Source organism: Streptomyces sp. NPDC001781 (assembly GCF_053596035.1).
The window spans coordinates 1-54,423 of sequence record NZ_JBSFFI010000037.1 but is presented as its reverse complement, the minus strand read 5'-3'; the positions used below and the strand labels follow the sequence as shown (position 1 = coordinate 54,423).

The 54,423-nt window shown below is 72.3% G+C and carries 57 protein-coding genes; 25 read left to right on the top strand and 32 right to left on the bottom strand.

The window, feature by feature from the left end:
- Window positions 1-158: 158 nt before the first annotated feature.
- On the top strand, window positions 159-893 hold the full coding sequence (locus ACWCV3_RS26105) for an isocitrate lyase/PEP mutase family protein (protein ID WP_451228841.1): 735 nt from the start codon (window positions 159-161) through the stop codon (window positions 891-893).
- Between the two features lie 158 nt (window positions 894-1,051).
- Here the strand turns inward: ACWCV3_RS26105 and ACWCV3_RS26100 are convergent, their stop codons facing one another.
- On the bottom strand, window positions 1,052-1,291 hold the full coding sequence (locus ACWCV3_RS26100) for an aldo/keto reductase (protein WP_451228838.1): 240 nt from the start codon (window positions 1,289-1,291) through the stop codon (window positions 1,052-1,054).
- 361 nt (window positions 1,292-1,652) lie between these two features.
- The gene (locus ACWCV3_RS26095; RefSeq protein ID WP_451228835.1) at window positions 1,653-2,018 is read right to left on the bottom strand and encodes a YybH family protein; all 366 of its coding nucleotides are present in this window, start codon (window positions 2,016-2,018) and stop codon (window positions 1,653-1,655) included.
- A 102-nt stretch (window positions 2,019-2,120) separates the two neighbouring features.
- Between ACWCV3_RS26095 and ACWCV3_RS26090 the strand changes: the two genes are divergently transcribed.
- Complete coding sequence (locus ACWCV3_RS26090) at window positions 2,121-3,032, top strand: LysR family transcriptional regulator (RefSeq protein WP_451228832.1); 912 nt, start codon at window positions 2,121-2,123, stop codon at window positions 3,030-3,032.
- A 62-nt stretch (window positions 3,033-3,094) separates the two neighbouring features.
- Here ACWCV3_RS26090 and ACWCV3_RS26085 read toward each other — a convergent pair whose 3' ends face one another.
- Genes ACWCV3_RS26085 through ACWCV3_RS26075 form a run of 3 tightly spaced genes read right to left on the bottom strand, consistent with a single transcriptional unit; the run spans window position 3,095 to window position 5,267 of the window.
- A complete protein-coding gene (locus tag ACWCV3_RS26085) occupies window positions 3,095-4,663 on the bottom strand; it encodes an MFS transporter (RefSeq protein WP_451228829.1) in 1,569 nt (522 codons plus the stop codon).
- Window positions 4,660-4,866 carry a BBE domain-containing protein gene (locus ACWCV3_RS26080; protein ID WP_451228849.1) on the bottom strand — a complete coding sequence of 69 codons (207 nt, stop codon included), beginning with the start codon at window positions 4,864-4,866 and terminating at the stop codon, window positions 4,660-4,662. Before ACWCV3_RS26080 ends, ACWCV3_RS26085 begins: the two co-directional genes overlap by 4 nt.
- A complete protein-coding gene (locus ACWCV3_RS26075) occupies window positions 4,863-5,267 on the bottom strand; it encodes a hypothetical protein (protein ID WP_451228826.1) in 405 nt (134 codons plus the stop codon). The genes ACWCV3_RS26080 and ACWCV3_RS26075 overlap by 4 nt, the downstream gene beginning before the upstream one ends.
- An 855-nt stretch (window positions 5,268-6,122) precedes the next feature.
- Between ACWCV3_RS26075 and ACWCV3_RS26070 the strand changes: the two genes are divergently transcribed.
- Window positions 6,123-6,251 (top strand): hypothetical protein, encoded by a 129-nt coding sequence (locus ACWCV3_RS26070; RefSeq protein ID WP_451228823.1) that lies wholly within the window; start codon window positions 6,123-6,125, stop codon window positions 6,249-6,251.
- 79 nt (window positions 6,252-6,330) lie between these two features.
- Here ACWCV3_RS26070 and ACWCV3_RS26065 read toward each other — a convergent pair whose 3' ends face one another.
- From ACWCV3_RS26065 to ACWCV3_RS26050, 4 genes are all read right to left on the bottom strand, one after another.
- Entirely contained in the window at window positions 6,331-6,957 is a 627-nt protein-coding gene (locus ACWCV3_RS26065) for a pyridoxamine 5'-phosphate oxidase family protein (RefSeq protein ID WP_451228820.1), read from the bottom strand.
- Window positions 6,958-7,104: 147 nt separating this feature from the next.
- Entirely contained in the window at window positions 7,105-8,217 is a 1,113-nt protein-coding gene (locus tag ACWCV3_RS26060; RefSeq protein WP_451228847.1) for an amidase domain-containing protein, read from the bottom strand.
- Between the two features lie 196 nt (window positions 8,218-8,413).
- The gene (locus ACWCV3_RS26055) at window positions 8,414-9,688 is read right to left on the bottom strand and encodes a hypothetical protein (protein ID WP_451228817.1); all 1,275 of its coding nucleotides are present in this window, start codon (window positions 9,686-9,688) and stop codon (window positions 8,414-8,416) included.
- Between the two features lie 70 nt (window positions 9,689-9,758).
- Window positions 9,759-12,092 carry a transglycosylase domain-containing protein gene (locus ACWCV3_RS26050; RefSeq protein WP_451228814.1) on the bottom strand — a complete coding sequence of 778 codons (2,334 nt, stop codon included), beginning with the start codon at window positions 12,090-12,092 and terminating at the stop codon, window positions 9,759-9,761.
- A 309-nt stretch (window positions 12,093-12,401) separates the two neighbouring features.
- Between ACWCV3_RS26050 and ACWCV3_RS26045 the strand changes: the two genes are divergently transcribed.
- The 3 genes from ACWCV3_RS26045 (at window position 12,402) to ACWCV3_RS26035 (ending at window position 14,316) form a co-directional block, all read left to right on the top strand.
- Window positions 12,402-13,190, top strand: a complete 789-nt coding sequence (locus tag ACWCV3_RS26045; protein WP_451228811.1) for an SAM-dependent methyltransferase — start codon at window positions 12,402-12,404, stop codon at window positions 13,188-13,190.
- 4 nt (window positions 13,191-13,194) lie between these two features.
- On the top strand, window positions 13,195-13,338 hold the full coding sequence (locus tag ACWCV3_RS26040; RefSeq protein WP_451228808.1) for a hypothetical protein: 144 nt from the start codon (window positions 13,195-13,197) through the stop codon (window positions 13,336-13,338).
- A 270-nt stretch (window positions 13,339-13,608) separates the two neighbouring features.
- Window positions 13,609-14,316 carry an FAD binding domain-containing protein gene (locus ACWCV3_RS26035; protein ID WP_451228805.1) on the top strand — a complete coding sequence of 236 codons (708 nt, stop codon included), beginning with the start codon at window positions 13,609-13,611 and terminating at the stop codon, window positions 14,314-14,316.
- Here the strand turns inward: ACWCV3_RS26035 and ACWCV3_RS26030 are convergent.
- Window positions 14,294-14,704, bottom strand: coding sequence for a hypothetical protein (locus tag ACWCV3_RS26030; RefSeq protein ID WP_451228802.1), 411 nt, complete (start codon window positions 14,702-14,704; stop codon window positions 14,294-14,296). The two genes, ACWCV3_RS26035 and ACWCV3_RS26030, sit on opposite strands and share 23 nt — an antisense overlap.
- 224 nt (window positions 14,705-14,928) lie before the next feature.
- Complete coding sequence (locus tag ACWCV3_RS26025; protein WP_451228799.1) at window positions 14,929-15,582, bottom strand: biliverdin-producing heme oxygenase; 654 nt, start codon at window positions 15,580-15,582, stop codon at window positions 14,929-14,931.
- Between the two features lie 235 nt (window positions 15,583-15,817).
- Between ACWCV3_RS26025 and ACWCV3_RS26020 the strand changes: the two genes are divergently transcribed.
- From ACWCV3_RS26020 to ACWCV3_RS26010, 3 genes are all read left to right on the top strand, one after another.
- Window positions 15,818-17,323, top strand: a complete 1,506-nt coding sequence (locus tag ACWCV3_RS26020; RefSeq protein WP_451228796.1) for a purine-cytosine permease family protein — start codon at window positions 15,818-15,820, stop codon at window positions 17,321-17,323.
- Entirely contained in the window at window positions 17,320-17,877 is a 558-nt protein-coding gene (locus ACWCV3_RS26015) for a cysteine hydrolase family protein (protein ID WP_451228794.1), read from the top strand. The genes ACWCV3_RS26020 and ACWCV3_RS26015 overlap by 4 nt, the downstream gene beginning before the upstream one ends.
- Before the next feature lie 166 nt (window positions 17,878-18,043).
- The gene (locus ACWCV3_RS26010; RefSeq protein ID WP_451228791.1) at window positions 18,044-18,448 is read left to right on the top strand and encodes an SseB family protein; all 405 of its coding nucleotides are present in this window, start codon (window positions 18,044-18,046) and stop codon (window positions 18,446-18,448) included.
- A 165-nt stretch (window positions 18,449-18,613) separates the two neighbouring features.
- Here ACWCV3_RS26010 and ACWCV3_RS26005 read toward each other — a convergent pair whose 3' ends face one another.
- On the bottom strand, window positions 18,614-19,015 hold the full coding sequence (locus ACWCV3_RS26005) for a MarR family winged helix-turn-helix transcriptional regulator (protein WP_451228788.1): 402 nt from the start codon (window positions 19,013-19,015) through the stop codon (window positions 18,614-18,616).
- Window positions 19,016-19,409: 394 nt separating this feature from the next.
- On the opposite strand from ACWCV3_RS26005, the gene ACWCV3_RS26000 reads away from it, so the two are divergent.
- The 4 genes from ACWCV3_RS26000 (at window position 19,410) to ACWCV3_RS25985 (ending at window position 22,659) form a co-directional block, all read left to right on the top strand.
- Window positions 19,410-19,694 carry an ArsR family transcriptional regulator gene (locus ACWCV3_RS26000; protein WP_451228785.1) on the top strand — a complete coding sequence of 95 codons (285 nt, stop codon included), beginning with the start codon at window positions 19,410-19,412 and terminating at the stop codon, window positions 19,692-19,694.
- 223 nt (window positions 19,695-19,917) lie between these two features.
- On the top strand, window positions 19,918-20,754 hold the full coding sequence (locus ACWCV3_RS25995) for an undecaprenyl-diphosphate phosphatase (protein WP_451228783.1): 837 nt from the start codon (window positions 19,918-19,920) through the stop codon (window positions 20,752-20,754).
- 118 nt (window positions 20,755-20,872) lie between these two features.
- Entirely contained in the window at window positions 20,873-21,631 is a 759-nt protein-coding gene (locus ACWCV3_RS25990; protein ID WP_451228780.1) for a FadR/GntR family transcriptional regulator, read from the top strand.
- Window positions 21,628-22,659: an asparaginase gene (locus tag ACWCV3_RS25985; protein ID WP_451228777.1), complete on the top strand. Its 1,032-nt coding sequence runs from the start codon at window positions 21,628-21,630 to the stop codon at window positions 22,657-22,659. The genes ACWCV3_RS25990 and ACWCV3_RS25985 overlap by 4 nt, the downstream gene beginning before the upstream one ends.
- A 4-nt stretch (window positions 22,660-22,663) precedes the next feature.
- Here the strand turns inward: ACWCV3_RS25985 and ACWCV3_RS25980 are convergent, their stop codons facing one another.
- The gene (locus ACWCV3_RS25980) at window positions 22,664-23,848 is read right to left on the bottom strand and encodes a D-alanyl-D-alanine carboxypeptidase family protein (protein ID WP_451228774.1); all 1,185 of its coding nucleotides are present in this window, start codon (window positions 23,846-23,848) and stop codon (window positions 22,664-22,666) included.
- A gap of 411 nt (window positions 23,849-24,259) precedes the next feature.
- On the opposite strand from ACWCV3_RS25980, the gene ACWCV3_RS25975 reads away from it, so the two are divergent.
- Complete coding sequence (locus tag ACWCV3_RS25975; protein ID WP_451228771.1) at window positions 24,260-25,099, top strand: alpha/beta fold hydrolase; 840 nt, start codon at window positions 24,260-24,262, stop codon at window positions 25,097-25,099.
- A 30-nt stretch (window positions 25,100-25,129) separates the two neighbouring features.
- Entirely contained in the window at window positions 25,130-25,843 is a 714-nt protein-coding gene (locus ACWCV3_RS25970; protein ID WP_451228768.1) for a class I SAM-dependent methyltransferase, read from the top strand.
- 315 nt (window positions 25,844-26,158) lie between these two features.
- Here the strand turns inward: ACWCV3_RS25970 and ACWCV3_RS25965 are convergent, their stop codons facing one another.
- A complete protein-coding gene (locus ACWCV3_RS25965; protein WP_451228844.1) occupies window positions 26,159-26,926 on the bottom strand; it encodes a ferredoxin reductase in 768 nt (255 codons plus the stop codon).
- A gap of 4 nt (window positions 26,927-26,930) precedes the next feature.
- Window positions 26,931-27,536 (bottom strand): sulfite oxidase-like oxidoreductase, encoded by a 606-nt coding sequence (locus ACWCV3_RS25960; protein ID WP_451228765.1) that lies wholly within the window; start codon window positions 27,534-27,536, stop codon window positions 26,931-26,933.
- A gap of 187 nt (window positions 27,537-27,723) precedes the next feature.
- On the opposite strand from ACWCV3_RS25960, the gene ACWCV3_RS25955 reads away from it, so the two are divergent.
- Complete coding sequence (locus tag ACWCV3_RS25955; protein WP_451228762.1) at window positions 27,724-28,494, top strand: GNAT family N-acetyltransferase; 771 nt, start codon at window positions 27,724-27,726, stop codon at window positions 28,492-28,494.
- Window positions 28,495-28,505: 11 nt separating this feature from the next.
- Here ACWCV3_RS25955 and ACWCV3_RS25950 read toward each other — a convergent pair whose 3' ends face one another.
- Complete coding sequence (locus ACWCV3_RS25950; protein WP_451228759.1) at window positions 28,506-28,934, bottom strand: MarR family winged helix-turn-helix transcriptional regulator; 429 nt, start codon at window positions 28,932-28,934, stop codon at window positions 28,506-28,508.
- 141 nt (window positions 28,935-29,075) lie between these two features.
- Here ACWCV3_RS25950 and ACWCV3_RS25945 point away from each other — a divergent pair, with 141 nt between their 5' ends.
- Window positions 29,076-30,128, top strand: a complete 1,053-nt coding sequence (locus ACWCV3_RS25945) for a hypothetical protein (RefSeq protein WP_451228756.1) — start codon at window positions 29,076-29,078, stop codon at window positions 30,126-30,128.
- Window positions 30,129-30,374: 246 nt separating this feature from the next.
- Complete coding sequence (locus tag ACWCV3_RS25940; protein ID WP_451228753.1) at window positions 30,375-31,172, top strand: putative protein N(5)-glutamine methyltransferase; 798 nt, start codon at window positions 30,375-30,377, stop codon at window positions 31,170-31,172.
- A gap of 15 nt (window positions 31,173-31,187) precedes the next feature.
- Here the strand turns inward: ACWCV3_RS25940 and ACWCV3_RS25935 are convergent, their stop codons facing one another.
- On the bottom strand, window positions 31,188-33,269 hold the full coding sequence (locus ACWCV3_RS25935; RefSeq protein WP_451228750.1) for a SpoIIE family protein phosphatase: 2,082 nt from the start codon (window positions 33,267-33,269) through the stop codon (window positions 31,188-31,190).
- 306 nt (window positions 33,270-33,575) lie between these two features.
- Between ACWCV3_RS25935 and ACWCV3_RS25930 the strand changes: the two genes are divergently transcribed.
- From ACWCV3_RS25930 to ACWCV3_RS25915, 4 genes are all read left to right on the top strand, one after another.
- Entirely contained in the window at window positions 33,576-34,457 is an 882-nt protein-coding gene (locus ACWCV3_RS25930; RefSeq protein ID WP_451228747.1) for a hypothetical protein, read from the top strand.
- An 84-nt stretch (window positions 34,458-34,541) separates the two neighbouring features.
- Window positions 34,542-34,916: a hypothetical protein gene (locus ACWCV3_RS25925; protein ID WP_451228744.1), complete on the top strand. Its 375-nt coding sequence runs from the start codon at window positions 34,542-34,544 to the stop codon at window positions 34,914-34,916.
- A gap of 210 nt (window positions 34,917-35,126) precedes the next feature.
- Complete coding sequence (locus ACWCV3_RS25920) at window positions 35,127-37,142, top strand: FAD-dependent oxidoreductase (protein ID WP_451228742.1); 2,016 nt, start codon at window positions 35,127-35,129, stop codon at window positions 37,140-37,142.
- A 22-nt stretch (window positions 37,143-37,164) separates the two neighbouring features.
- Window positions 37,165-37,719, top strand: a complete 555-nt coding sequence (locus ACWCV3_RS25915) for a PadR family transcriptional regulator (protein ID WP_451228739.1) — start codon at window positions 37,165-37,167, stop codon at window positions 37,717-37,719.
- Between the two features lie 301 nt (window positions 37,720-38,020).
- Here the strand turns inward: ACWCV3_RS25915 and ACWCV3_RS25910 are convergent, their stop codons facing one another.
- The 6 genes from ACWCV3_RS25910 to ACWCV3_RS25885 form a co-directional block, all read right to left on the bottom strand.
- Complete coding sequence (locus ACWCV3_RS25910; RefSeq protein WP_451228736.1) at window positions 38,021-38,995, bottom strand: fibronectin type III domain-containing protein; 975 nt, start codon at window positions 38,993-38,995, stop codon at window positions 38,021-38,023.
- A gap of 371 nt (window positions 38,996-39,366) precedes the next feature.
- On the bottom strand, window positions 39,367-39,777 hold the full coding sequence (locus ACWCV3_RS25905) for a PTS-dependent dihydroxyacetone kinase phosphotransferase subunit DhaM (protein ID WP_451228733.1): 411 nt from the start codon (window positions 39,775-39,777) through the stop codon (window positions 39,367-39,369).
- Window positions 39,770-40,381, bottom strand: coding sequence for a dihydroxyacetone kinase subunit DhaL (gene dhaL / locus ACWCV3_RS25900; RefSeq protein ID WP_451228730.1), 612 nt, complete (start codon window positions 40,379-40,381; stop codon window positions 39,770-39,772). The genes ACWCV3_RS25905 and dhaL overlap by 8 nt, the downstream gene beginning before the upstream one ends.
- A 46-nt stretch (window positions 40,382-40,427) precedes the next feature.
- Window positions 40,428-41,420 carry a dihydroxyacetone kinase subunit DhaK gene (gene dhaK, locus ACWCV3_RS25895; protein WP_451228727.1) on the bottom strand — a complete coding sequence of 331 codons (993 nt, stop codon included), beginning with the start codon at window positions 41,418-41,420 and terminating at the stop codon, window positions 40,428-40,430.
- A 474-nt stretch (window positions 41,421-41,894) separates the two neighbouring features.
- Window positions 41,895-42,662 carry an SDR family NAD(P)-dependent oxidoreductase gene (locus tag ACWCV3_RS25890; protein WP_451228724.1) on the bottom strand — a complete coding sequence of 256 codons (768 nt, stop codon included), beginning with the start codon at window positions 42,660-42,662 and terminating at the stop codon, window positions 41,895-41,897.
- 163 nt (window positions 42,663-42,825) lie between these two features.
- The gene (locus ACWCV3_RS25885) at window positions 42,826-43,236 is read right to left on the bottom strand and encodes a (R)-mandelonitrile lyase (RefSeq protein WP_451228721.1); all 411 of its coding nucleotides are present in this window, start codon (window positions 43,234-43,236) and stop codon (window positions 42,826-42,828) included.
- Between the two features lie 184 nt (window positions 43,237-43,420).
- Between ACWCV3_RS25885 and ACWCV3_RS25880 the strand changes: the two genes are divergently transcribed.
- Window positions 43,421-44,302, top strand: a complete 882-nt coding sequence (locus ACWCV3_RS25880) for a helix-turn-helix transcriptional regulator (RefSeq protein ID WP_451228718.1) — start codon at window positions 43,421-43,423, stop codon at window positions 44,300-44,302.
- Between the two features lie 158 nt (window positions 44,303-44,460).
- Here the strand turns inward: ACWCV3_RS25880 and ACWCV3_RS25875 are convergent, their stop codons facing one another.
- From ACWCV3_RS25875 to ACWCV3_RS25835, 9 genes are all read right to left on the bottom strand, one after another.
- Window positions 44,461-45,075 (bottom strand): hypothetical protein, encoded by a 615-nt coding sequence (locus ACWCV3_RS25875; protein WP_451228715.1) that lies wholly within the window; start codon window positions 45,073-45,075, stop codon window positions 44,461-44,463.
- Window positions 45,076-45,462: 387 nt separating this feature from the next.
- Window positions 45,463-46,299 (bottom strand): COG4705 family protein, encoded by an 837-nt coding sequence (locus ACWCV3_RS25870; RefSeq protein WP_451228712.1) that lies wholly within the window; start codon window positions 46,297-46,299, stop codon window positions 45,463-45,465.
- 199 nt (window positions 46,300-46,498) lie between these two features.
- On the bottom strand, window positions 46,499-47,338 hold the full coding sequence (locus ACWCV3_RS25865) for an ABC transporter permease (protein WP_451228709.1): 840 nt from the start codon (window positions 47,336-47,338) through the stop codon (window positions 46,499-46,501).
- Window positions 47,335-48,276: an ATP-binding cassette domain-containing protein gene (locus ACWCV3_RS25860; RefSeq protein ID WP_451228706.1), complete on the bottom strand. Its 942-nt coding sequence runs from the start codon at window positions 48,274-48,276 to the stop codon at window positions 47,335-47,337. The genes ACWCV3_RS25865 and ACWCV3_RS25860 overlap by 4 nt, the downstream gene beginning before the upstream one ends.
- A gap of 249 nt (window positions 48,277-48,525) precedes the next feature.
- Complete coding sequence (locus ACWCV3_RS25855; protein ID WP_451228703.1) at window positions 48,526-49,890, bottom strand: sensor histidine kinase; 1,365 nt, start codon at window positions 49,888-49,890, stop codon at window positions 48,526-48,528.
- Entirely contained in the window at window positions 49,887-50,549 is a 663-nt protein-coding gene (locus ACWCV3_RS25850) for a response regulator transcription factor (RefSeq protein WP_451228700.1), read from the bottom strand. The genes ACWCV3_RS25855 and ACWCV3_RS25850 overlap by 4 nt, the downstream gene beginning before the upstream one ends.
- Window positions 50,531-51,193 (bottom strand): phosphatase PAP2 family protein, encoded by a 663-nt coding sequence (locus ACWCV3_RS25845; RefSeq protein ID WP_451228697.1) that lies wholly within the window; start codon window positions 51,191-51,193, stop codon window positions 50,531-50,533. Before ACWCV3_RS25845 ends, ACWCV3_RS25850 begins: the two co-directional genes overlap by 19 nt.
- 371 nt (window positions 51,194-51,564) lie before the next feature.
- Window positions 51,565-52,506, bottom strand: a complete 942-nt coding sequence (locus ACWCV3_RS25840; RefSeq protein ID WP_451228694.1) for a M48 family metalloprotease — start codon at window positions 52,504-52,506, stop codon at window positions 51,565-51,567.
- Window positions 52,503-52,874 (bottom strand): BlaI/MecI/CopY family transcriptional regulator, encoded by a 372-nt coding sequence (locus ACWCV3_RS25835; protein ID WP_451228691.1) that lies wholly within the window; start codon window positions 52,872-52,874, stop codon window positions 52,503-52,505. Before ACWCV3_RS25835 ends, ACWCV3_RS25840 begins: the two co-directional genes overlap by 4 nt.
- Before the next feature lie 150 nt (window positions 52,875-53,024).
- Between ACWCV3_RS25835 and ACWCV3_RS25830 the strand changes: the two genes are divergently transcribed.
- Together ACWCV3_RS25830 and ACWCV3_RS25825 are read left to right on the top strand one after the other, a co-directional pair.
- Complete coding sequence (locus ACWCV3_RS25830) at window positions 53,025-53,699, top strand: DedA family protein (RefSeq protein ID WP_451228688.1); 675 nt, start codon at window positions 53,025-53,027, stop codon at window positions 53,697-53,699.
- Window positions 53,699-54,316 (top strand): phosphatase PAP2 family protein, encoded by a 618-nt coding sequence (locus ACWCV3_RS25825; RefSeq protein WP_451228685.1) that lies wholly within the window; start codon window positions 53,699-53,701, stop codon window positions 54,314-54,316. The genes ACWCV3_RS25830 and ACWCV3_RS25825 overlap by 1 nt, the downstream gene beginning before the upstream one ends.
- Window positions 54,317-54,423 lie beyond the last annotated feature (107 nt).

The following is a 54,423-nucleotide window of genomic DNA, read 5'->3' as shown; positions in this document are numbered from 1 at the left end:
CGGGGCGCTGTACCGTTGCGGCCGGCACCCGCGTCCGGGCCACCGGGGGGGGGCCGGCCGTCGACACGGCCGGCCCGCCGTACGCGGGACGTACGAACCCCTCGTTGCCTACGCTGGCGGCGGCTTCGTTCGTGATGACCGTCCTCAGGAGGCGATCCGTGTCCAGTCGTACCCGGACCGAGGAGTTCCGTGCGCTGCACCAGCGGCCGGACCCCGGTGATCCGCTGGTGATTCCCAACGTGTGGGACGCGGTGAGCGCCCGGGTGTTCGCGGATGCCGGGCACCGGGTGCTGGCCACGTCCAGCGCCGCCGTCGCCGCGGTGCTCGGGTACGACGACGGGGGAGCCGCCCCGGCGGACGAGGTGTTCGAGGCGCTGGCCCGGATCGTCCGCGCCGTCGACGTCCCGGTCACCGTCGACATCGAGGACGGCTACGGGCTCGGCCCGGCCCGGATCGTGGAGCGGCTGCTCGGTGTGGGTGCGGTCGGCTGCAATCTGGAGGACACCGACCACGCGTCCGGCAAGCTCAAGGACGCCCGCGAACACGCCGCCTGGCTGGCCGAGTTCGTGGCGTCCGCAGACGGCCGGGTGGTGCTCAACGCCCGCGTGGACGCCTTCCTGCACGGCGCGGGCGACGCGGAGGAGGCGATCAGCCGCGGTCGTCTGTACGCCGCGGCCGGGGCGGACGTGGTCTATCCGATCCTGGCCCCGGCCGAGTTGCTGCCCGAGCTTGCCAAGGGCGTGCCGGCCCCGCTGAACGCCCTCCACCTGCCGGACGGGCCCGCCCCGGCTGAGCTCGGCCGGCTGGGCGCCGCCCGTGTCACCTTCGGAGGCGGCCTGCACCAGCGTGCCCAGGACGCCCTCACGGAGATCGCCCGCACCCTGCCGGCCTGACCGCCGGCACGGCGACGCGCCCCGCCCAGTCCCTGCGCGGAGCACGCTCGTTGGAGCTGAGAGCCTCTCGTTCGGCGCGCGGCGAGGCCGGCGGCCCCGGGAAGGTGCCGGGCGTGTGCAAGCTCCTGGGCCTCGGCCGGGTGCCGGCCGGCGAAGCTCTAGCCTACGTAGATGATCTTGCTCCGGGTCACCAGGACGTCCATGACCTGCCGGATCTCGTCCCAGGGGGTGGACCGGTCGACGTGGTGCATCTGGTACACGTCGATACGGTCGCTGCGCAGCCGCCGCGGGCTGGCCTCGACAGCCCGGCGGATGTGCAGCGCGGAAAGCCCGCTCTCCCTGGCGGTCTCCCGCAGTGTGGCCTGCGGATGGCCGTCCCGGCCGATCCGGGCGTTCAACTGAGGAATTGCGTCACCCGAACGACGCCGCACGTGTCACCGGCAGGCTGTCCGCCTGCGCATTCCATATTTCCGCCGAGTCGCAGCTCACCGGGACGGTGAGGTGAATTGCTCCGCGGAACCGGAAAAGGAACCGTCGGGACGGAATGCGGCGCCGAGTATCACGAACCACTGTGAAGAGCCCCCGTTTGGCTCTGGACCTGCTGCCGTGCACCATATGCGGTGCCGGCGAACGCGCGATCCGGGAAATCACCTGGCCGTGGACCGGTGCCTCGCGTGGAGAGCAGGTGTCGCGCACCGGGCGCCAGCCGTGCGGTGGCCGGAGGCGCCCAGGCGAGGACGGCAGGAAGAGGACAGGGCGTCAGCTCGTCGGCGGGTGGAACTCCGGCTGGTCGATGATGCGCAGCCAGCTGCCGTCCGCCTGGCGCCTGACCACCTGCGCGCGGGCGCCCGAACCGTCCTTGGGCGGCGTCGAGGTGAGGGCGATGTCACCGAACACCAGCGTGGGCAGCGGCTCCTCGGGCTCGAAGTGAGGCCCGCCCGACAGCGCCTTCTCCCAGAGCCGGCGGATCGCCTCCCGGCCCACGGTGGTGCTGCCGGGCGGGTAGGCCATCACGGCCTCCTCGTCGTACAGCGCGGCGAGGCCGGCGGCGTCACCGGCATTGGCGCGCTCCACGAAGAGACGGGTGAGGTCTTCCGGCTTCAGGGCCTTCTCGTTCTCGGGCACAATCATCCTTTCCTGCGGTCCGGGTACCGGCGTCGCAATTTTCCGTCATCGGCCGATAACAAGTCCAATCAATCATCCGGATCGGCGTTATAATTTGCAGTTATGGAGATCAGGCAGCTCAGGTACTTCATCGCCGTGGCACAGGAAGCCAATTTCACCAGGGCCGCGGAGCTGGTGCATATCAGCCAGCCCGGTATCAGTGCCCAGATCCGCCAGCTGGAGAACGACCTCGGGGCCACCCTGATCGACCGCTCCGGCCGCAGGGTGCAGCTCACGGCCGTCGGCGAGGTGGTGCTCGCGCACGCCAAGTCCGTGCTGTCCTCCATGAACTCGCTGCGGCAGGCCGTGGACGAGATGAACGGCCTGGTCCGGGGCAAGCTGGTGGTCGGCATGGTCACCGCCTGCACGGTCCAGCCGCTCTTCGACGCGCTGTCCGCCTTCCATCTCGCCCACCCCGGTGTCGAGATCAGCCTGCTGGAGGACGATTCCGCCAAGCTGGTCGAGTGCGTCCGCGAGGGCACCGTCGACCTCGCGCTGATCGGCGCCGCCCAGCGAGCGCCGGAGGACCTGGACGGCTGGCAGGTGATCAGTGAGCCGATCGTCGCCGCGGTGCCGCACGAGCACCCGCTGGCCGAAAAGGACGGAGTCACCCTCGCCGAACTGAGCGCCTACCCGCTCGTCTGCCTGCCCGAGGGGACCGGTATCCGGGCGGCGCTGGACGAGGCGTCCGCCGCCATCGGCCTCACTCCCACGATCGCCCTTCAGGCCAGCGCGCCCGGAGCGGTGATGCACCTGGCCGAGCGGGGCCTCGGGGTCGCGGTGCTCTCCGAGTCGATGACCGCCCACCAGAAGGGCCTCAGGACCGTCTCCATCACCGACGCCGACGTCCCCGCGGTGCTCGCCCTGATCTCCGCGCCCACCGAGAGCCCTGCACTGCGCGAACTGCTGCTGCACTGCCGGCAGTCCTTCGGCGAGACCGCCCCGGCACAGGCCGCCTCGATGAGCGGCGCCTGATCCCACCACACCCGAGCGGGCCCGTCGGCGACCGACGGGCCCGCTTCGGCGGGTACCGGGGCTCAGCTCTCCGCGGCCACCGGCGACTGACCGGGGGCGTCCTTCGCCTCGGGCTTCGGCTGCTGCGCCGCCTGGAAGTCGGCGGGCCGGATCAGCACCAGGGCCAGGACACCGCCGAGCAGGGCCAGGCCGGCCGACACCGCGAGCAGGGTGTTGAGGCCGTCCACGAACCCGGTCGTGGCGATCTGCTGCACCTTGTCCCCGTACTGCCCGGGCACCACACGCACCGCCTCACCCGTCTCGCCGCCCCGCGTCAGCGCGGCCAACTGGTCGCTGCGGCCGGCCAGTTCCGGCACCCCGCGCAGCCCGTCGCGGAACCGGTCGCTGATGACACCGGCGAAGGCCGAGCCCAGCACCGCGACACCGGCGCTCACGCCGAGCTGACGGAAAGTGCCGTTCACGCCCGACGCCATGCCGGAGCGGGAGAAGTCGACGACGCCCACGGCCGTGGAGGCCAGCGGCGGGTTGACCAGACCGGCACCCACACCGCCCAGCACCAGACCGGGGACGAAGTGCTCCCAGCCGCTGGACTCGTCGATCCCGCCCATCAGCAGCAGCGCGGCACCGACCAGCAGCAGCCCCACCCCGATCATGTAGCGGGGCTGCACCTTGGCGCTGAGCCGCCCGGCGATCAGGGAGGCGACCAGCATCGACAGCGAGGCGGTGAGCAGACGCAGACCGGTCTCCAGCGAGGAGTAGCCCAGAGCCTCCTGGAAGTAGATCGCCAGGAACAGGAACATCGCGAACAGCGAGCCGTTCATGGCGAACGCGGCGATGGAACCGCCGACGAAGGTCGGGATGCGGAACAGCCCCAGGTCGAACATGGGCTGCTCGGACTTCGCCTCCACCAGCAGGAACGCCAGCAGCAGCACGGCGCCCACCACCAGACCGGTCACCGAGCGGCCGTCGCTCCACTCGGTCTCACCGGCGCGGATCAGGCCGTAGACCAGGGTGGCGAGTCCGCCGGTGAGCAGGACGAACCCGGGCCGGTCCAGCTTGCGGGCGAACGGTGACTTCGACTCGTCCACACGCAGCGCGATGATCAGGGCCACGACGAAGCCGATCGGCACGTTGACCAGGAAGATGCCCCGCCAGCTGATGCCGCTGGAGATCAGGCCGCCGGCCACCGGGCCGATGGCGGAGGCGAGGCCCGTGACCATGCCCCACACGCCGAACGCCATCCCGCGTTCCTTGCCCTGGAAGCCGCCCGCGAGCAGGGCCAGACCGGTGGCGAACATGACCGAGCCGCCCACACCCTGGAGGATCCGGGACATGATCAGCATCAGCGGCGACTGGGCCGACCCGCACAGCAGCGAGGCGACCGTGAACAGGGCCACGCCGATCGCGTAGAGGCGCTTGCGCCCGAACCGGTCGGCCAGGGTGCCGCTCGTCAGCAGGAAGGAGGCCAGCGCCAGCGCGTAGCCGTCGATCACCCACTGGAGGTCGGCGAAGCCGGCGTTCAGATCGCGCTGTACGTCGGGCATGACGACGTACACGATGGTGGTGTCCAGCAGGAGCATGAACGTCCCGCCGCACACCCCCAACAGGGTCCACCACTTCTTTTCCATCATCGTTCCTTCTGCTGTCCTGAGCGGTCGGCCGCGGCCCGTCGGCGGGGGCCGGGGGAGGGATCCGGCGGGATGTCGTGGTTCAGCCGGAAGAGGTTTCCGGGGTCGTGGGCGGCCTTGATCCGGCCGAGGCGCGCGTAGTCGCCGGGCTCGTACGCCCAGCGGTCCTGGTCCGCGGTGGCGGCGGCGCCGTGGAGGAAGTTCAGGTTGCGGCCCGTGGCGTGCGGGGGCAGGGCGTCGGTGAGCCGGGTGTGCGCCGCGCGGAAGCGTCGGCGGTGTCGTCGGTGACCCGGTCGAGCGCCGTGAGCAGACAGCGGGCCGAGCGGTGGCCGACCGAGTTCGGCACGCGGGGCGGCCGGGCCAGGGACCCGCCCAGGTGGCGCACCTCGACGATGCTGGTGATCGGTGCCCGGGGCCCCGACAGCTCCAGCACGGTACGCACCGCGCCCGCGTCCAGCCCGCCGAGCACCGTGTTCGTCCCGGCGTACGCGGCCGGCGCCACCGGATCGGCCCTCGGTGAACAGCGGCCGCCGAGGCGCCCGGCGAGTTGCCGGGCGGCCGCACTCAGGTCCTCGCGCGCGGTGGGCGGTCGGGGGCCAGGGGGCACGGTCCGTTCCTTTCGTCGAGGGACGGCAGTGCCGCCGAGGGGGGTCGCTTCGGCACTGCCTTCCCCGTCATGGTCCCGACGGTGCGATCAGAAGTCCAAGACCTGGTTTTTCTGGGATACCGAACTTTTGGTTATGGATCGGCGGTGACCGCCACGGCCAGCGCGGACGCCGGCAGCGTCAGCTCTCCGACCAGTGCGTACCGGTCGCCGGCCCACGTCCACAGCCCGCCCCTCCCGGAGGCCGAGCCGCACCCGCCAGAACAGCCCGCCGTGGGCGGGCCACAGCTCGGCCCGCTCCCGCTCGTCCAGCGGGAACCGGTGCACTCCACGCTCCGGGCAGCGCGGGTCCAGGTCCACGCCCACCCCCGCGCGCCGGGCGCGACCGCGGCCACCGCCAGCTCACCGCTGCGGGTCACCGAGGCCGGGAACCCCGCCGGACACACCGGAGCCCCGCTGTCCGCGCGGCCCAGCCAAGCGCTCGGGAGCCCCGGAAACGGGCGTCTCGGTCACCCGTCCCGGCGACCCGCTCGACGAACGACTCCATCTCCGGCTGGAACCACTCGGGGGTCTACTGGTCCCGCCCGCGTCGGAAGAGGCTGCCCCAGCCCGACGCCTCGGGCCGAGGGGCCCGTACCGCGCCCGCGACCGGCTCACCGTCACCGATGTGTCCGGCGCGCCGGGAGCCCTTCACCCCGTACCGTCTGATCACCGCACTGCGCGAGGCCGGGTTCGGGCCGGACCCTGCTGCGCAGCCCGTTCTCCAAGCCGTTCCTCGACCGGCTCCCGGAGGGCGGCACGCCGTGGATCTTCGGCACCGACGAGCCGGAACCGTTCCTGTAGGCCAACGGCTGGGACGTGGAGTCCCTCAAGGAGCCGGGCCGGCCCGGCGCGGGTAAGGGACGCCGTCCGTACGACGTCCAGCCGCGCGGGCGCCGCTTCGCCGACCGGCTGTGGCTGATCCGCGCCCGGCTCGCCGCGCGGTGACGCCGGGTCTCCGGGCACGCGGTGGCGGGGCCCCCGCCGGGATTCCGCCCGCCGCGGCCCGCGGACCGCCGGCAATTGCTCAGTCCCGTGCCTTGAGCCGCTCCCGCAGTTCCAGGTTCTCCTCCGCCAGCGTCCGCAGCCGTTCCCGCAACGGCTCCAGCGCCTCGGCCAGTTCCGGCTCCGAGTAGCGCGGCGTGATGTGCTTGGGGCAGTTCCAGAACAGGCCCTCCACCCGGACCAGCATGAGCTGCTCCAGCGGGCCGTCGGTGCGCAGGTCGGACAACTGCTCGTGCAGCTCGGGGAACTCGGCCGGATCACGTGTCTCCGCCCGACCGAAGATCTTCAGCCGGGTGGGGTTCGCGTAGTCCATGAAGAACAGCGAGACTCGCTCGTCGGAGCGGAGGTTGCCCGTGGTGATGTACTGCCGGTTGCCGCGCACCTCCACCCAGGCCAGCGTGCCGCTGTCCAGCACGTGCACGAAACCCGGCGGGCCGCCCCGGAACTGGACGTAGGGCCAGCCGTCCTCACCGGTACTGGCCAGGTAGAACCCGTCGCGGGCCCGGACGAAGTCGGCCTCGTCCGGCCCCATCCGGTCCGGCTCGTCGGTGTCCCCCGCCAGCAGCCGCGCCATGGCCTGCGCACTGCCCCGCTCCTCCTGCACGCCCCGCACGTTCTCGGTGAACGCCAACCGTGCGTACCGGCTCATCCACGCCCCCCTTAAACCCACACCGCCCAGACCTGGTCGACGGCCGACTGTATCCACGCCCCGCCACGCCGCAAAGGAGCACCGTCGTCCGGACGCGCGAGGACCCCCGCCCGGCGGGCTGCCGGGCGGGGGTCCTCACTCACCTCATCAGGTGCGGTAGGCGTAGAACGCCGCCGTCGGGTAGGACGCGACGAGGCTCGCCACCGAACGGTTGTAGGTGTTGGTGGAGTGGTACGTCACGTAGGGCACGCCCCGGGCATCGCGCTTGGTGACGATCATCGTGTGGTCCTTGGACCCGTCCTTGTTGAAGTCCATCTGGACGACATCGCCGATGTCGGCCTGGTAGACGTTCGCAAGGCTCGTGACCCGCTTCGAGGACAGCGCGAACCAGGAGAACTCGTTCACACCCACGAAGGAGTCCGACTGGATGTCGGCGGTACCGAACCACTTGTGGAAGTCGTTCGTGTAACCGGGAACGTGCTTCCAGCCACCCGCCTTCAGCGCCTGGCTGACGAAGTTGGTGCAGTCACCACCCGCGCCGGCCCCGTTGAAGTTCGGGTACGCGGTGTTGTACTTGCTCCAGTATTTCGTCGCGTACGCGACCATGGCCTTGTAGTCGTAGCCGGTACCCGTCAGGGTCTTCGGCTTCGCCGGAGCGGGCCGTGTGGTGGCCGCGCGGGGCGCGTCCGGCGGGCCGGCGTCCGCCTTGACCGCCGGCTTGGCGACCTCGGGCTTCGCCACCTGGTTCACCGCGAGGTAGCCCTCGTCGGTGTCCTTGATGCGCGTGAGCTGCCAGTTGCCGCCGCGGTCCGCCCGGAAGGTCAGCTCGTGGTGCGCCTGGAACCCCGTGGTGGGGGGCTCGTTGCCCGTGACCTTCCTGTACGTGAGCGAGGTGGTCTCGGTGACGGCCACCGTGGCACGCCGTCCCTTGACCTGCGTGGCGTCCAGCTTCACGCTGGTGCTGCCCGCGCTGTACTGCTCGCCCAGCGCGGCCAGACGGCTCTTGCGGCCGCGGAGCTGGCTGAGCGCCGAGTCCTCCTGGCGCGACTGCGTGCCGGACAGGCGCACATCGCCGGAGAACCCGGAGGTCCGCTGCTTGTGGCCTGCCGAGGAACCGCCCACCAGGGCCTGGGTGCGGTCGGTGAAGACCGCGTCCGCCAGCTTCTGGAAGGTCGCCTTGGTCGCCGTGTCGACGGTCGGGTCGTCGGTGACCGCCGCGCCCGCGCTCCAGTTCGGCAGCAGGGCGACGCCCGCCACCACGGAGGCGGCCGCCGCCGAGACTATGGTGGCGCGGCTCCGCTTACGGCTCAATTTTCTCGACTTCAATGAAGATCCCCTCTACGCCGGTACACAGACCGGGACTCCGGTGACACAGACCGGGTGACCGCATCTTCGCATGCCGTGTGCGGCGGGTGTGAAGACAGGATGCACAAGTGGAACCAGACTGTTTCACACGTCACTTGACGACCGACGACCAGTCAGGCGACTGAGCCGGGTCCAGGCTGCGCAGCCGCGCCAGCGTCTGCGGTGTCTGGACGTCCATCCAGTCGGCCAGTTCCTTGAAGGACACGCACTTCACGCCCTTCTTGGTGCACATGTTCTTGACCACCTGGTCGATGGCCCGCATGTAGATGCCGCCGTTCCAGTCCTCGAAGTGGTTGCCCACGAACAGCGGCGCCCGGCTCCCGTAGTACACCCGGTTGAAACCGGCCATGTACGAATCGACCGTCTGCTGCTCCCACTTGGGGTACTCGGCCGGGTCGCCATGTGTCTCGCCGTCCGACTGGTTGTACAGGAAGTTGAAGTCCATGGACAGGCCCTGGTACTTGCCGGACTCGTACGGCAGCATCTGGAGCGGGAAGTCCCAGACGCCGTCCTTCTTCGCCGGCCAGATCTGGAAGTCGCCCGCGGAGGAGGCGTCGTAGCGCCAGCCGTAGCCCTTGATGGCCTTCAGCAGGTTCCTCTGGCCCTCCAGACAGGGCGCACGGCCGCCGGTCACCTCCTTCTTGAAGTCGAACGGCAGCGGGTCGACGTCCTTGTAGCCGGTGTTGGTCTTCCAGTGCTCCACGAACGAGTAGAACTGGTCGATCTCGCTCTTCCACTCCGCCACACTCCAGTCACCGCCGCCCTTGGCGCCGCAGAAGTGGCCGTTGAAGTGGGTACCTATCTCATTGCCGTCCTCGTACGCCTCGCGCAGCTGCTCCACCGTCTCGCGGATGTGCTCGTCGGTGGCGTAGTCGATGGCCGCGGCGCCGGGGGAGTGCTGCGGCGGGTGGTAGAGGTCCTTCTTGGTCTTCGGCAGCAGGTAGATGCCGGTGAGGAAGAATGTCATGTGGGCGTCGTACCGCTTGGCCAGTTCGCGGTAGTGCGAGAACAGATGGTCGCTGCCCTCCAGTCCGCCGTCCCACGAGAAGACGACGAACTGGGGCGGTTTCTCACCATGCTTGAGCCGTACGGGCTTCAATACGCCCTTCTGCGGTCCGGTGTAGGACGTCGAACCGTCCCCGAGGACCCTGGTTTTTCCGTCCCACTCCGGCTCCGCTGACGCGCCGGGCTCCTTGGCGGGGGAGACCGCGGAGGCGATGTCGTCCTCGTGGTCCAGCAGCAGATACCCCGTGACCGTGGACACGAGCACGAGCAGCACGGCCAGCGCGAGGACGCCGGGTCGCTTGACCCGGCCGCCCTCGGTGGTGCGTGCCTTGCGACGGCGGCCTGTGCTCGACGACTTCATACGGATCGATCTCCGGAACGGGTTGCGGGTTGAGGGACCGGAAGGAGGTGGGCCGGAGCGGCGGCGGGGATCAGCCGACGCCCACGGCCCGCGACCAGATTCCGAACGGCACGCTGTTCTCGCGGGTGCCTGCCAGACCGTCCAGCGGCAGCGGCTCCAGGCTCCTGCTCAGGTCGATGCGGTAGACGACGACCGCGGTCGACACCGACTTCAGGGTGCCCGTGTACCAGAGCGCGGTGTCCTTGTCGGTGGTGCCGTCCTTCCCGGCGGCCGGGGTGGTCGCCGCGGGAGTGGGGTGGAAGGCGCGGAAGTTGTCCGCGAGGGCCTCGCTGACCTGCTGCGCGACCTCGGGGCGTACCGCACGGCGCCGGTCGGGCGCGTCCAGGCGGACGCCCGCGCCGTTGCGGGTGACCCGGCGCACCGAGTACGGCTCGGTGTGCCGGCCGTCCGCCGCGAAGGTGGCGTAACCGCTGGCCATGCGGATCGTGCTGGGCGTGGAGGTGCCGAGCGAAAGGGTGGGCGTCGCCGGGCCGAAGCTGGACGGCAGGAGCCCGGCCGCCTGCGCGGTGGCCTTCACCTTCTCCAGCCCGGTGTCCATGCCGAGCTGCATGAACGGCGTGTTCACCGAGCGGGCGAGGGCCCGGCGCAGGGAGATCGGCCCGTAGGAGCGATTTCCGTCGTTGTGCGCGGCGACCTTCTTGCCGCTGCGGTCCCAGTAGGGGCCCTCGGGGGTGGTGACGGGCACCGCGTCGTCGCCGTCGTAGACCGACTCCGGGGTGACCGGGGTGGCCGGGCCCTCGCGGGTCTTGCGCACCCCGTTCTCCAGCCCCGCCGCGTAGACGAAGGGTGTGAAAGCCGAACCGGCGGGCACAGTAGTGGCGTTGGACTCGTTGTAGCCCTGCTTGCGGTGGTCGGGGCCGCCGTAGACGGCGACGATCCGGCCGTCGGTGGCGACCGAGGCGGCGCCGTAGTGGGCGGTGCGCGCGGCCTGGGGGTCCTTCTTGCGAGCTGCCTCGCGGGCCTTGGTGACCGCGTCGGTCAGCTCGCTCTCCCGCTTGCGGTCGAAGGTGGTGTAGATCTGGTAGCCGCCGAGGTCGAACTCCTTGTCCGACAGGTGGGCGTTCTTCCTGGCGTACTGGGACGCCAGCTCCACCAGGTAGTCGCTCTGCTTACCGGTGTCGTAGATCTGGGGCGTCCTGGCCGGCTCGGGGAACTCGGTGTACTTGGCGCGTTCGGCCGGGGAGAGCTTGCCGATCTTGACCATGCGGTCGAGGATCCACGACCACCGGTCCACCGCCCGGCGGTGGTTGGCCGCGCTGAGCGTGGGGTCGTACAGCCCGGCGCCCTTGAGCAGTGAGGCCAGCATGGCGGCCTCGCTGGGGTTCAGCTTGCTGACGTCCTTGCCGTAGTAGGCCTGCGAGGCGCGCTGGATGCCGTAGGTGCCGCGGCCGAACCAGCTGGTGTTGAGGTAGCCCTCGAGGATCTTGTCCTTGCTCATGCGGTTGTCGAGCTTGAGGGCGATCATCGCCTCGGTGAGTTTGCGGCCGAGGTTCTGGTCCTGGTTCAGGTAGACGTTCTTGACGTACTGCTGGGTGATCGTGGAGCCGCCCTCGGTGTCACCCTGGCCGACCGTGCGCCACAGGGCGCGGGTGATGCCCTTGGCGGAGATGCCGGGGTCGGAGTAGAAACTCTCGTTCTCCGCCGCCAGCACCGCCCAGCGCACGCCCTCCGGGATGTCCTTGAGCGGCATCGCCTGCCGGCGCACCCAGCCGGTCCGGGCCATCGGGGTGCCGTCGGACCAGAAGTAGACGTTGTCCTGCTGGGTGGCGTAGGAGTTGAGATTGGCGGGGACGTCGGTCGCCGCGTAGGCCACGGTGAGGCAGAGACCGGAGAACCCGGCCAGGGCGAGCCAGCCGGCGAGCCACTGCCGCCAGGACGGTATCCAGCGCCGCCAGTCCTCGCGGCCCGGTCGCGGGTACTCGGGGCGCAGCTTGCGGACGTACGGCGCGGCGAGTGCGGCGTAGGGGGCGAGCCTGGCGGTGGCCCGGGCGAGGTGGCGGCGCAGCACGTCGAGGACGGTCAGCAGCGGGGCCGGGACGCCGGACGGGCGGGAGGCGCCGGAATCCTCGCCGGTACTCGGCCCGGTCCGCGGTGCGGGACGGGTGCCGTCGAGCGCGACGATCTTGAGCTGCATCGTCTCGTCGGGGCGGACGGAGCCGACCCGGAGCTGCATGGTGGCCTCGGGCTCGAACACGGCCGGGTCCGGGGCGCGTCCGGTCTCCGGCCGGGCCGGCTCCTGGGCGCGGCGTCCCCACGCCCGCTTCGGCGCCGCACGCCGGCCCCGCCCACGCCGGACACCGTCACCGGCGTCGTTCGCGTCCGCCCCCCGCCCTGCCTCGGTCACGACAGGTCTCCCTCCCCACTCGGCCTTGCTCGCGCGGGCAGACGGACCGGCCGGAATCGGTGACCACCACGGTGGCACCGATGGCCAAATCGTTACCCCCTGGCCCCGTGTCTGTCCGCGAGCTTCACAAATTATCAGCTAATAGTTTCGAGACCTGGGGGTCAGGGTCGGTCATGGGCCACACCCGGCCACACAGGCGATCGCCGTCCGTCACCCGCCTGGTCAACTCCCTTTCCCCACATGCAGAATGACGACCACCACTGGATGATCGTCTGTGTTCGCACCGGCCAGAATCATGACGGAGCCCCCATGACCACCGGCATCCCCGGCCCTCGCCAGATAGACACCAGCACGGCCCATCCCGCGCGGGTGTACGACTGGCTGCTCGGCGGCAAGGACAACTACCCCGTGGACGAGGCGGTCGGGGAGCGGCTGCCCGCCGAGGCGGCCGCCGGTGCCCGGCAGAACCGCGCCTTCATGAACCGTGCCGTCGCCTGGCTCGCCACGCAGGGCGTGGACCAGTTCCTCGACATCGGCACCGGCATCCCCACCGAGCCGAACCTGCACCAGATCGTCCAGCGAATCGTGCCGAGCGCCCGCATCGTGTACACCGACAACGACCCGATCGTGCTGCGGCACGCGGAGGCACTGCTCGTCGGTCGTCCCGAGGGCGCCACCCAGTACGTGGAGGCCGACGTCCGCGACCCGGCCGCCATCATCAAGAACGCCCGCCAGACGCTCGACTTCGACCGGCCGATCGCCCTGTCCCTGATCGCCCTGATGCACTTCATCAACGACGACCAGGACCCCTACGGGCTCGTGTCCAACCTTCTCGCCACCCTCCCGTCGGGCAGTCACCTGGTCCTCTCCCACGCCTCCTCCGACATCTTCCCGGAGCTGTCCGCGCAGGTCACCGCCGAGTACGCCAAGGGCGGCATCCGGCTCGGGTTCCGCGACCGCGCGGGCGTCGAGCGCTTCTTCGAGGGCCTGGAACTCATCGAGCCCGGTCTCGTCACGGCCACCGAGTGGTTCAAGGACGGCGAGACCCCGGCGCCGGAGGCGAGCGGGATCTACGCAGGCGTGGCACGCCTTCCCTAGTGCTGTGAACCTTTCCGGTCACAGCACCAGCGGCCCCGGTACGCGGGTGGCCCCGGCGGCCGTGATGCCGGGCGCCGTCCTGGTCCGCGTCACCGGCCTCACCGGCCGCAACCTGAGCTCCCCGCCCGGTTCGGCGCCGCTCTCGTGAGGGCTGTCATCGGGGCGCCGCGGCTCCTGAACCTGCTGGTCCGTACCCGGTGCTGAACCCACCGCGCCTGCCCGGACCGCCGGACCTCCGGGCCGCCGGTGAGGTGGTTCGAGGCCGGTTCTCGCCGGGGCCGTGCAGGGGGCGCGACGGGGCGCGCGGCGATCGCGGTGATGAGCCCTGTACGCGCCCCTTCCGGGCTGGTGAGAATGGCCCCGGCGGCGGAGGCGGCCGTTCGCCGCACCCCACCCGAGGAAAGGCAGGTCGGCCACCGTGCTGCTGCGTCTCCCCAAGTCCATGTCCGAAGCACGGGAATTCCTGGCCGAGGGCGCCGTGCCCGTGGGCGGCGCCACTCTGGTCTGGGCCACCTGGCAGCGCGACGGCTTCCCGGCCCAGGCCGTCTCGCTGCGCGAACTGCCCGAGGCCAACGTCCTGGGCCCCGAGGAACTCGGCGGTGCCGTCGTTCTCCAGCGCGTCGACGACCGTGTTCCGGAGGTGCTGCGCCGCGCGGCGGGCTCGGTCGGCACCGGCGCCGTACGCCGTGCGGCCACGGTCGGCGGCAACATAGCGGGCAGCACCCTGCGCTGCCTCCTCCCGGCCGCCCTCGTCCTGGACAGCCGCGCCACGGTCCTGACCTCCACCGGTGTGTACGACACCGACCTGGCCGAGGTCGTCGCCAAGAGTCCCGTCCTGCTCAGGCTGCGCTGGCACACCCCCGTGGCCAGCGCCTACCGCAAGCACGAGGGCGAGCCGGGCGGACCGCCGCCCCTGGTCGTCGCCTCCGCCCTGCACGCCCTCGGGGAGGGCCGCTTCCGGCTCGCCGTCGCCGTACGCGAGGGCTACGAGGTCGTCAGCGAGAGCACCGAGTGCGGGTCCGACCCCGAGGAGCCGCTGGCGGCACTCGGACCGACGCTCCTCAGTGACGTCCCGGCCGCCCGCACCGCGGTGCGGGACCAGATCAACGGGCTTCTGCTCCGCTGAGAACGGGAGGCCCGCCGCAACGCCACGGCCCGTCCCCGTCGTCCTGTGCCGCTCGGACCGCGCCATCGCGCGGCTTCGCCGGCGTGCCCTCGGTCAACTGCCGGGGCACCGGCTCCGCGTCCACCGGCACCACGTCACCGGGCGCGCCGTGGGCGAGGGCGGAAGTCATGCCGCCGTCCGCGAACCGGGCCGGTGGTCCGCGCGGCGAACGGCCCATCGCCACGGTCCGCGCGCCCACCCGCGCCGCTTGCCCGGCCGTCTCCCGGACGTGCACGGCCTCCAGCGGGTCGCTGGTCTCCCGTGCCGGCCGCGCCGCGGCGTCCACGCCGGCCCGTGTTCCGCCGTGCGCGCCGGCCGCCGCGACGACCAGGGCGGCGCCCGCCGTCACGGGAGCGCCGACCGAGGTGAGCGAGGGCGCGACGGCCGGCTCCTCCGGGCGCTCCTCCGCATCGCGCAGCGGGCCGTGCCCACCGGCCGGTGCTGGGCGGCCAGTACGAAGGCCGCCGCACCCAGGTGGAACGGCACGCCCGGATCCGTGGCATCGGCCGGTGCTTTGCCCCGACGAACGGCGCGAGCCCGCCGCGAGGACCGCACCGGCCCGGTGAGGGGATGTCAGGCGGTGGCCGGGAAAAGGCTGCCGAGGTCGGTGAAGACCGCGTTGTTCAGAGCGAACGCCGACCGGCACTCCTCCACCACACGCCGTTTCTCCCACTCGTCCACCGGCAGCGCGTCGAGCCGTGCACGGTACTCGCGTTTGAAGGCGGCCGGGTTGTCGATGCCCTGGAAGACGTAGAAGCGGACGCCGTCGCCCTTGCTCTCCAGCCCCCAGGCCCGCTCCGCGACGCGCCTGATCACCTGACCGCCTGACAGATCGCCCAGGTACCGGGTGTAGTGGTGTGCCACGTACCCTGCGGGCCAGCTCGCGGCGACCTCGGTGATCCGGGCCGCGTACCGCTGTGTCGCGGGCAGCGGGGCCACCCGGTCACGCCATTCCCCGCCCAGGAGGTGCCGCAGGTCCCGCTCCAGCTCGCCCACCCGCCTCAGCTCGGGACGCAGGAACGGGCCCGCGACCGGATCGGTCGCCAGAGGGGCGGCGGCATCCTCCAACGCGCGGTAGACGAAGAAGAGTTGCTCGGTGTACCTGATGAAGGCGTCCACCCCGGACCGGCCGCCGAGCAGATCGCGCATGAACGGCGCCTGCTCGGCCTCGGTGTGCCGGTCCTGGCTGGCGGCGCGTATGACCGAGGAGAAGGGGGGTGTCGACAACGCTGCCTCCCTGGCAGAGCACGCGGTCACGCGCACGACCGGAGGCCGCCGCGGCGCCGGCCGGATGGCGGCAACATGTTAGGGCCGCCTAACCTAATGCCATTCCCGAGGACCGCCAAACCGCGCCCGCCCGCAGCCCCCGCCCGGGCCCACCGGCTGACCCCGGGTCGTTCCTTGCGCCCCCGCACCCACCCGCCTAGCTTGGACGCGACACGTCAGGACAGGTAGGTCGCCGATGACGCAGCCGCAGCACCCCCAGGACAGCGGAGCCGACGACCGCCATATCCGGCTGGAGACCCAGGGCCTCGACGTCATCGGGGACACGGACCGCAAGGGCACCCCACGCACCCTCTTCTGGCCCTGGTTCGGCGCCAACGTCAGCGTCCTCGGCCTCAGCTACGGCGCCTTCACCCTCGGTTTCGGCGTCTCCTTCTGGCAGGCAATCGCCGCCGGATTCCTCGGCATCGTCGCCTCGTTCCTGCTCTGCGGCCTCATCGCCGTCGCCGGCAAGCGCGGCTCCGCGCCCACCATGGTGCTCAGCCGGGCAGCCTACGGAGTGCGCGGCAACCGCCTGCCGTCCTTCGTCTCCTGGATGCTCACGGTCGGCTGGGAAACCGTCCTCGCCTCGCTCGCCGCCCTCGCCACCGCCACCGTCTTCAGCCGCTTCGGCTGGGGTGGCGGTACCGAGACACAGGCCGTCGCCCTCCTCGTCGTGGCCGCGCTCACCGTGGTCGGCGGCGTCATGGGCTTCGACCTGATCATGCGCTTCCAGACCGTGATCACCATCGTCACCGGCGTGCTCACCCTGGTCTACGTCGCCCTCGTCGCCGACCACGTGCACTGGTCGACCGTCAGCGCCATCCCGGCGGGCTCGCCGCAGCAGTTCACCGGCGCGCTGGTGTTCACGATGACCGGCTTCGGGCTCGGCTGGGTCAATGCCGCGGCCGACTACTCCCGTTACCTCCCGCGCTCCTCCTCCAGCCGCGGCGTCGTCGTCTGGACCACCCTCGGCGCTTCCGCCGCCCCGCTGCTCCTGCTGGTCTTCGGGCTGCTGCTCGCCGGATCCTCCGACCGGCTCAGCCGGGCCATCGCGGTGGATCCCATCGGTGCGCTGACCACCATCCTGCCGACCTGGTTCCTCGTCCCCTTCGCCCTGGTGGCCGTGCTCGGCCTGGTCGGCGGCGCGGTGCTGGACATCTACTCCTCCGGCCTCGCGCTGCTCTCCGCCGGACTGCGCGTGCCGCGCTATCTGGCCGCCCTCGTCGACGGCGTCCTGATGATCGCCGGCTCCGTGTACATCGTGTTCTTCGCCGGGGCCTTCCTCGACGAGTTCATGGGCTTCCTCACCACTCTCGGCGTCCCCATCGCCGCCTGGTGCGGCGTGATGCTCGCCGACGTCGCGCTGCGTCACCGCGACTACGACGCGGGGGACCTGTTCCGTCCCGAAGGCCGTTACGGCGACACCCGCGCCCTGCCGCTCGTCCTCACCGTCGGCGCCACCGCGATCGGCTGGGGACTGGTCACCAACACCGCCGCGGGCTGGCTGACCTGGCAGGGTTACCTCCTCGGCCCGCTCGGTCTCGGCGGCCGCTCCGGTCAGTGGGCGTACGCCAACCTCGGCGTCCTCGTCGCGCTGGTCCTCACCTTCCTCGGCACCCTGCTGCTGGGCCGCGGCCGGGTCCGGGCCCAGGAGGCACTCCCGCCGGGTCCGGCTCCGGCTCCGGGGATGTACGGCGCGTGAGGCCGGTACCGGGGCTGCTCGCCGTCATCGACATGCAGCGCGTCTTCGCCGACCCGGGCAGCCCGTGGGCCACCCCGCGTTATGCCGCGGCGGTGGCGGGTGCGACGCGGCTGCTGCCCGCCTTCGCGGAGCGGACGGTCCTCACCCGGTTCGTCGCGCCGGCCCGGCCCGCCGGGGTCTGGCGTGCCTACTACGAGCAGTGGCGCTTCGCCCTCCAGCCCCCGGACGCCGGGCTGTGGCGGCTGACGCCGGAGTTCGCCGGCCTGGACGCTCCGGTCCTGGACGCGGAGACCTTCGGCAAGTGGACGCCGGAACTGGCCGCACGGCTCGCTCCCGATTCGCGGCTGGTCCTGGCCGGGGTGAGCACCGAGTGCTGCGTCCTCACCACCGCCCTGGCCGCCGCAGACGCGGGCACCGAGGTGGTGGTGGTCGCGGACGCCTGCGCCGGCGCGGACGACGAGGCGCACGCCAACGCGCTGCAGGTGCTGGATCTGTACCGGCCCTTGATCCGGGTCACCACGGTCGACGAACTGCTGGGCGACGGCGGTCCCTGAGGGGACGTGGCCGGACGCCGTCCGATCGGGTGACCCGTCCTGGACGGGCTCCGGGCCGCCGGAAAGCCGCGCGCATGGTCCGTTGCCGGATGGGTACGCGGCCGGGAGCGCGCTCGGGCCACGGTCCGGCGCGAGCCCGTACGACCGCACTACCTGGGGATGTGCCATGGAGACACCCGCACACGACGACCTTCCGATGCCGACGCCCGCCCAGCAGGCGCTGGACGTGCTGGCCGTCAAAACCGACGACCAGGCCGCCCTCGAAACCCTCGCGCACAGTGACGTGCTCGTCCCGATGCCCGACGAGGCCGTGCACGCGGAGGACGCCGACTCCACCATGGTCGCCCTGCCGGTGCTCGAGCAGCCCGGCGGCGAGCAGGTGGTACCCGTCTTCACCTCGGAACTGGAGATGGCCGGGCTGCTGCCGTCCGTCTCCCGCTACCGACTCATCCAGCTCGGCGCCCTCGCCTCCCAGTGGCCCGAGGAGGAGCTGTCGCTCGCCATCGACGGCAGCTCGGAGCACGGTCTGACGCTGACCTCGCAGGGCGTGCGCTCACTGCTGGCACGCTGAATCGCCTCACGTATGGCGGAGCCGCACATGGGCGGCTTCGCCATACAGGTGTGTCTGGGAGTGTGTGGCGGATCCATGTGGACGCTGCCCCCATGGGGACAGCGTCCATGAGCCCGGTGGCTGTAGGGGGAACGCACATGGGGTCGCCCGTGTGCGAGCCGGACGTCAGTCCGAGGCGTGTGCCAGCATCCGCTCCAGCACGCCCCGGTGCAGCGGCAGCACCTCCGCGTGCAGTTCGCGGCCCCGGCGGGTGAGGGTCACCCACACCCCGCGCCGGTCCTCCGCGCACACCGTGCGCTCGACCAGCCCCTCCTTCTCCAGCCGTCCGATCAGCCGCGAGAGCGCGGACTGACTGAGGTGGACCCGGCCGACCAGGTTCTGCACCCGGCAGTGGTCGCCCTCGACGGGCGTCTCCGCGGACAGGATGTCCAGCACCTCGAAGTCGCTGGCACCCAGCCCGTGCGGATGCAGGGCGCGGTCTATCTCGCACATGGTGCGCGCGTGCACCGCGAGGATGTCCCGCCAGCGTTCTTCGAGCCGGGCGCCCTCGCCCGTCTTCACTGCCATACCCGCACGTTAGCACCGTTCCAGCCAATTATTGACTGTGCAACTAAGGGCTGTCCCGTAATGCCCGGTGGATCAGCGCGCGGCGGCGGATGCGGTGCGTCGCAAGGCGGCGGGTCGCCCTCGTACCGGGCGTATGCGGGCGATCCGGCAACGCGGCGAGGCGCCGCGGCTGTCGTCGCGCGCCCGCCGGGGATCACGGGACAGCCCTTGGTGCAGTTGCGGCCCGCCGTACGGGCGGTCTCGCCCCTCCGGCCCCCGTACGCCTCTTCGCGGTCGCCCGTCCTCCGTCGGGTACCGGACAACCCGTCCCGAGAGCCGGACGTGTCCCCGTCGCCTGCGCCACAGTGGAGCCACGGGACGCGAGCGGCCAGGGGCCGGGAGAGGGGGCGCACGCATGATGGGCGCCCCCTCCGGCCGGATGCGGCAGACCGTCCTGCACTGGCTCGAGGACCCGCCCGCCCACTTCCCGCCGACGGGCCTCGACCTCCTCGGCACCGGGGTCACCCCGGGCGCCGTCGCCGCCAAGCTCGGCGTGCCCCGCCGTACGGCCGCCGCCCATCTCGACCTCCTCACCCGTCTCGGCCTGCTGCGCGCCAGGCGCCGGCTGCTGCGCACCTACTACCGCCGCGACGAGGCCCGGATCGCCGAGGTGGCCCAGCTCTTCGAGAAGAACTGGTGAACCTCGCATGCCGGGCAATACGGGCGGTGACGGTAAGAAGTCGTTGTGAGCGGGGTCGGTTCCGCCCGCTGCGCGCGTGGCTGCGTGCCGTGCCACACCCCGGGTACCTCTACGCTGCCGTACGCGCGGGCGGCGCTCCCGAGCGGTCCGCGCCGGTGCCGTACGGGCGCGCCAAGACGTGTCCGCACCGCCGTCGGACCCCCTCTCCCCAGAACTGGAATCCATGAGTGCCATCTCTGTCGGTCAGGCCGTCGTCCTCGGAGTAGTGGAGGGGGTGACCGAGTTCCTCCCGGTGTCCTCCACCGGTCACCTGAAGATCGCCGAGGGACTCATGCACATCCCCGTGGACGACAAGTCCGTGGTCGGGTTCTCCGCGGTGATCCAGGTCGGAGCCATCGCGGCCGTGCTCGTCTACTTCTTCAAGGACATCAAGCGGATCGTCAGCGCCTGGTTCCGGGGCCTGTTCAACTCCGAGGAGCGCTACCGCCACGACTACAAGTTCGCCTGGTGGGTGATCGCCGCCACCGTGCCGATCGTCGTCGTCGGACTGGCCGCCAAGCCGCTGATCGACGGCCCGCTCGCCTCCCTCTGGGTGGTCGCCGGCTCGCTGATCGTGGGCTCCGGCGTCATGTGGGCCGCCGACCAGATGGGCCGCCACAAGCGGGGTGAGGACGACACCTCGTTCAAGGACGCGATGCTGGTCGGCTCCTCGCAGATCCTCGCGCTGCTCTTCCCCGGCTTCTCCCGCTCCGGCGCCACCATGTCGACGGCGCTGATCCTCGACCTGGACCGGGTCGCCGCCACGCGCCTCTCCTTCTTCCTCGGCATCCCGGCCCTCACCGGCGCCGGTGTCTACGAGCTGAAGGACGCCCTCGGCGCCGGTGTGGGCGCCGCCCCGCTGGTGGTCGGCACCGTCGTCTCCTTCGTGGTGGCCTACGCCTCCATCGCCTGGCTGCTGAAGTTCGTCGCCAAGCACTCGTTCAACGCCTTCGTGATCTACCGGATCGTCGTCGGTGTTGCGCTGATCGGTCTGCTGGCCACCGGCACGCTCAGCAACTGAGGCGAGCGCGCCACCGCACGGGGTGCGGGCATCCGGACGAGCCGGATGCCCGCACCCCGTGCGTGTGCCGGATCGTCACGCCTTGACAGGATCTGGCCTCAGACCGCACCATCGCCCGGTGAACCTGTCAGACAGCAAGACAGGTGGTCCGGCCCCCCGACGCGTCAGCGCACTGGAAGCGGTCCTCGGCCACCTCCGCGGCGCCGTCGAGCGCGGCGAGTACGCCATCGGCGACAAGCTGCCCTCCGAGGCCGAGCTCTGCCGCACCCTGGGGGTCTCCCGCCCCGTCGTCCGCGAGGCGCTGCGCGCCCTGCACACCATGGGGCTCACGGTCTCCCGTACCGGCAGGGGCACCTTCGTCGTCGCCGACACCGTGGAGGAGCCCACGTTCGGCGACTACGCGGCCGGCGACCTGCTGGAGGTCCGCCGGCACGTCGAGGTCCCGGTGGCCGGGTACGCCGCCCGGCGCCGCACGCCGGAGGACCTGGACCGGCTGACCGCGCTCCTGGACCGCATGGAGCGGGAGACGGACACCGCCGCCTGGGTCGCCATGGACACCCTCTTCCACCTCGCCGTCGCGGAGGCCGCCCGCAACCCGGTCTTCCGCAAGGTCATCGAGGAGATCCGGGACGCCCTCGCCCGCCAGTCCGCCTTCCTCACCGAACTCGGCGGCCGTCGCGAGCAGTCCGACCGCGAACACCGCGCCCTCGTCGAAGCGCTCGCGGCGGGCTCCGAGGACGGCGCCGTCGCCGCGATGACCCACCACCTCGACCGGGTCGCCGCGACCCTCACCCGAATCGTCCGCCCCACCGGCACCGCCACACCCCCGGCGCTGTCCGTACCGGGCGGCCCCGAGACCACCGGAGCCGACGCGTGACCCAGGCCCAGGCCATCCCCGATCCCGCGACCCCGGCAGTGCTCCTGGACACCCCCGTCCTGCGCGAGCCCTGCCACACTCCCGTCGTCCACCTGGTGCGCGGCGGCGTCATCGAGGGCGTCCACCACGGCTCGGTGGTCGTCCTCGGCGCCGACGGCGACGTACGGTTCCGGCTCGGGGACACCGAGGCCGCCTTCTACCCGCGCTCCGCTCTCAAGCCCCTCCAGGCCGTCGCCATGCTGCGCGCCGGCCTGCCCCTCGACGACGACCTGCTCTCCCTGGCCGCCGCCAGCCACTCCGGTGAGGAACGCCACCTCGACGGCACCCGGCGCATCCTGGACCTCGCGGGGCTCACCGAGGCCGAGCTGCGCAACACCCCCGACATGCCCTACGACCCCGTCGTCCGCGACCTCTGGGTCCGGGAGGGCCGGGGCCCCTCCCGGCTCGCGCAGAACTGCTCCGGCAAGCACGCCGCCATGCTGTGGACCGCCAAGCTCAACGGCTGGTCCCTGGACGACTACCTCGACCCGGCCCACCCGCTCCAGCGGGCCGTTGCCGACACCGTCCAGGACCTCACCGGCCAGCGGATCGCCCACGTCACCGTCGACGGCTGCGGCGCGCCCCTGTTCGCCGTCTCCCTGCACGGACTCGCCCGCGCGCTCGGACGCATCACCGCCGCCGCCCCCGGTACGCCCGAGGCCCGCGTGGCGGACGCCATGCGGGAGCACGCGGAGATGGCCTCCGGCGTCCGCCGTGACGTGGCCGCGCTGATGCGGGCCGTGCCCGGTCTGCTCGCCAAGGACGGCTTCGAGGGCGTCCAGGTCGCCGCGCTGCCCGACGGCCGCGCCGTCGCCGTGAAGATCGCGGACGGCGCCGACCGGGCCCGCGTCCCCGTCGCCGCGGCCGCCCTCGCCCGCGCCGGGATCGACCCGGCCCTCCTCACGGAGTTCACGGGCGCGCCCCTGCTGGGCGGGGGACGGCCGGTGGGCGCGGTGCGCACCGTACCGGCGCTGGACCCTGCCGCCTGACCGGTCAGGTCCGGGTGCCGCTCCCGCTGTCCCGGCCGCCCTTGCTGCGGAGGGCCAGGGTGACGCCGGCCGCGCCGAGGACGACGATGCCGGCGATGGTCGCGGTGCGCGTCCAGTCGGTGTCGTCGTCCGGGGCCGGGGAGGTGGCGGCCGCCACGGGGAGCGCGGAGTGCGTGGGCTCCGGGGTGGCGCGCAGGCCGTCCAGCGAACCCACCGGGTCCACCCGGCCGGCGGCCGCGAAGCCCCAGTCCAGCAGTTGGCGCGCCTCCTCGTACACGGCGAGCCCGCCGCCCTCCTGCGGGTTCATCACCGTGACCACCAGCGTGCGGCCGCCCCGGCGGGCGGCGGCGACCAGGGTGTTGCCCGCGTTGCTGGTGTAGCCGTTCTTGATCCCGATGATGCCGGGATACGGGGCCACGCCGTCCTCCCCGCTCAGCAGCCGGTTGGTGTTCTCGATGGCGAACGGCCAGCCGTCACCGGGGAACTGCGCCTGCGCGGTGGAGCAGTACCGGGCGAAGTCGGGGTTGCGCAGCCCGGCCCGGCCGAACACCGCCAGGTCGAACGCCGAGGACACCTGGCCGGGGGCGTCGTAGCCGTCCGGGGAGATCACATGGGTGTCCATCGCGCCCAGCGTGCGCGCCTTGGTCTGCATCTTGGCGACAGTGGCGTCCACACCGCCGTCCAGGGCCGCGAGGACGTGCACGGCGTCGTTGCCCGAGCTGAGGAAGACCCCGCGCCACAGGTCGGCCACCTGATAGGTGTGGCCCTCCTCCACACCGACCAGGCTGCTGCCCTCGCCGACGTCCGCCAGCTCCTGGTAAGTCACCCTGTGCTGCTGGGTCGAGGGCAGCGTCGGCAGGACGGTGAGGGCGAACAGGGTCTTCAGGGTGCTCGCGGGCGGCAGCTTGCGGTGCGCGCCGTCGGCGGCGAGAACGTCCCCGCTGTCGGCGTCGGCCACCAGCCAGGAGAGCGCGGAGAGCTGCGGGGTCTCGGGGGCACCGGCGCGCGGGCGCACCTGGACGCCGGAGCCGTAGAGCAGGGACGGCTGCGGGACGGCCGCCCGTGGCGCGGGCGGCGCGGGTTCCCCGCCGCTGCCGGTGGCGGCGGACGCGGGCCCGAGGGCCAACGCTCCCGCCACGCACAGGGAACAGACGGAAACGATCGCCCGACGTGAGAATCCGGTGCTCATATGATCAACGTAGGAAGGTCGGCGAGGTGCGGCGAGCTGCCCGCGCCGGACGGCTGACCCGCGCAACCCGGATGCCGCACTCGGGGGCCGTGTGGCCGTGTTCCCCGTGTGGCCGCCGTAGGCCTGCGGTGAACACCCCCTCCGTGTGCCGATGCCTGGACGGGACGACATGGTGCGTGGCCACATGGTGGAGCGTCACATGTGCCCCGTCCGCACGACCTGCCCGGAACCCGAGTCCACCGCCGCCTGGAAGAACCAAGAGCGCAGCCGAACCGGTCACGCCCCCGGCAAGGGCCCCCGAGGAGCGACGAGATCCCGGACCGGCCGGCAACGGACACCCGCAGCACACTGGACCGCTCGAGGGGCTGAAAGGACCCGTGCGGGACGGCCCGCTGGGGCAGACTTCCCGCCATGCCCACCTACTCAGCGCCCGACGGCACCCGGCTGGCCTATCGCGACCTCGGCGAAGGGCACGGTGCTCCGGTGATCTGCGTGCCCGGCGGCCCCACCGACTCCCGCTACCTGGGTGACCTCGGCGGCCTGTCCGCGCGCCGGCGGCTGGCGGTCCCCGACCTTCGCGGCACCGGCCGGTCCGCGCCCCCCGACGACCCCGCCTCCTACCGCTGCGACCGACTCGTGGAGGACATCGAGTCCCTCCGTGTCCACCTCGGCCTGGACCGGATCGACCTGCTCGGCCACTCCGCCGGCGCCAACATCGCCGTGCAGTACGCGGCCCGCCACCCGCACCGGATCCGCCGCCTCGCCCTGATCGGGCCCGGTACCCGCGCGGTCGGCCTGGACATCACGGGCGAGACCCGGCGCCAGGTCGCCCGGCTCCGCAAGGACGAACCCTGGTTCCCGGCGGCCTTCGCCGCGCTCGAGGCCATCACCGAGGGCACGGGCACGGACTGGGACGCCATCAGTCCCTTCTTCTACGGTCGTTGGGACGCCACGGCCCGGAGGCACCACGCGGACAGCCGGCCGGACAACATGGAGGCCGTCACGCGCTTCGGAGAGGAGGGCGCCTTCGACCCGCCCGCCACACGCGCGGCGCTCGCCGAACTGGCCGCACCCGTGCTGCTGCTCACCGGTGAGTTCGACCTCAACAGCCCGCCCGACGTCGTCGCCGGATGCGCGGAACTCCTCCCCGACGCGCGGCTCGCCGTCCAGCCCGGAGCGGGGCACTACCCCTGGCTCGACGACCCGGAGAGGTTCACGTCGGTCGCCGCCGACTTCCTCGGCCGCCCCTGACCCGGCGCCCGCACGCCCTACGCTGGACCCATGTTCAGCCCCGAAGGTCCCACCGTGCGTGAACTGGCCGTGCAGGCGCTGTCGTCCGTCGAGCGGGGGTACGACCTGCTCGCGCCCAAGTTCGACCACACGCCGTTCCGGACGCCCGCCGCGTTGCTGGACGCGGTGGCGAAGGCGCTCGGGCCGTCGGGACCGTTCGAGGACGGGCTCGACCTGTGCTGCGGCACCGGGGCGGGGCTCGCGGTGCTGGACGGGCTGTGCCGCCGGAGCGTCACCGGGGTCGACTTCAGCGCGGGCATGCTCGACGTGGCACGGCACGGGCTGGGTGAGCGCGTCACCCTGGTGCGGGCCGACGCCCGCGCGCTGCCCTTCACGGACGCCTTCGACCTGGTCGTCAGCTTCGGCGCGTTCGGGCACTTCCTGGCCCCCGAACTGCCCGGTCTCTTCGCCCGGGTGCACTCGGCGCTGCGGCCGGGCGGACGGTTCGCGTTCCCGGTACTGGCGCCGCCCCGGCCGGCCAGCCCCGCCTACTGGGCGCTGCTCGGCTTCGACGCGGTGATGCGCGTGCGCAACGCCGTGTGGCGGCCGCCGTTCGTCATGTACTACCGCGCGTTCCGCCTCGGCGACGTACGCCGGGAACTGGAGCGGGCCGGCTTCACCGTGGAACTCCAGCCGCTGCCCGAGTTCGGTGCGCGCGCGGACGGCAGCCCCCGGGCCCGGCTGGTGACGGCGCGGCGCGGGTAGCCGCGCGCCGCGGCCTCGACACGGGACGGGCGGTCACCACCGCTCGGACCGCCTGCCGCCCGGCCCGCTGCTTTCCGGCATGCGTCCGCGCCCCGTCGTAGGCGAACAGCCCGGCAGCCGTCCCCCCAGTGGCGCGGCCACGCAGAGCAGAACGGCGACGGCCACCGCCCCCCACGCCTCCACCGCGTCCGACCGCCCCCGGAGCGGACTGTGCCGCCCGCGCGGGCGGTGCGACCGGGTACGCAGGTCCACACCCGTCAGGTACCCGGTCCGGAGCCCTCCCGCGTATCCCGCCCGCCCCGAACCCCCGGCTGCTCAGCCGAAGCGCTCGATGCGGATGCGGTCAACCGGCTGACCGGCCGCGACGAGGAGGCGGGAGGCGTGCTCGGCGAAGCCGTTGGAGCCGCACACATAGGCTTCCCACCCACCCGGTGGCCGCTCGGCCAGGAGCGGCGCCACATGTGCGGCCGACATACGTCCCACCGGCACCCCCGCCGGGGCGCTACGGGTGAACACGGCAGTCGTCTCCGCCCCCAGCTCCCCGGCGTACATCAGCTCCTGCGGACCGCGCGCCGACACCAGCATCCGCAGCGGCACCGACAGTCCCCGGGCACGATGGTGCCTGACCATCGACATCAGCGGGACGATCCCGGAACCGGCCCCCAGCAGCAGCGCCGGACGGTCGCCCGGCCAGGCGAAGAAGCCGCTCAGCGGGCCCCGCACCTCGATCGTGTCGCCGGGCCGCGCCACCGTGTGGAACCAGCCCGAGACCTCACCGTCCGGCACCCGGTCCAAGGTCAGCTCGATGTGCCCGGAGTCGTCCGGCGCGGACGCGATGGAGTAGTGCCGCTGGGCCGTATAACCGTCCCCGGCGGTCAGCCGCAGCATCAGGTGCTGGCCCGGCAGATGACCCGCCCACTGCGGGACCGCGAGCCGGAACGTCGACGCGTACGGCGTCTCCCGCCGGACCTCGGTCAGGGTGGCCCTCTGCCACGCGGCAGCCACCTGCTCGCTCACCGCGATACGGCCGGGCACCGCGAAGCGGACCGGGGGAGCGGCGGCCGTCCCCGGAGTCCCGTGCATCTGCTCAGTCACCCCGGTACCGCTGTTCCTCCCACGGGTTGCCCCGCTCGTGATAGCCGTTGCCCTCCCAGAAACCCGGCTCGTCGTGGTCGAGGAGGGTGAGGCCGGCGATCCACTTCACGCTCTTCCAGAAGTACAGATGCGGCACGATCAGCCGGGCCGGGCCGCCGTGCTCCGGGGCCAGCGGCACGCCGGCCTGGTCCCAGACGATCCAGGCCCGTCCACCGGTGAGGTCGGCCAGCGGCAGGTTCGCGGTGTATCCGGTGTGCGAGCGGGCCAGCACATGGGTGGCGGACACATGTGGCCCCGCCACGGCGAGGAACGCGTCCAGCGAGACCCCGTCGAAGCGCACACCGAACTTGGACCAGCCGGTCACACAGTGGATGTCACCCTCGTACGACGAGCCGGGGAGGGCGTGCGCCTCGTCCCAGCTCCACGTGTACGGCCGCTCGGCGAGGCCGTCGACGCGGAAGGACCAGTCGGCGGGGGCCAGGTCGGGGGTGACCTCGGCGGACAGGACGGGCCAGTCGTCGCCCGCGTCGTACTGCCCGGGAGGCAGTCCGGGACGGGAGACGCGCCGACGGCCCGTGAAGCCTCGGGTGACGTTCATGGCTCCACCGTACGCTCCCGCCGCGGGCGCTCCGCTCCTGGCCGGTGCCCCGGCGGGCGACCCCGGACACACTCCGGACGTCCTCGGGAATAGCCGCCCCGTCCCGGCACTTGGGGACGAGTACCGACGCGCCGCCGCGAGCCCGGCGTGGTCGAAAGCACACCCCCAGGGAAGCGAGAACTGAAGGATGCCCGAGGCGTACGTCTCCACGCGGTACGACGGCCGGGAGGACGGCACCCCGGCCGGTGCGGACCCCGGTCCCGCCGGGACGACGGTCCCGCATCCGCTCGACAGCGCCGCCCGGTCCTCCCTCACCGGCCCGCACGCCCACTTCGCCGAGCGGTACGGCCGGGTGCTGCGGTACCCGGCCGAGGTCTCGCCGTGGCTGGCCCTGCCCGACGAGCCCGGACCTGCCGACTGGACCGAGATCGCCGCACTCGCGGGACCCGGCGGCGAGGTGCCCCTGCTCGGCCACCGGGGGGCGGTGCCGGAGGGCTGGGAGATCACCTTCGACGTACCCGGCGTACAGATGGCGGGCGACGGCGTGGCCGGCGCGCCGGACCCGGAGGCGGTCGAGCTCGGTCCGGCCGACGTGCCCGAGATGCTGGACCTCGTGGCGCGCACCCGGCCCGGCCCCTTCATGCCGCGCACCGTCGAGATGGGCACCTACCTCGGTATCCGGCGCGGGGGCGCGCTGATCGCCATGGCGGGGGAGCGGCTGCACCCGCCGGGCTGGACGGAGATCAGCGCGGTCTGCACCGACCCAGCCTTCCGGGGCGAGGGCCTGGCCACCCGGCTCGTCCTCGCCGTCGGGCACGGCATCCGGGAGCGTGGCGAGCGCCCCTTCCTGCACACCGGCGCGGGCAACACGGGCGCCATCCGCCTCTACGAGTCCCTCGGCTTCCGGCACCGGCTGGACACCCGGTTCCTCGGGGTGCGCGTACCCGTCCGCTCGTAGCCGGGCCGCCTCTACACGGCGGACCCCGCGTTGTACCGCTCCAGGTAGGCCGCGAAGCGGACCAGGTCGTCCTGCGGCCAGTCGGCGAGCCGTTCCCGGAAGGCGGCCCGGCGGCTCCGGGTGACCTGGGCCAGGATCTCCTCGCCCGCCCCGGTGAGATGGAGTACCTGCACGCGGGCGTCCTCCGGGTCCAGCCGCCGCTCGATCAGCCCGGCCCGCTCCAGTGCGCCGACCTGGCGGCTCACCGTCGACTTGTCCAGCGCGTAGTGCGAGGCCAGGTCGGTCGCCCGGCAGCCCCCGCGCTCCTCCAGATGTCCGAGCAGCGTGTACGACACCAGCGACAGCTCGGGATGCATGCGCCCCGCCGAGGCGCGGGCCCGGCGCGCGAACGACGTCATCTCCCGCTGGATCGTCTCCACGGCCGCGTCCGCCGCCGTCATGAGATCACCTTGGCCATGAGAACCCCTTCACGCTCCGCCGACCCGTTCTCCGGTCCGTTCCCCGGCTCGTCCGATCGATTCTGGTTGTATAGTACAACTTGAACGTGAGTTGTATAAGACAACAATTGGAGGTTCCGGTCGATGAAGTCACCGGCACTGCGTCATGTGCTCACGCACCTGATCACCCCCCTGCTGATGTGTATAGGCATGGGGCTCGCCTATATGGGTGCCTTCGTCACCCCGGAGCCTCATCACATGCCGGTGGCCGTGGTCGGCGCCGGACCCGAGGCGAAGGTCTTCGCGCAGACGGTGAAGGACACCGCGGGGGACAAGCTCGACGTCCGTACGGTCCCCTCCCGTGCCGCCGCCGTCGAACTGGTCGAGCACAGGGATGTCACCGGCGCCTATGTGCCCGGCGCACATGAGCCCGAGCTGATCGTGGCGAGCGCCGCATCCGACATGGGCGCCACCGCCGTGGAGAAGGTCTTCACCCCGGTCGCCGCCGAGCAGGGTCATCCGCTGAAGGTCACCGACATCGCCGAGCCGGTGTCCGACGACCCCACCGGCCAGGGCCTGTTCTTCCTGCTGATCGCGGTCAGCATCGGCTCCTACGCCTCCGTCGCCGCCATCGGCGCGGCCGGGGCGGCGCTCACCGTACGGGTCCGGGCGCTCGTCGCGGTCGGAACGGCCGCCGTGGTCGGCGGTATCGGCGCCCTGCTCGCCGGGCCGGTCTTCCACCTTGCCCACCACGACCTGGGCACCTTGTGGGCGATGGCATGGCTGTACTCGGCGGGCATCCTCCTCATCGGTGTCGGCCTGCACACCTTCCTCAAGCGCTGGACCACGCTGGCCATGATGGTGCTGTTCGTGATGCTGAACTTCACCAGCTCCGGCGGGTTGTTCCGGCCCGAGCTGCAGAACGCGTTCTTCGGCACCCTGCACGCCTTCTGGAACGGTGCCGGATTCGTCGAGGGCATCCGCGCACTGCTCTACTTCGGCGACGACGGCATCGCCCGCGACGTGTGGACGCTCGTCGGCTGGCTGGTCGTCGGCATCGCCGTCACCGGGATCGCCGCCCTCCGGGAGCGCCCCGGCCGCCGGGCCCTCGCGCAGGCACCCGCCGTGCGGGAGGCCCCCGCCGCCGAGACCGAACGCGAGGCCGAGGAGGAGGCCGAGGAGAGCGTGGCCGTCTGAGCCACGACGCAGGTACGGCCACCGGCCGCGCCGGGACCCGGCCCCGCACGGCCACCCGGCACGGTATGGTGGCCGTCCGGTCGCGCGGAGTGCGCGGCCGGTGCGACCGAGGAGGTGAGACCCATCAACGCTGTGTCAGCCGGGGCGCTCTCCCCTCGCTCCCGTGCCGTGTGACGGTACGGAACTTCGCGACGGTGACCGCGGGAGCGCCCTGAGGCCCCAGGTCCCCGAAAGGCTCCACCCTCCATGGCCGCCGTGCCCGCATCCCCCGTTCCGCTCGCCGACCCCTCGTCCCTCGCCGCCGCCCTGCGCGCCGCCGGCTGTGTCTTCGCCGAGGAAGAGGCGCGCCTGATCCTCGGCACCGCCCGCGACTTCGAAGAGGCCGCGGCGATGACCCGGGCCCGCGCGTCCGGGCTCCCGCTCGAACACGTCCTCGGCTGGGCCGAGTTCCACGGACTGCGCATCACCGTCGGGCCCGGCGTGTTCGTACCCCGCCGCCGCACCGAGTTCCTCGTCGACCAGGCCCTCGCCCGGGCGCCCGGCGCCCGCGTGGTCGTGGACCTGTGCTGCGGCTCCGGCGCGCTCGGCGCGGCCCTCGCCGTCGCGCTCGGCCACGCCGAGGTGCACGCCGCCGACATCGACCCGGCCGCCGTACGCTGCGCCCGCCAGAACCTCGCCCCCCACGGGGGCCAGGCCCACACCGGAGACCTCTACGCGGCGCTGCCCGCCGCCCTGCGCGGCCGGGTCGGCATCCTGACCGCCAACGTGCCCTACGTACCCACCGCCGAGGTCCCCCTGCTCCCCGCCGAGGCCCGTGACCACGAGCCCGCGGTCGCGCTCGACGGCGGCCCCGACGGACTCGACGTCCTGCGCCGGGTCGCCGCGGGAGCGGCCGAGTGGCTGGCCCCCGGCGGCTGCCTGCTGTCCGAGACCACCGCCCGCCAGGCGCCCGCCGCCACGGCGGCCTTCACCCGGGCCGGTCTGACCGCACATGTGGCGGTGTCACACGAGCGGGACGCCCATGTGGTGATCGGCGTGCGGTGACGTCGGCCCCCGGGGTCATACCCGGTGACGGGCCCGCGCGATGAGGACGGCCACGTCGTCGTGGTTCTCGGGCTCGTACAGCGTGTCCAGGAGCTCCTGGCAGACCTCCTCCAGCGGGCGCTCCGGGGCGCCGTCCAGCAGTTCCAGCAGCCGCTGCAGCCGCTCGTCCAGCGAGTGGCTGCGGGTCTCCACCAGGCCGTCGGTGTACAGCACCAGCTCGTCACCCGGCTCGAAGTCGACGGTCACGGTGGCGAACCGCACCCCGCCCACCCCCAGCGGCACCCCGGTGGGCAGGTCCAGCAGCTCCGGTGGCCTGCCCGGCCTGATCCGCACCGGTGGCAGGTGCCCGGCGTTGGCGATCAGACACCGCCGCTGCCGGGGGTCGTGCACGGCGTACACGCAGGTGGCGATGGAGTGCTGGGTGGCCGCCGTGGCCTTGTCGAGCTGCTCCAGCAGCCGTGAGGGATCGAGATCCAGGGAGGCGAGCGTGGTGGTGGCGGTGCGCAGCAGACCCATGGTGGCGGCCGCGCTGATGCCGCTGCCCATCACGTCGCCGACCACCAGCGCCGTCTTGTCGCCCTCCAGAGGTATGACGTCGAACCAGTCGCCGCCGACCTCGCTGGTGGACCCGGCCGGCTGGTAGTGGGAGGCCACCTCGAGTCCCGCCGTCAGCGGAGGATGGCACGGCAGCAGGCTGCGCTGGAGCGTCAGCGCGGTGCTGCGGGCGTTCTGGTACCAGCGGGCGTTGTCGATCTGCACCGCGGCCCGCGCCGCCAGCTCCCGGGCCAGCAGCACGTCGTCCTCGTCGAAGGGCTCCGGGGTGCGGGTCCGCTTCAGATCCAGTGCGCCGAGGATCTCGCCGCGCGCGATCAACGGCACCGCCAGGTACGAGTGCAGCCCCGCCCGGCTCAGCATGACGGCGGCCTCCGGCGAGCGGGCGATGCGCGGCAGGTCCTCGTCCTTCACCCGCGGCACCAGCACCGCCTCGCCGGTGCGTACGCATTCGGTGACCAGCCGGTCCGGGCCGTACCGGGCGATGCCGCCGGGCCGGTCGGCCGCCTGGACGGCGTCGCCGCCGTCGTCCGGGCGGACCGCGAGCGCCCGGATCACGGCGGGCTCGGCCGGGCCGAGCGTGCTGCCTCTGCCCTCCACCACCGCGTCCAGCAGATCGACGGCGGCCACGTCGGCCAGCGCCGGCACGGCGACCTCGGCCAGCTCGCAGGCGGTGCGCTCCAGCTCCAGCGTCGTACCGATCCGGGCGGAGGCGTCCGCGATCAGGGCGAGCCGGCGCCGCGCGTTCTCCGCCTCCACCGCCGCCCGGTGCTGCTCGGTGATGTCGGTCAGCGACAGAGCCAGGCCGAGCACATTGCCGAGCGAGTCGTCCAGGCGGTACAGCGACAGCGACCACGTGTGCTCGGCGTCCGGGTCCGCCGGGGTACGGCCCACCACGGTCCGGTCGATCACCGGCACTCCGGTGGTCAGCACGGCCCGCAGCGCCTCCTCCACCGTGCCGGGGTCAAGCAGCGGCAGCACCTCGCGCAGCGTGCGCCCCTCGTGCCGCTCGGCCGGTACCCCGCTGAGCCGCACCATCGAGGGGTTGACCGACACGAACCGCAGCCCGGTGTCCAGGACGGCCAGACCCATGGGGGACTGGTGCACCATCCGTTCGGACAGCGCCACGTCGTGCTCCAGGCGCCGCACCGTCGACTGGTCGGCGGCCAGGCCCAGCGCGTACACGTCGCCCCGCTCGTCCAGCAGACGCATGTTGCGGAACTCCACCAGCCGGGTGGTCCCGTCCTTGCAGCGGATCGGGAAGCCCCCCGCCCAGCTCTGCCCGGTGCGCATCACGTCCGCGAACAGCGCGCCCACCAGCCCGATGTGCCGTTCGTGCACCATCAGCCGGGCCGCGTACCGGCCGAGCGCCTCGTCGGCGGTGTAGCCGAACAGCTCCTCGGCCTGCGGGCTCCACAGCACGATGCGGCCCCGGCCGTCCAGTACCACGGAGGCCACGTTCAGCATGTCGAGCAGCCCGCCGGGCCGCACCGGGCCGCGCTCGGGCCCGCCGTTCCCGGCCGCCTGAGTCTCGGCTGCACTCATGCCACGCACCGCCTTCGCCCGTCCGCACGGCACGCCGTCCCCCGTGCCGACTCCCCATGTTGTACCGCGCTCACACCCGGCGTGCCGAGGGCTGCGGTCCCGCATACCTCCGCATACACCTTCCCTCACTTCCGCCAGGTGCGTGTTTTTGGGCCCCATCGGTCCCGCGATGCCCGCGCCGCCGGCATCCGCCGAGGCGCCGCAGTTCACCGGGAACCCATCGTTTTGGTCTGTACATGACTGTGCGGTCGGGCCAGACTGTCCGCCGACCGAGTGTCCCCGCCCCCCTCACCGAGGAGTCGGCCCATGCCCGCGTCCGCCCGAAAGCGCCGTCACGCCTTATCCGCCGGCCTCGTCACCCTGGCCACCGCCGCCGCCGTCTCGCTGGGGGCCGCCGCACCCGCCTCGGCGGCGGAAACCTGGACCGAGACCGGCTCCGACCGCGCGGACCCGCTGACCGAGAGCCAGGGCCTGACCTCCGTGGAGGTCCCCCTGAACAGTCCCAACCGCTACACCGGCATCGGCACCATCCCGGTCGGCGTCTCCAGCAGGGGCTGGAACCACGTCGGCGACCCCGACGCCTCGTACGACGGCTACTACGTCGAGCCCTATCAGCGGGACTCGGGCAACTCCAAGATGTACCGGGTGCAGTCGCCCGGCGGTGCCTGGTCGGAGTACGTGCACACGCTCGCCCCCGGCGAGGCCATGAACAACTCCTGGGCCGCCGTCTCGCCCGACGGCCAGTGGATGCTCTCCGGCGAGTGGGGCACCATGAACCGCCTTCTGGTGTTCCCCACCCCCGGCGTCAACCCCGCCACCTCGCCCTCGGCCGACCTCGAGCTGGCCTCCCGCGTGATCCTGGACCGCCCGGTCCGCGACGTGCAGGGCTGCGACTTCTCCGGGCCGGCCACGCTGCTCTGCTCCTCCGACGACCCGGAGGGCACGCTGTTCGGCATGACCAAGCCGCTCCTGCGGATCGACCTCTCGGCGGCTCCGGGCGGCACCTCGAACGTGTCCGGCCGTGTCACGGCCCTGCGCCAGCTGCCGCTGCGCAGCTCCTGTCCGGGCGGTTTCGAGGCCGAGGGCGTCGACTACGACCGGCGCAGCGGCATTCTGCGCGTGATCGTGGTCTCGCCGGGATTCTGCGTGATCACGGACAGCAAGACGTACAAGTTCACCCGGAGCTGATCGCGGTGGACCGCCGCCCGCCGGAGGGTGACCCGCGCCGGCCTGGGTACCCGAGCCGTGCGCACGGGCAGGAAAGGAGCGGACATGACGAACACGGAGGCATCGCACCCGGAAACCGTGTCGGTGGAGATCAGCGGGTGTTCGCCGGACGACGCGCGCGTGGTCTTCGATGTGCTGAGCACCTGCTTCGCGTCGGACCGTGACGCGGGCGAGACCCCGCGGCAGCACGACGAGGCGCGCCCCACGGTGTGGCTCAGCACGTACGACATCGCGGACTCCCACACCGGGAACTGCCCGCCGGTCAAGCTCAGCGCGTCCGTCCAGGCGGACGTGCAGGGCGGCTACTGGGCGGTGGACCGGTTCCGGGAGGCGCTGGACGAGATGTTCACCGTCGAGGAGACCGCCGCCGTCTCCGGCGACCAGGAGCGGGAACTCCACCTGCTGCTGGGCAGCCGCTGACCGGCTGCGGCGTACGAGGTGCCCCGGCCGACCCGCCGTCGGCCGGGGCGCTTTGCTGTGTGGGCTCCGCCCATGTGGGCTGCCTCTATGTGACCTTCCCCCAGGTGGCTCGCAGCCGTGTGCCCTCCGTCGCACCCTTATGCAACTAGTTGCAAAAAGGTGAGCGGTTGCTCTACAACAAGAGGCGACCGCATCGCCACGGAGGGCCCGATGAGCCGTTACCCGCACCTGTTGTCCCCGCTCGACCTGGGATTCACCACCCTGCCCAACCGCGTCCTCATGGGCTCCATGCACGTGGGCCTGGAAGAGGCCGAGCACGGCTTCGAGCGGATGGCGGCCTTCTACGCGGCCCGCGCACGCGGCGGAGTGGGACTCATCGTCACCGGCGGAATAGCCCCCAACGAGGAGGGGCGCCCCTGGTCGGGCGGCGCCAAGCTCACCACCGACGCCGAGGCCGGGGAACACCGCGTCGTCACCGACGCCGTCCACCGGGAGGGCGGCCGCATCGCCCTCCAGATCCTGCACTTCGGCCGCTACGCGTACCACGCCGACCTGGTCGCCCCGAGCCCGCTCCAGGCCCCGATCAGCCCCCACGTCCCCCGCGAGCTGACCGACGCCGACATCGAGCGGACCATCGACGACTACGCCCGTACCGCCCGCCTGGCACAGCGGGCCGGGTACGACGGCGTCGAGATCATGGGCTCCGAGGGCTACCTGATCAACGAGTTCATCGCCGCGGGCACCAACCACCGCACCGACCGCTGGGGCGGCTCGTACGAGAACCGGATGCGCTTCCCGGTCGAGATCGTCCGCCGGGTCCGCGAGGCGGTCGGCGAGGACTTCATCATCGTCTACCGCCTGTCGATGCTCGACCTGGTCCCCGGCGGGTCCTCCCTGCCCGAGGTCGTCACCCTCGCCAAGGCGGTCGAGGCGGCCGGCGCCACCATCATCAACACCGGCATCGGCTGGCACGAGGCCCGCATCCCGACCATCGCCACCTCCGTGCCGCGCGGCGCGTACACCTGGGTCACCAAGAAGCTCATGGGCGAGGTGTCCGTTCCGCTGGTGACCACCAACCGCATCAACACCCCGGAACTGGCCGAGGAACTGCTCGCGGACGGCCGCGCCGACATGGTGTCCGTGGCCCGCCCGATGCTCGCCGACCCCGACTTCGTCGCCAAGGCCGCCGAGGGACGTCCCGAGGCCATCAACACCTGCATCGGCTGCAACCAGGCGTGCCTGGACCACACCTTCAGCGGCAAGATCACCTCCTGCCTGGTCAACCCCCGCGCCTGCCACGAGACCGAGCTGGTGCTCACCCCGACCCGGCTGCGCAAGCGTGTCGCCGTCGTCGGCGCCGGACCCGCGGGCCTCGCCTGCGCCGTCTCCGCCGCCGAACGCGGCCACCACGTCACCCTGTTCGACGCCGCGAACGAGATCGGCGGTCAGCTCAACGTGGCCCGCAAGGTCCCCGGCAAGCAGGAGTTCGACGAGACCCTGCGCTACTTCCGCCACCAGCTCGACACCCACGGCGTCGACGTACGCCTCGGCGCCTGGATCACCCCCGGCGACCTGGACGCGTACGACGAGGTCGTGGTCGCCACCGGCGTCACCCCGCGCACCCCCGACATCCCCGGCATCGACCACCCGAGCGTCGTCGGTTACCTGGACGTGCTGCGCGACGGCGCACCCGTCGGCGACCGGGTCGCGGTGCTCGGCGCCGGCGGGATCGGCTTCGACGTGGCCGAGTTCCTCACCGACGCCGGCGACAAGGCGCACGAGGACCCCGAGACGTACTTCCGCGCCTGGGGCGTCGACATGGACTACGCGGCCCCCGGCGGCCTCACCGCACCCGGCCGCCCCGTGTCCCCGCGCACCGTCCACCTGCTCCAGCGCAAGTCCACCAAGGTCGGCGCCGGACTCGGCAAGACCACCGGCTGGATCCACCGCACCGAGCTGAAGCACCGGGGCGTCACCATGGTCCCCGGTGTCCGCTACGACCGGATCGACGACGCCGGACTGCACATCACCGTCGGCGGGGAGAGCCGTGTCCTGGAGGTCGACACCGTCGTCCTGTGCACCGGCCAGGAGCCGCGCCGGGACCTGTACGAGGAGCTGATCGCGGCCGGAGTCGGCGCGCATCTGATCGGCGGCGCCGACGTGGCGGCCGAACTCGACGCCAAGCGGGCCATCAAGCAGGGCACCGAGCTGGCGGCGGCACTCTAGGGGGTGTCCCTAGGATGAGCCCATGTCACTCCCGCACGCCATCCTCACCGCCCTGCTGGAGAAGCCGTCCTCGGGTCTGGAGCTGACCCGGCGGTTCGACAAGTCGATCGCCTACTTCTGGCCTTCGACCCACCAGCAGATCTACCGCGAGCTGGGGAAACTGGAGGCCGAGGGGTTCATCCGCGCGCTGCCGTCCGCCCAGCCGGCCCGTGGGCAGAAGAAGAGCTACGAGGTCCTGCCCGCGGGCCGCGAGGAACTGGCCCGCTGGACCGCCGCGCCGCAGGATCCCAAGCCGCTGCGGGACGCGACACTGCTCCGGATGCGGGCGGCGGCGGTGGTCGGCACGGCGGGCCTGGTGGCCGACATGCGGCGCCATCTGGAGATGCACGAAAGCCAGTTGGCCGTCTACCAGGAGATCGAGAAGCGCGACTTCCCGCCCGGCCGGGACACCCCGCAGGACCGGCTCCGCCACCTGGTCCTGCGGGCCGGGATCGACCTGGAGACCTTCTGGGCCCAGTGGCTCAGCCAGGCGCTGAAGGAGATCCCGGAGTTCGCGCCGGACGCCCCCGAGGGCTGACCCGTCAGGGGCGCCGGTACGACCGGGGCCGGCGGCTCAGGAACCAGGCGCCCGCGACGACCGCCGACCCCACCAGCGCCGCGCCCGCCCGAGGGTGAGCGTGCCGTAGTCACGGGTGGCCCCGCCGGGGCCGCCGGCCACCCCCCCCGCCACGGTGCGGGGGCGGCCGCGCGGGCCGGCGGTGGGCGCGGACACGTTGACCGGGAACATCCCTGCCGCCCCGGAAGGAGCCGACGCGGCCCGGTGGGGCGCCGCACGCGCAGGGCGCCCGACCAGGTGACGCGCTCCGCCGTCCGGGCGGTCAGCGGCCCGTGGTGACGGTCCGTTCCGCCGAGAAGCCGCCCCAGGTGCCGTCCGGCAGCCGGGCCCGCAGCCGTACCCGGTGCACCTCCCCGGCCCGGCGACCGGCGTACAGGCTGTGGTGCGCCCGGCCGGACGGCGGGGCACCGCCCCACACCAGTGAGCTCTCCGTGCCCCCGTCCAGCCGGATCTGGTACTCGGTGACCACCCCGTCCACCTTCGGCGGGTCCCAGGCGAGATCCAGGTAGTACGACCCGGCCGTGTGGCGCGAGACCACGCCGAACCGGATCGGCGCGGTCCCCCGGCGGTCGTCGGTTCCCGGCGTGGTGAGCCGGACCGGGGTGCCGGTGGGGGAGAGGTTGCCCGCCGCGTCCTGGGCCCGGACGGTGAAGGAGTAGCGGGTGCCGGGTCGCAGTCCGGTGACCACGGTCGCGGTCTGCGCCGCGCCCACGGTGTGGATCCTCACCCCGCCCTGCTGGATCGCGTAGGACCGCACACCCCGGTCGTCGTGGGCGGCCGTCCAGGACAACTGGACGGCGCGCCCGTCCACCACCGCGCCGGTGACCCGCCCGGGACGGCTCGGCGCCGCATGGTCCGCGGCCGACCGGGCGGGCGTCCGGGCCCTTACCTGCCGGCTGGGCGGCCCGAGGCGGCCGTCCGCGCTCCGGGCCCGCACGGTGAAGACGTACGGGGTGGACGGCTTGAGCCTGGTGACATCCACCATGTGCTGCGAGGCCGGTACTTCGCTGACTTTCGTGGGGCCGCGATACACCTCGTAGGCATGGACGCCGGAAACGGCCGCGTTCCACATGACATGGACGCTGGTAGCGCTTCCCGCGGCGGCGGTGACACCCGCCGGGGCGCCGGGGACCGGCCCCTCGCCGGACCCGCCGTCGGCCGTACCGCAGGAGACGGCCAGCAGGAGGGCCGTACAGAGAGGCGCCCAGTGGCCGGGGCGGAAGGGAACACGTCGCACGGCGCTGCCTCCCTGACGCCCGCGGCACGGCAAAGGTCCGGACCAATATGGCGCCTGCGGGATGGTCCCGGCAAGGGGCCGCTTGGCTGGGAGTATCCGGGAACTGCGTATGCTGTGGTCTCCCCGTGAGGTGAACGGCCCCTGTATGGGGCCCAGTTCACACCCATGGCGCGGACACGCTGTCGTCGCCGAACCCGCGCCGACACGGGCGGCCGGGGCCGGGCCCTCACCGGCCCGGCCCCCGGAACCCCGTGACCATCCGGCCGCACGACGCCGGCCGGCCCAACGGGAAGGACCGGTGACGAAGTCGCAGGACGCACTCGCTGACGGTGTGCGCGCCGGCCCCCGGCGGCGGGGGACCGGCCAGACTCTCACACCTTGCGGTAGGCGTACGCCTCGCCTGCGGCGGCCGTCACCGCGTCCAGGTCGGCGCCCGTCGCTGCCGTCACCACGGCGGCCACCGCGCCCTCCACCAGCGGGGCGTCCACCAGGCGGCTGTCCGCCGGGAGTTCGTCGCCCTCGGCGAGCAGTGCCTTCACCGTCAGCACCGCGCTGCCCAGGTCGGTGAGGACCGCGACCCCGGCGCCCTGGTCCACGGCGGCCGCCGCCGCGGAGATCAGCTCCGCGCTGGTACCGAAGCCGCCGCCCTCGGTACCGCCCGCCGCGGCGACCGGTACCTCCGTGGCACCGCCCGCCAGCGCCTTCGCCAGCCCGGCAACAGCCTCGGCGACCTGGGCGCTGTGAGACACCAGCACGATCCCGACATACCGTTCGTCACTCATCTGAGCCTCCCTCCGCCGCGGTCACGAGCGCGGCGATCAGCAGCGCCGACGAGGTGGCGCCGGGGTCCTGGTGGCCGATGCTGCGCTCCCCGAGATAGCTCGCCCGCCCCTTACGGGCCTGCATCGGGATCGTCTCCACCGCACCGGACTCGGCAGCCCGGCGCGCCGCGTCGAACCCCTCGCCGAGTGCGTCCACGGCCGGGATCAGCGCGTCCAGCATCGTCTTGTCACCCGGCGCGGCCCCGCCGAGCGCCCCGACCCCGTCCACCCCCGCCCGCAGCGCCTCCGTCAACTGCGCCTCGCCGACCTCGGGTGCGTCCCCTAGGGCCTTCCCGGCCCGGCGCAGCAGCGTGCCGTACAGCGGGCCGGAGGCCCCGCCGACCGTGGAGATGAGCTGACGCCCGGCGAGCGAGAGCACGGCACCCGGCGTGTCCGGCGCCTCCTTCTCCAAGGTGACCAGCACGGCCGCGAAACCGCGCTGGAGATTGCTGCCGTGGTCGGCGTCGCCGATGGCGGAGTCGAGCGCGGTGAGCCGCTGCGCCTCCCGGTCGACGGACGCGGCGGTCGCCGTTATCCAACGGCGGAAGAAGTCGGCGTCGAGCACTTGATCTCCTTGGCTGGTAGGGGTGTTGACCGCAGACTCGGCCGAATCACATTCCCCAGCGCAGTGCCGGGGTCCGGACCGGCGCGTCCCACAGCCGCAGCAGTTCCTCGTCGACCTGGCACAGGGTGACGGAGGCGCCCGCCATGTCGAGGGAGGTGACGTAGTTGCCGACCAGCGTGCGGGCGACGGCCACGCCGCGCTCCGCCAGCACCCGCTGCACCTCGGCATTGAAGCCGAACAGCTCGAGCAGCGGGGTGGCCCCCATGCCGTTGACCAGGACCAGCACCGGGCCGCGCGGGGTCATGTCGTCCAGGATGGCGTTCACCGCGAAGTCGGCGATCTCCCCGGAGGTCATCATCGCGCGCCGCTCGCGGCCCGGCTCACCGTGGATGCCGATGCCCAGTTCCAGCTCTCCGGGCGGCAGATCGAAGGTGGGGGAGCCCTTGGCCGGGGTGGTGACGGCGCTCAGGGCCACGCCGAAGCTGCGCGAGCTGTCGTTGACCTGGCGGCCGACGGCCTCCACCCGCTCCAGCGGCTGACCCTCGGCCGCCGCGGCGCCCGCGATCTTCTCCACGAACAGGGTGGCCCCGGTGCCGCGCCGGCCCGCCGTGTAGAGGCTGTCGGTGACGGCGACGTCGTCGTTGACCAGTACCTTGCCGACCTGGATGCCCTCGTCCTCGGCCAGCTCGGCGGCCATGTCGAAGTTGAGTACGTCACCGGTGTAGTTCTTCACGATGAAAAGCACCCCGGCCCCGCTGTCCACGGCCGCCGCGGCCCGCGCCATCTGGTCCGGCACCGGTGAGGTGAACACCTCACCCGGACAGGCCGCGGCGAGCATGCCGGGCCCGACGAACCCGCCGTGCAGCGGCTCGTGCCCCGAGCCGCCGCCCGAAACCAGCCCCACCTGCCCCGCCACGGGCGCGTCCCGCCGGACGATCACCCGGTTCTCCACGTCCACGTTCAGGTCCGGATACGCGGCCGCCATCCCCCGAAGCGCATCGGCCACCACGGTCTCGGGGACGTTGATCAGCATCTTCATCGGTGTCTCCTGGTGAGGCTAGCAGGCGGGCCTCTGAACAGCTTTTTTGCTGGTCAGGACGGGTGATCTCAACTCTCGGTCTCGGTGGTCGTCGGCGGCCGGAGGCGGGGCTCCGGCGGTCCTGCCGCTGACTTGACGCCGAATTGTGCGAGGGAATGTCAGGTGTCGGTAGGCGGTCCGTGGCGTCGGGTTCGCAGTACTACTGTCGGCAGTATCGACCTTGCGGCTGCGAAGGTCACGTGGAGTGCGACAGGTGCTCGTACCCGCTCGACGCGCCTCGGCCACGTGTAGGTCAGGGGCAGCTCAAGCGTCGCGATGCGTCCGCTGCTGTGCTCGATCCGCATAGGCCCTGATGAGCGCGGCTCGTACAGTGGATGCGACGACCCAGGGGTACTGCTCCGCCGGCCGCGAAGGCCCGTATCGCCCATTGGAGTGATCTTCGGCTCACTGGCCTGACGGCGGAGCCGAGGGCTGTTACTGGGCGGTGTAACCGCCGTCGACGGGAAGGGCGATGCCGGTGACGTAGGCGGCGCCGGGGCTGCACAGCCACAGGACGGCCTGGGCGATCTCCTCGGCGGTTCCTAGCCGGTCGATGGCCTGGCCCGTCTCCGCACGGGTGCGGTCGAGTTCCCCTTCGGCGATCATGGTGTCCACCATGGGGGTGGCGATGGTGCCGGGGCAGACGGCGTTGATGCGGACGCCGCGGGAGCCGTACTCGAGGGCGGCGCTCCTGGTCAGGCCGATCACTCCGTGCTTGGTGGCGTGGTAGGCGGCGCGGCCGGGGTTGCCGACGAGGCCGCCGAGGGAGGAGCAGTTGACGATGGCGCCGCTGCCCTGGGTGCGCATGTGCCGCAGTTCGTGCTTCATGCACGCCCAGATGCCGCGCAGGTTGACGTTCTGGACACGGTCGAACTGCTCGGCGCTCTCGTCGGCGGCGTCGGTGGGCGGGGGCATGACGCCTGCGTTGTTGTAGGCCATGTCGAGGCGGCCGAAGGCTTCCACGGTGTGGTCGACGGCGGCGGCGACCTGGTCCTCGTCGGAGACGTCGCAGACCAGCGCGAGGACCTGGTGGCCGGCGTCGGTGAGCTCCTTCGCGGCGGCGTTGACGGCCTCGTCGTCGATGTCGGCGAGGGCGACGACGGCACCCGCGTCGGTGAAGGCGCGGGCGGCGGCCAGGCCCATGCCGGAGGAGGCACCGGTGACGAAGGCGACCTGCCCGGTGAAGTCGTAGGTGGGGTTCATGCCGTTCTTCTCTGGTCGGGAGGTGAAGTGGGCGACCGGGACGCCGATGTGCGTCACCGCCGGGCCCGGGGAATCTCTGGAACGAGCGGCCACGGCCGGCAGCAGGGCGGCTGTGGAGCGATGCGCACCACAGTGCGCTGGGCCGCGGAGCGCACGGAGCGGATCAGTCGGTTGCCGGGGCGGTGGTGTATTCCTCGTCGGTGACGGGGGTCAGCCAGTGGACGACGTCGTGGTCGGCGTCGCCCTCGTTGATGGCGAGGTGGACCATGAGCCGGTTCGGGGCGGCGCCGTGCCAGTGCTCCTCGTCCGCTTCGAACAGGACGCGGTCGCCGGCCCGGATGACCTCGACGGGGCCGCCGCGGCGCTGGCACAGGCCGACGCCCTCGGTGACGAAAACGGTCTGGCCCAGCGGGTGGCGGTGCCAGTGGGTGCGGGCGCCGGGCATGAAGTGCACCAGGTTGGCGGTGACCCGGGAGGGGGCGGGGGCCGCGGCGACGGCATCGATGTAGACGTCGCCGGTGAACCATTCGGCCGGACCCTTGACGGTGTCGAGCGAACTACGGGTGATCTGCACGAGAAGCTCCTTGTACGGGTGGTGGGGCAAGGGGGCGGCCCAGGGCTCGAGGAGGGTCCTGACGACCCGCGGAAAGCACCACGCCACCCAGACAACCCGCTCTTCTGGCCCGCGGCGAGACACCACCAAGGGGTGTACCGCCAGTACATCCCTGCGGACGCGGGCGGGACGTACCGTCGAAAGCGTGGACAACCAAGCAGAGGTCCGCGAGTTCCTGACCTCGCGGCGAGCGAAGATCACCCCCGGACAGGTCGGCCTGCCCGCCGGGAACCGTCGGCGGGTGCCCGGCCTGCGCCGCAGCGAGGTCGCCGCGCTCGCCGATGTGAGCGTGGAGTACTACGCCAAACTGGAGCGCGGCAACCTCGCCGGCGCCTCACCGGCCGTTCTCGAAGCCGTCGCCCGCGCCCTCCAGCTCGACGACGCCGAACGAGCCCACCTCATGAACCTGGCGCAGGCCGCGGTCGGCTCCGACGCCCTCACCCGGCCCCGCCGCCGCACCAGCCGGGCCTGGACCGCACACCGCAGCCTGCAATGGGTGCTGGACGCCGTCACCGCCGGCCCGGCCTTCGTCCGCAACGGCCGCATGGACCTCCTGGCCACCAACCAGCTCGCCCACGCCTTCTACGACGACGTCCACGCCACAGCCGGCAACCAGGCCAACCTGGCCCGCTTCCAGTTCCTCGACCCCGCCGCGCGCCGCTTCTTCCCCGACTGGGACCAGGCCGCCGACATCACCGTGGCCATCCTGCGTACCGAAGCCGGCCGCGATCCCCACGACAAGGACCTCCACGACCTCGTCGGCGAACTGTCCACCCGCAGCGACGACTTCCGCGCCCGTTGGGGCGCCCACAACGTCCGCCACCACGGAACCGGAACCAAACGCTTCCACCACCACGCCGTCGGCGACCTCACGCTCGCTTACGAGGGCCTGGAAATGGCAGCCGAACCCGGCCTCACCCTCACCATCTACACCGCCGAACCCGGCTCCCCCTCCGAAGAGGGCCTCCGCCTGCTCGCCTCGTGGGCTGCCACGCCCCGGAATCCCGCACCGAGCCCAAGCGACTGAAGGTCCTCAGCTGACCGCTCGAGCTCGCCATCGTTCGACGACAGAAGGCGACCGGCCCTCCGTACGGAAGGGGTCCTCGATGGCGAACCCGGTCCACGAGCGGGTCTCGACCGCCCGGCGGAACCTCGTCCTTGACCACGAGGGGCGGGGAGCAGAGGTCAGGTGAGGACGTTGACGGCCCGGGCGACGACAAGTCCGAGGATGAGGAGGGAGACCATGGACTGGAGGGCCATGGCGATCTTGGCCCATGGGGCCAGTGGCATGACGTCGGTGGGGCTGAACGCCGTGGCGTTGGTGAGGCCGAGGTAGAGGTAGTCGAGGTACCGGGGGCGCCAGTGGGTGGCGTTCAGCTCGGGGCTCATGTGCTGGGGAAAGGCGAGAGCGGGGGTGGGCGGCATGTGGTGGGCCCGGGCGGCGGGTCCGCCGCTGTCGAGTTCGAAGTACAGCAGGGAGAACGCGAGGACGGTGCAGGCCCACACGCTGCCACCTGCTTGCAGGAGGGCGTCGGCGGAATTGGTCTCGCTGCCGCCGTGCACGAGGTCGTCGGTCAACCGGATGGTCGACCAGATGGCGCTGCACGCGAGCACGGCGACCAGGGCGATCGACATCGCGCGCAGAGCGGCCGAGCGGCGGCTGATACGGCCCGGGTCGCCGGCGATCAGCGCCACCAGGAGCAGTCCCTCGACAAGAGGGAGCGCCCAGCGAGGCCCCAGGCGCAGGTCGTCAGGCAGCAGCAGGGTCAGCACCGCGGCGGCGACGGCGGCTGCGGCCATCGGCCAGCGAGCCTCGCCGGACGACGCCTGCCGGGGCTGGTGCCGACTGCTCCCGTCACGGGGGTGCTGTCCGGTCATGGCCGACTGCCGTCCGAGGTCAGGCGGCTGCGGTGGCGAACCGGTCGCTGTCGTGTCCTTTCGAGTGCCACCGTGTCATTGTGCGGAGGGGCCGGCATGTCGCCGTCGTTCGACACGCGCAGCGGCTGACCAGCGTCGTCTCTCATCCGGCTGTGGTGTGACGGCAGGTCGGGCTGTAACGGATTCCGCCGGCGGCTGCCCTCAGCCGCCCGCGCGGGGCGCGAACGCCGCGAGCCGTCTCGGGGACCGGCCGGCACCGGGCGGGCCCTGCGGGCTGTTCCACACGTCGACGCCACCGTTCACACCCGGTCAGGGTCGATCCGTCTCCCGGGCGACGGGCTTCCGGCCCGTTCGACGGTTCCCGGTGTCCCGGCGGGAGACCGTCAGGTAGCCCACGAAGCCGAGAATCGCCAGGGTCCAGGCCAGCGTGACCGGGCCGGCACCCCAGCCGAGCCCGCCGTGTGGATGGGACGCGGCCATCCAGTCGGCGATCGACGCGCCGAGAGGGCGGGTCAGCACGTAGGCGGACCAGAACGCGGTCACCGCGCCGAGAAGACCCGCCCGGTGCGCCACGGCCGGGATCGCGATCGCCGCTGCGAAGAGGACGATGGAGCCCACGTAGCCGAGGCCCGAGGAGGCCGTGAGGTCTCCGGCCGCGGTGCCCAGCGCGAAGGTGGCGAGAACGGCCGCCCAGTAGAAGGTCTCGCGGCGGCGGGTCCGGACGGCGTGGATCGACAGGGTGTGCTCGCGTGCGTGCCACAGGGCGAAGACCGCGCCCAGGGCCATGACGAACAACGGCGTGGACAAGGTGTAGGGGACGCCGAGAGCGACGTGGAGAACATCGGCGGTCATCGTGCCGAACACGCTGACCATCACGATCGCGGTCCAGTAGACCCAGGCCACGTACCGGCGTACGGCGAACTGGAGGACCAGTGAGGCGGTGAAGGCCAGGCCGCCGAGGGCCACGGCCGGAACCGGTCCGAGCAGACGGGCCAGGAAGTCGGACGCGGTCTCGCCCATGCCGGTGGTGAGGACCTTGACGATCCAGAAATAGACGGTCACCTCGGGCACCTTGCTCGCGCTCTCCGCCATGCTGACGCGGGAACGGGAGGAAGGCCGGTGACCGACGACATGCTCTGTGCTCATGATCGGCACCTTCGCACGCCCAACTGTGCTGTTCTCAGGCCCTTTTGCTGTTGCTTTGGAAATTCCGGTGCAGGTATTTCCGCACGTTCACCCGAACCTGATCGCAACCTGAAAGGCGCGGCGGGAATTGCGGCCGGTGCCGGGAACGGCTGCTACACAAGGCAGTCCCACCGCTCCGCGTCAGCCGCGTCTCCGGTCATCACGCGTCGGCGCGCCGCAGGCGGTACGCGGCGCCGGCCAGGGCCAGCACGGTCCAGGCGAGGAGGACCAGCAGGCCCGCTCCGGGGGTCAGCGTGGCGGAGTCGCGGGTCACGGCGAACATCGACGCGCCCGCGTTGCCGGGCAGGTAGGGGCTGATGCCGTCGTGCCAGGCGCCGGGGAGCAGGGTGATCAGGCCCGGGATCAGCATCAGGGCGGCGACCAGGGCCGAGACCGCACCGGCCACGGAGCGCAGGAGAGCACCCAGCGCGGTCCCGATCACGGCGACCAGGCACAGGTACAGGCCGGCGCCCAGCAGACTCCGTACGACGCCCTGGTGGTGGAACCCCATGGCGCCGGGCGTACCGGCGACGATGCGGCTGCCGAACAGGAAGGCCACGAACGCCCCGGTCGTCGCGATGACCAGCGCGACCAGCCCCGTGACGGTCGCCTTGCACCACAGCACGGGGAGCCGGCGCGGTACGGCGGCGAGCGTCGAGCGGATCATGCCCGTGGAGTACTCCCCGGCGGTTACCAGTACACCCAGGACACCCAGGGCCAACTGGGCGAAGTTCACACCGAAGAGGGACAGGCCCACGGCGTTCTGACGGGCGAAGTCCTGGTTCAGCTGCCCGGAGCCGATCCCGGACCGGTAGCGGAACGCGGCGATCAGTCCGAAGGCGACGACGAACAACAGGCTCAGTCCGAGGACGATCCAGGAGGACCGCAGCGAGAAGAGTTTGGCCCATTCCGAGGCGAGGACGCGTCTGCCGGTCACCCGGTAGGCGGGACGGCCGCTCGCTGCGGGGGGTGCCTCGGTGGCCGCGGTGAGGGTGCTCACGCCGGCCCCCCGGCGGCCGCGACGACCTCGGCCGGGGTGCCGTGATACTCCACGGCGTCCCTGGTCAGTTCCATGAATGCCTCCTCCAGCGAGACCTGACGTGTGTGCAGTTCGAAGAGGGCGATCCCGTGCTCGGCCGCTCTCAGGCCGATGTCACGTGCCGACAATCCGGTCACCTGGAGCTCTTCCGCGCCGGCCTGCCCGGTGATCTCCACGCCCGGCCCCGCCAGCACGTCCCGCAGCCGCGCGGGGTCCTGCGCGGCCACCCGTACGGAGTTCCCGCCCGCCTCGTGCACGAGCTCCCGCACGGTCGTGTCGGCCAGCAGGCGGCCCCGCCCGACGACGATCAAGTGATCGGCGACCAGGGCCATCTCGCTCATCAGGTGCGACGACACGAACACCGTGCGTCCCTCCGCCGCGAGCGAGGTCAGCAGGTTGCGAATCCAGAGGACCCCCTCGGGGTCCAGTCCGTTGACGGGCTCGTCCAGCATCACCGTCCGGGGGTCGCCCAGCAGTGCCGCGGCGATGCCGAGCCGCTGTCCCATCCCGAGCGAGAAGGCACCGGCGCGTTTCCCCGCGACGCTGCCCAGGCCGGTGATGCCGATGACCTCGTCGACGCGCCTCCGGGGAATGCCGTGGGTCAGCGCCAGTGCCCTGAGGTGCTGGTAGGCCGAGCGGCCCGGGTGGATCGACCTGGCCTCCAGGAGGGTGCCGACCTCCTGGAGCGGCGCCCGGTGCTGCTCGTACCGGCGCCCGTTCACCGTGACGGTGCCGCTCGTGGGGGCGTCCAGCCCCACGATCATGCGCATGGTCGTGGACTTTCCCGCGCCGTTCGGTCCCAGGAAGCCAGTCACCGTCCCTGGCCTCACGACGAACTCCAGGCCGTCCACGGCGGTTTTCTCGCCGTATCTCTTGGTGAGTTGCCGAGCGTCGATCATCGGTGCGCTGCTTTCCTCGTCGTCTTGGAGGTCGCACAAGAATTGCCGGATCGATCGTCGGATAAACGCCTGCCCGGGGGAGTGGCGCCGATGTGTTCAGGTTGCTGTCATGCCGCAGGCCCGCGCACGCAGTGGTGATCGAAAACGGCCATGGGTGGTCGGCGCGGTGGAAGGTGGCAGGTGTCCTGTTCCTCGCGGTGCTCCCCGGACCAGTGATCCGTCTGAGCGTGACCGGTGAGGACCTGCGGCTCAGCGGGCGGGCAGAGTGACCGTGAAGCGGGCTCCCCGCGTGTGACCGGAGTCGAAGGAGACCTCGCCGCCGACGGAGCGGGCCAGTCGTCTCGCGAGGGGCAGGCCCAGACCCGCCCCGTCGTGCCCGTCGTCGCCGTCGGCGCGCCGACCGGGAGTGAACAGGTCGCCCACGAAGTGCCCGGGCACGCCAGGGCCGTCGTCGGTGACATCGACGCGCACTCGGCCCGCCGTCCGGTGTGCCGACACCGTCACCTCCGCGCGGGCGTAGCGGACGGCGTTGGCGAGGAGAGGGCTGAGAGTCCTCTCGAGCAGAGCGGGAGGTATGGCCACGTGCACGGCGGACTCCTCGGCCCGCAGCGTGCTCTCGACCTCGCCGGTCGGGTCGAGATCCGCGAGCATGCGGGTCAGTACCGGCACTACGTCGGTGGTGCCGGGGACGCTCGTGCCGTCCGGTGCCCGCTCTCGCGCGTCGTCGAGGAGCGCGTCGCAGATGCCGCGCATCGTCCTGGCCGCCTCGGCCAGCCGCTCGTGCGTGGTCCAGGTCTCCGCCTCGGACCGCGGCCGGGCCCGCCACCAGTCCAGTTCCACGACCATCCGGGTCAGTGGCGTGCGCAGCTCGTGGGACAGCTCGCCGGTCAACTGCCGCTCGTGCCGCAGCACGGAACGTATCCGGTCGAGCAGCACGTCCAGCGAGCCGCCCAGTCTGGCCAGCTCGACCGGGTGGTGGTCCGCGCCGAAGCGCTCCTGCGACCCGACCGCACTCCACTGCGCGGCCTGGTCGGTCATGGACTGCACGGGACGCAGGGCCCGGCCGACGGACAGCTGGGTCAGGACGTACGTACACGCGAGCATCACGGCGTCCAGGCCGATGGAGGCCGTCAGCAGGGCGTCGGCCGAATTGCGGTACGGACCCAGGCTCAGAGCGGTGACGATCGTGGCGGCGTGGGCCCCCGGCATCGCCAGCGAGCACAGGCGGACCGAACCGGCGACGGTCAGGCACCCCTCCTTTCGCGTACGGGCCATCGCGTGGGCCACGGCGGTGAGGCCGCTGCCGGACGACGCCGTGGGGGAGGGCCGCTCCAGCAGCCGGCCGTCCGCGTAGATCCACACGTTGGTGTCGAGCAGTTGGTCGTTCGCGCTCTCGCGTACCCGCGCCCGGGCGCCGTCGGTCTCGACGGTGGTGGCGACGGCCTCGGCACGGTTGCGCAGCTCCGCGTCCGCCTGGGCTCGCAGATGCCGGGTGATGGCCAGGTTGAACACGATGGTCAGCAGCGTCATGAGCAGCGCCGCCGTGGTCAGGGCCACCAGGGACAGCCGGCCGCGCAGGGTGCGCGGGGCTAGACGACGGGCCAGAGGTGTCATGACAAGCGGTGCCCGACCCCACGGGCCGTGGTGATCGACAGTCCGCTTCCCGCCTCGCGCAGCTTGCGCCGCAATCGCGAGAGGTACTGGTCCAGCGTGTTGTCACTCACGTACGCCCCCTCGGGCCAGCCGGCGCGTACGAGGTCGAGTCGGCGCACCATGTCCCCCCGGGCCGAGACGAGTGAGGCCAGCAGCCGGAACTCGGTCGGCGAGAGCGCGGCGGGCGCGCCGGTCCCGCTCGCCATGCTGTGGTTCACGGCGTCCAGCACGAGACCGGCGTGTGCCGCCGCCGAGGGGACGGCGGACCGCTTCAGCACCGCTCTCAGCCGCGCCGTGAGCTCGGCCAGGTGGAACGGTTTCGACAGGTAGTCGTCTCCTCCCGCGGAGAAGCCCGACAGCCGGTCGGTGATGTGGTGCCGGGCGGTCAGGAAGATGACCGGCGCGGAGAACCCGTTGGCGCGCATCGCCTGGCACACGTCGCGCCCGTCCGAGTCGGGCAGACCGATGTCCAACACGGCGGCCTCGAGGCCGGTGTCCGCGAGACGCAGCGCTGTCGCGCCGTCAGCGGCGGGCACGGGTTCGAAGTCGGCGGACAGGGCACGGCGCAGCGCGTCCCGCAGCGCGTGGTCGTCCTCCACGATCAGGATCTTGGGCCGCATGATCCTTCCTCCTTGCCGGGCAGGGGCTCGCGCCCCGCGAGGAACCGGTCGGGCAGCCACCTCGCGGCCGCCCACAGGCACAGGCCCAGCCAGCCCGCCGCGAACAGCCAGCCCCCGGCGACGTCGGTGAACCAGTGCACGCCCAGGTAGACCCGGCTGAGTCCGACAGCCGCACCCCAGCAGCAGATGAGCAGCCGCAGCACCGCCGCTCCCCGTGAGGCTCGCAGCGAGACCGCGACGAGCAGCAGTCCTGCCGTGAGCGCGGCCGCCGTGCTGTGCCCGGAGGGAAACGCCCAGCCGGAGGCATGCGTCGCCCAGTCCTCGTACGGCGGGCGGGGCCGTCGGGCCAGCTCCATCACCGCGTACCGGAGGACCTGGCCGGTGCCCAGGCAGGCCACGCCGAACAGGGCGGCGCCGAGGCGCTGCCGGGTGGTGCGCCCGGTTGCCAGAGCGGCCACCAGGAGCAGCGCGTACGGGATCACGCCGGTCCCTGTGGCGGTCACCGCACGTGCCAGCGCCAGCGCCGTGGCCGGTCGGTGTCCGAGCGACCACCCGAGAAGGTCGCGGTCCAGCTCCAGCGGCGCGCCTGCGCCACCGACGGCCACCGCCGCCAGCACGCCGAACGCGGCCCAGGCTCCGAGCATGACACTCCCGGCCAGATCCGCGGCCTCCCGGCGCCTCACGCGACGGTCGGCACGGCACCGGAGCGCGGCCGTCCCGGCTGCCGCTGCCCGGCGTCGATGCAGGTGGACATGAGACGAGGCCCCTTCCTTCGCGCCCCGTGACGTGAAGTGCACGAAGCCGCACGCGACTACAAAGCTGTAGACGGTCTACAGCACAGTAGACGATTCGAATGGCCGAGGTGTTGCCGCGGGTCTGATGTCGATCACCCCGCGGACCCGGCGACCGGCCCGGTGCGCTCCCGCACGGTCCGACGCCCTGCTGGTACGAGCAGGACGCGGGTCCGACGTGCGTGAGCATGCCCTCGCCCGACGTGCGCGGGCCTGCGCGGTGGTCAGCGGGCGGGTGCTTCTCCCTGGGCGACCTCGACGTCCTGGTGCAGCCGGACGGCTCCGGCGAGCGAGGACGCCCCGGCCGCCGTGCAGACGAGGAGCATGGCGAGGAGGACCGGAGCCACCCTCCGCACCGGCGCGGGGGCGAGCAGGGCCCTGACCCGGGCCGGGACGGGACCACCGGCGGCGCCGGGGGTCAGTGCGGGAGCGGTGGCGGTGTCACGGGCACGCTTGGCCGCCAGCGCGGCGCGCCCGACGGCCCGGGCAGCCTGGCCGCGGTCGCCGCAGCGCCGGGCCGCGGCTTCGTCGGCGGCCCGCTCGGCGGCGAACGAGACGTGGTCGGCGACATTCCTCAGGGCTGGATGGCACCAGCCGGCGAACCGGGCGAGGCACAGGAACAGGTGGTGCCTGGCGGCGAGGTGGGCCCGCTCGTGCGCGAGCAGCGCTTCGCGCTCCACGGGTCCCAGGGCGCGCAGCATGCCGGTGGTCACGACGATCCGGTCCGGCCGGGCCGGTCCGCCGGGCAGCGCGAAGGCGTCAGGCCGGGGGTCGTTGAGGACGCAGAGCCCTCCGGCGTCCGGGAGGCCGTGGATGAGGCGACGCACGACGCGCACCCGCACCACCTCCGACGCCGTCCCGCGCACCACGCGGACAGCGGCCATGGACAGTCCGCCGACGGCGAGCGCCGAGAGTCCCAGGACCAGTGGCCGCGGGCCCGCCGTGAGAGGCCGGATCAGCTCCGCGAGTGCGGCTGCCGGAGGGAAGGCCAGGGCCAGTGGCAGCAGCAGGACGCCCAGGCTCGCCACCACGCCCACGGCCAGTGCGGTCGTGGCGCAGGTGATCGTCCACAGTGCGATCTCGGGCCGCACTTCCTGGGTGGTGCGCCGCGCCAGCGGCGCCAGGGCCCAGGGCAGCAGGAGGGGAATCACCAGCAAGACGATCAACGGCCGTCTCCCTCCAGCAGGCGCTTGAGCTCCGCCTCGTCGGCGGCGCTGAGGCCCTCGACGAACCGGGCCAGTACCGTACTGCGGTCGTCGTCCTGGTCCAGTTCCCGGTGCATGCGCTGAGCGGTCAGACCGTGGGAGTCCTCCAGCGCGAAGTACAGGAAACCGCGTCGGCCGGGACTCCGCCCCACGGCACCCTTGTCGTGCAGCCGTGCGAGGAGCGTAGCCACCGTGGTGCGGGCCAGCTCCTGGGGTATCGCGGCTCGCACATCGGCGGCCGACTGAGGCTGGCCGGCCGCGCACAGGGCCGCCAGGACGCTCGCCTCCAGCTCGCCGGCGGGCCTGCGCTCACCCACTGCGTCGGTCATGGAACCCATCCCTTCCTCCAGGTCGTCCACAGCGAAGTAGACCGACTACAGTCTTGTAGACGCAACTGGGCCGCCGTCTCGTTCCCGCAGAGGCCCTGGCCCGTCCGTGTCCGGTATACCCGACAGCCACCACCGAAGGGGCCAGCGCCGATGACGCTCGCGCACCACGCAGCACCCCCGCTCCAACTCGCCGTGAACGTACTCGACGCCCAGTCGCTGCTCGCCACCTTCGGCACGCTCGGCATCGCCGTGGTCCTGTTCGCCGAGACCGGGTTGCTGATCGGGTTCTTCCTGCCGGGCGATTCCCTGCTGTTCACGGCCGGGCTGCTGTGCGCCTCGGGCTCCGCCGGAGGCTCGGTCCGTCTGTCCCTGGGCTGGGTCCTCCTGGCAGCCGCGGCCGGCGCACTCACCGGAGCCCAGGCCGGCTACCTGCTGGGCCGCAGGGCCGGGCCGGCCCTGCTCAGGCGTACGAGGTCCCGCAAGATCAGTGAGGGTGCGGACAGGGCCGCGGACATCCTCCAGCGGTACGGACATGCCAAGGCCATCCTGCTCGCCCGCTTCCTCCCGGTCGTGCGGACCGTGCTGAACCCCCTCGCGGGCGTCCTGGCCGTCCCTGTCCGCACCTTCGCCCTCTGGCAGGTCGTCGGGGGTCTGGTGTGGACCGTCGGCCTGGTGCTGGCGGGGTACGGCCTCGGCGCGTCGGTCCCGAACGTCGACCGCTATCTGCTGCCGATCATCGCCGTCATCGTCATCGTGTCGCTCATCCCCGTCGGACTGGAAGTGCTGCGCTCCCGCCGCTCCCGCGATGCGAACGGGGGCGCGTGATGCGGACGGTGACCACCGCTCAGGCGTACGACGGCTCGGGTGTCGATGGCAGGGTCTATGTCGACGTGGTGGAGACCGCACACCACGCGCCGCCCTGGCTGGACCGGCTCATCTCCGGTTACTCCACCTACGGGCTCGCACTGTTCGCCCTCCTGATGGTGATCGGCTGGTGGTGGGCCCGCAACCAGGATGCGGCGCGGGCCGTGAAGGCGCTCGCCGCTCCTGTACTCACCGTGCTGGCGTTCGTGACCAGCACCGCGCTGAAGCAAGCGGTACGGGAGAACCGGCCCTGTCAGTCCCTGCACGTGATCACCCTGGAGGCGTGTCCCGCCGCCGGCGACTGGTCCTTCCCCAGTAATCACGCCACCCTGGCGGCGGCCGCGGCGGTAGCCCTGTGGTTCGTCAGTGCCCGTCTCGGTGTGATCGCCACCATCGGCGCGCTGGCGATGGCGGCCTCCCGTGTGTGGGTCGGCGCTCACTATCCGCACGACATCGTCGCGGGTCTCGCCGTCGGAGCGCTTGTCGCGGGACTGCTCGCAGTGCCCCTCCTCCGGCGCGCCGAGGCCATCGCCGGGCTGCTGGGCCGGGGGCTCCTGCGTCCGCTGGTCGCCTCGTGACCCCCGCGGGGGAGTCCCGCTTCGCGGCCGTCCGAGCTCCGGCCCGCCCGTGACATCTCAACATTTCGCGTACGTACAGGAGGGGCTCCCGGCATTTTGCCGGGAGC

Bases quoted from the DNA above. Each gene is read 5' to 3' on its own strand.
- ACWCV3_RS25950 (WP_451228759.1), bottom strand. From the start codon at position 28,934: ATGACGGCGGCGGACGCGGCCGTGGAGACGATCCAGCGGGAGATGACG.
- ACWCV3_RS25920 (WP_451228742.1), top strand. From the start codon at position 35,127: ATGAGCCGTTACCCGCACCTGTTGTCCCCGCTCGACCTGGGATTCACC.
- ACWCV3_RS26020 (WP_451228796.1), top strand. From the start codon at position 15,818: ATGACGCAGCCGCAGCACCCCCAGGACAGCGGAGCCGACGACCGCCAT.
- ACWCV3_RS25945 (WP_451228756.1), top strand. From the start codon at position 29,076: ATGAAGTCACCGGCACTGCGTCATGTGCTCACGCACCTGATCACCCCC.
- ACWCV3_RS25860 (WP_451228706.1), bottom strand. From the start codon at position 48,276: ATGATCGACGCTCGGCAACTCACCAAGAGATACGGCGAGAAAACCGCC.
- ACWCV3_RS26045 (WP_451228811.1), top strand. From the start codon at position 12,402: ATGACCACCGGCATCCCCGGCCCTCGCCAGATAGACACCAGCACGGCC.
- ACWCV3_RS26090 (WP_451228832.1), top strand. From the start codon at position 2,121: ATGGAGATCAGGCAGCTCAGGTACTTCATCGCCGTGGCACAGGAAGCC.
- ACWCV3_RS26065 (WP_451228820.1), bottom strand. From the start codon at position 6,957: ATGAGCCGGTACGCACGGTTGGCGTTCACCGAGAACGTGCGGGGCGTG.
- ACWCV3_RS25890 (WP_451228724.1), bottom strand. From the start codon at position 42,662: ATGAACCCCACCTACGACTTCACCGGGCAGGTCGCCTTCGTCACCGGT.
- ACWCV3_RS25955 (WP_451228762.1), top strand. From the start codon at position 27,724: ATGCCCGAGGCGTACGTCTCCACGCGGTACGACGGCCGGGAGGACGGC.
- ACWCV3_RS25970 (WP_451228768.1), top strand. From the start codon at position 25,130: ATGTTCAGCCCCGAAGGTCCCACCGTGCGTGAACTGGCCGTGCAGGCG.
- ACWCV3_RS25830 (WP_451228688.1), top strand. From the start codon at position 53,025: ATGACGCTCGCGCACCACGCAGCACCCCCGCTCCAACTCGCCGTGAAC.
- ACWCV3_RS25845 (WP_451228697.1), bottom strand. From the start codon at position 51,193: ATGCTCGGAGCCTGGGCCGCGTTCGGCGTGCTGGCGGCGGTGGCCGTC.
- ACWCV3_RS25960 (WP_451228765.1), bottom strand. From the start codon at position 27,536: ATGAACGTCACCCGAGGCTTCACGGGCCGTCGGCGCGTCTCCCGTCCC.
- ACWCV3_RS25930 (WP_451228747.1), top strand. From the start codon at position 33,576: ATGCCCGCGTCCGCCCGAAAGCGCCGTCACGCCTTATCCGCCGGCCTC.
- ACWCV3_RS25875 (WP_451228715.1), bottom strand. From the start codon at position 45,075: ATGGCCGCAGCCGCCGTCGCCGCCGCGGTGCTGACCCTGCTGCTGCCT.
- ACWCV3_RS25835 (WP_451228691.1), bottom strand. From the start codon at position 52,874: ATGACCGACGCAGTGGGTGAGCGCAGGCCCGCCGGCGAGCTGGAGGCG.
- ACWCV3_RS25825 (WP_451228685.1), top strand. From the start codon at position 53,699: ATGCGGACGGTGACCACCGCTCAGGCGTACGACGGCTCGGGTGTCGAT.
- ACWCV3_RS25905 (WP_451228733.1), bottom strand. From the start codon at position 39,777: ATGAGTGACGAACGGTATGTCGGGATCGTGCTGGTGTCTCACAGCGCC.
- ACWCV3_RS26000 (WP_451228785.1), top strand. From the start codon at position 19,410: ATGATGGGCGCCCCCTCCGGCCGGATGCGGCAGACCGTCCTGCACTGG.
- ACWCV3_RS26055 (WP_451228817.1), bottom strand. From the start codon at position 9,688: ATGAAGTCGTCGAGCACAGGCCGCCGTCGCAAGGCACGCACCACCGAG.
- ACWCV3_RS25965 (WP_451228844.1), bottom strand. From the start codon at position 26,926: ATGCACGGGACTCCGGGGACGGCCGCCGCTCCCCCGGTCCGCTTCGCG.
- ACWCV3_RS25980 (WP_451228774.1), bottom strand. From the start codon at position 23,848: ATGAGCACCGGATTCTCACGTCGGGCGATCGTTTCCGTCTGTTCCCTG.
- dhaK (WP_451228727.1), bottom strand. From the start codon at position 41,420: ATGAAGATGCTGATCAACGTCCCCGAGACCGTGGTGGCCGATGCGCTT.
- ACWCV3_RS25870 (WP_451228712.1), bottom strand. From the start codon at position 46,299: ATGAGCACAGAGCATGTCGTCGGTCACCGGCCTTCCTCCCGTTCCCGC.
- ACWCV3_RS26010 (WP_451228791.1), top strand. From the start codon at position 18,044: ATGGAGACACCCGCACACGACGACCTTCCGATGCCGACGCCCGCCCAG.
- ACWCV3_RS25915 (WP_451228739.1), top strand. From the start codon at position 37,165: ATGTCACTCCCGCACGCCATCCTCACCGCCCTGCTGGAGAAGCCGTCC.
- ACWCV3_RS26085 (WP_451228829.1), bottom strand. From the start codon at position 4,663: ATGATGGAAAAGAAGTGGTGGACCCTGTTGGGGGTGTGCGGCGGGACG.
- ACWCV3_RS25975 (WP_451228771.1), top strand. From the start codon at position 24,260: ATGCCCACCTACTCAGCGCCCGACGGCACCCGGCTGGCCTATCGCGAC.
- ACWCV3_RS25855 (WP_451228703.1), bottom strand. From the start codon at position 49,890: ATGACACCTCTGGCCCGTCGTCTAGCCCCGCGCACCCTGCGCGGCCGG.
- ACWCV3_RS25940 (WP_451228753.1), top strand. From the start codon at position 30,375: ATGGCCGCCGTGCCCGCATCCCCCGTTCCGCTCGCCGACCCCTCGTCC.
- ACWCV3_RS26005 (WP_451228788.1), bottom strand. From the start codon at position 19,015: ATGGCAGTGAAGACGGGCGAGGGCGCCCGGCTCGAAGAACGCTGGCGG.
- ACWCV3_RS25925 (WP_451228744.1), top strand. From the start codon at position 34,542: ATGACGAACACGGAGGCATCGCACCCGGAAACCGTGTCGGTGGAGATC.
- ACWCV3_RS25935 (WP_451228750.1), bottom strand. From the start codon at position 33,269: ATGAGTGCAGCCGAGACTCAGGCGGCCGGGAACGGCGGGCCCGAGCGC.
- ACWCV3_RS25850 (WP_451228700.1), bottom strand. From the start codon at position 50,549: ATGCGGCCCAAGATCCTGATCGTGGAGGACGACCACGCGCTGCGGGAC.
- ACWCV3_RS25995 (WP_451228783.1), top strand. From the start codon at position 19,918: ATGAGTGCCATCTCTGTCGGTCAGGCCGTCGTCCTCGGAGTAGTGGAG.